Raw genomic sequence first — 56,316 nt, 5'->3', positions numbered from 1 at the left:
CGTCGCGATCGAACGCACCTTCGAGTTCGACAACACCGATCCGCTGCTCAGCCTGGTCACCGCGGGGCTGGGCTTCGCGATCAGCACGCCGCTGTGCATCTGGCAGTCGCGCCATTTCGTGGAGCAGCTGCGGGTGCTGCCGCTGGCGCCCTACCTGGGCCCCGCGCGCGGCGACGGCGGCAACCTGTCGCGCACGCTCTACCTGGCCGCGCGCCAGCAAGAAGTCGGCAAGCTGCCTGCCGAGGCCCGGGACGTGATCCTGATGGCGATGGAACGCCTGATCCAGAAAGACATCGCCCCGGCGCTGGGTCTGCCGCCCGCTACGCTGTGGCGCAGCGCGCGGCGCTGACCCTCTCCGGCGCCTGGGCGTCAAGGCCTCAAGGCAAGGCCGCCGTCAAGGCCGGGACCGCCTCGAACAGATCGCCGACCAGCCCGTAGTCCGCCACGCCGAAGATCGGCGCGTCGGCATCCTTGTTGATGGCTACGATGGTCTTGGAATCCTTCATGCCCGCCAGATGCTGGATAGCTCCCGAAATCCCGACGGCCACGTACAGCTCCGGCGCCACGATCTTGCCGGTCTGGCCCACCTGCCAGTCGTTTGGCGCGTAGCCGGCGTCGACCGCCGCCCGCGACGCGCCCAGGGCCGCGCCCAGCTTTTCCGCCAGCGGATCCAGCAGCTTGAAGTTCTCGGCGCTGCCCAGCCCGCGCCCGCCCGACACCACCGCCCGCGCGCTGCCCAGGTCGGGCCGCTCGGACACGGCGATCTCGCGGCTGACGAAACGCGCCCGGCTGCAGCAAGGCGCGGCTTCGACCGTCTCTATCCCGGCATTGCCGCCTTCGGCCGGCGCAGGATCGAAGGCGGTGGGACGGATCGTCGCCACCACCACCGGATAGCCGCTGCGCACGGTTTCGATCGCGTTGCCAGCGTAGATGGGGCGCTTGAACGTATCGGGGGCCAGCACCTGGATCACATCGGAGACCTGCGCCACGTCCAGCAGCGCAGCAACGCGCGGGGCCACGCTCTTGCCCTGGGCCGTGGCCGCCATGAACAGATGGGAATAGCCGCCAGCCATCGCCACGGCCTGCGCCGCCACGCTTTCCGCCAGGCCATCGGCCAGATGCTCCGCCTGCGCCAGCAGCACCTTGGCCACGCCGCCGGCGCGGGCGGCCGCCTCGGCCGCCAGCCGCGCGTCCGCGCCCGCCACCAGCACGTGCACCGGCATGTCCAGCCGGCCGGCGGCGGCAATCGCGTTGAACGTGGCGCCGTTCAGCGCGCGCCCGTCGTGTTCGGCAATAACGAGTACCGTCATCAGATCACCTTTGCTTCGTTCTTGAGTTTGTCGAGCAGCGCGGCCACGTCGGCCACCTTGACACCTGGCGCGCGCGGCGCCGGCGCCTCGACGCGCAGCGTCTCCAGGCGGGACACGGGGTCCACATCCAGGGTTTCCGGCGTCTCGGTATCCAGCGGCTTCTTCTTGGCCTTCATGATGTTGGGCAGCGTCACGTAGCGCGGCTCGTTCAGGCGCAGGTCGGCCGTGATCACGGCCGGCAGCGTCAGATCCAGCACTTCCAGCCCGCCGTCGACCTCGCGCGTTACGCGGGCCGTGCCGCCTTCGATCCGGATATCGCTCGCGTTCGTGGCCTGGGGCCAGTCCAACAGGGCCGCGAGCATCTGGCCGGTCTGGCAGGCATCGTCGTCGATCGCCTGTTTGCCCAGGATCACCAGGGCCGGCTGTTCCTTGCGCACGACGGCGCACAGCAGCTTGGCCACCGCCAGCGGCCGCAGCGCGGCGTCGGTCTGGACCAGCAGGCCCCGGTCGGCGCCGATCGCCAGCGCCGTGCGCAGCGTTTCCTGCGATTGCGCAGTGCCGCAGGAAACGGCGACGACCTCGCTTGCCGCGCCCTGCTCTTTCAGGCGCACGGCGGCTTCGACTGCGATCTCGTCGAACGGGTTCATCGACATCTTCACGTTGCCGATGTCGACGCCGCTCTGGTCGGCCTTGACGCGCACGTTGACGTTGTGGTCAACCACGCGCTTGACCGCGGCAATTACCTTCATGAAAACCTCCAGGACAAAAGAATCACATGCGCCCGCGGAACCGCCGGACCCGGCACGCGGCGCAAACGGTTTCAGGTACAGGCCTGCGCGGCGATCCGGATATCCAGCGCCACGGCAGCGAGGCCGCCGGCCGGCGGGCCAACCTCGGGGGTGAACGCCGCGCCGGCGTCGCCGTCGGCCTCCACCAAGACAAACTCCCCCGCCGCCAGCGGCGCGTCCACCCCCTCGCCGCGCAGGCGGCCAGGACGCAGCGCCACCACCAGCCGTATCGTCCGCGCCGGGCCGCGCAGCCCGCCCGCCGACAGCGCCGCGGCCATTACTCCGATGGCGTGCACGCGGGCCGACGCCGCGCCACGCAACACGAACAGGTTCAACACGCGCACCGGCTCGCCCAGCAGACGGGACTGGAAGGCTGCCTCGCCCGCGAATCCGGCGGGCACCCCGTGCCGGAGCAGGACCGGCGCGCCCTCGCCGCGCAATTCCACGCCCTGCCCCGACAGCACGACCGATACGCGGTCATAGCCGGGAAAGCGGGAATACGGGCCATCGCGATCGATATCGGCGATGCTGACGCGCCAGCGCTTGGCGCCGTCCGCGGCCAGCGTGCGGGTCGAGCCCGCTCCGTTCTTCCAGGGCTCGGGCGGCAGCGCAACCCAGTTGACGGGCCCGGCGGGCGCGGGATCAGGACACTGCGCCAAGGCCGTACTTCCCGGTAAGCAGCGCGCCGCTCTGGAAACGGCCGATGCCGTACGGCGCGAGCGACACATCGGTAGGCAGGCCCAGCGCTTCCTGCGCCAGCACCCGGCCCACGGTAGGCGACAGCTTGAAGCCATGGCCCGAGAAGCCGAATCCCACGATCAGGCCGGCCACGCCGCCGACGCGGCCCAGCACGGGATTCCAGTCGGGAGTGACGTCGTACACCCCCGTCCAGGAAGAGGCCAGGCCGGCCGTCTCGTACGCGGGGAAGCGCTCGGCCACCTGGGCGCCGACCTCGGCAACGTAGTCCAGCGGAATGTCGCCCTGCTCGGTCTCGCTTTGCTGCAGCTTTTCGCCGACGACGCCCTCGCTCACCAGCATCTGGTTGCCGCCATAGCTGCGGCAGTACAACATTCCCGGCGACGCCAGGTCCTTGTAGACGGGCATGGAATAGGTATAGGGCGCCTGCTCGCACTCCAGCGCCAGCACGGCGTGGCGCTCCGGCACGACGGGCATGGGCACGCCCGTCCAGGCCGCCAGTTCCGACGTCCAGATGTTCTGCGTGCTGATGACGAGCGGGCTGGCGTAGTCGCCTTCCGAGGTGGACACTCCAGCGACCCGGCCGTTCTCGACCAGCAGGCCCCGCACGTCGACGTTCTCGCGGATGGTGACGCCGCGGCGGCGCGCGCCGCGCGCGAAGCTGGTGGCCACGAGATAGGCGTCGGCGAAGCCCGCATCGGGCTCGAAACCGATCAGCGCGGCATCGTCGAACGACGCTATCGGCAGCAGTTCCCGGGCCTGGGCGGGGGTCAGCATTTCCAGCGCGATGCCCTGCCGCACCTGTTGCGCCAGGGCGCTGCGCAGCGGCTCCAGCTTGCCGTCGTTCGCCGCGCTGATGAGATAGCCGCACTTGACCAGGCCGCACGAGGCCTCTTCGTCGCCGACATAGTTGGCGAAATCGTTGAACACGCCCCACGAGCGCTGCGCCAGCTCCACGTTCTCGCGCACCGAGTAATGCGTGCGCAGAATGCCGGAGGACTGCGATGTAGTGCCCGCGCCGATCGTCGCCCGATCAAGCACCAGCACGTTCTTCGCACCGAGCTCCGCAAGGTGGAAGGCCACGGAACTGCCGATCACGCCGGCACCAATCACGATCACGTCATAGCTTTTCAAGACAAGGCTCCAAGGACAAGTGGCGCGAGTGTGAACCCCGCCTTCCGGAGCCGCCGCAATATAAGCCCGGCGAAATCTGACCATCGCTGCTGCTTATATTCACGCCGCCGGCCGATGTACAGGCGAAAGTCACGTCTGCCGCGCCCCAAGAGCGCCGGTGACATGACATCCATCAGTCAATCTACATTCACGTAGGGGAATACTATGAACATGAACCGCCGCGCCATGTTGGCGCGCACCGCGGCACTGGCGGGCGCAAGCGTCCTCGGATTTCCCATGATCGGCCGCGCGGCCACGCCCTCGTATACCTACGGCGGCTCTGCCTGGCTGGGCCACTATTCGGCCTACATCGCCATGAAGACCGGCCTGTTCGCCAAACAGGGGCTGGACATCAAATGGCAGAGCTTCGCGACCTCTTCCGACCGCATGAGCGCGGTGATGGCGGGCAACGTCGATCTGGCCGGCACCGGCGTGGTGTCGTCGCTGGCCCTGATGGCCGCGGGCGCGCGCCAGTTCCAGGTCATCGCCACGCCCAACAACTTCGGCCGCGCCGAAGGGGTGCTGGTGCGCGAGGACGTTACGTCCGTCGCCGGCCTGAAAGGCAAGAAGATCGGCGTCACCTACGCTTCCAGCGCCCACGTGCTGCTGCTGGACGTGCTGCGCCAGGCCGGGCTGGACCCGGACAAGGACGTGTCCATCATCAACCTGCCCGCCACCAACATCCTGTCGGCCTACCAGGGCAAGCAGATCGACGCGGCCGTTGCCTGGACCCCGGCCTTCGACCGCATCAAGGCCGTGCCGGGCACCCATGTGCTGCTGGACGACACTGCCTTCTCGCTCTACAAGCAATATGCGATCACGCCCGGCCCGGATGTCCTGCTCACGCGCGCCAAGCTGGGCAAGGACGATCCCGATGCGGTGCGCAAGTTCCTGCGGGCGGTGTTCGAAGCCAACGCCATGCTGAGCGGACAGCCCGAGGAAGCCGCGGGCGTGCTGCTGGAACTGACGGGCCTGTCCAAGGAAGACCAGTTGGCCGTCATCAAGCAGACGCAGTGGTATTCCGCGGCCGACCAGAAGGCGCTGATGGTGGATCCCGGCAATTTCGTCAGCGGCATGCAGAAGCTCGCGGAGATGCTGGTTTCGCTCAAGCAGATCGACCGCGCGCCCAAGGTCAAGGACTGGGTCCAGGTCTCGTACCTCTAAGCACGGGACCGTCCGCCTATGTCCATACGTTCGTCTTCACGGGAAACGCGGCTGATCTGGGTCAGCGCGCTATCGCTGCTGGGTTTCCTGCTGTGCTGGGAAGCCCTGTGCCGCGCCGGCGCGGTGGATCCGATATTCCTGCCCGCGCCCTCCCAGGTCCTGGCGCGCGCCCTGTCCATGTCGGACCAGGGCACGCTGTTCTACAACGTGCTGGCCTCGACCCGGCGTGTCATGGTGGGTTTCATGGCGGCCGTCGCCGTGGCCATCCCCCTGGGCATCCTGCTCGGCACGTCCAAGGTGGCGCGCGCCGTTTTCGATCCCATCATTTCCTTCCTGCGCCCGCTGCCGTCCATGAGCTGGATCCCGCTGTCGCTGCTGTGGTTCGGCATCACCGAAACGCAGAAGTACAGCATCGTTTTCATGGGCTCCTTCGTGCCCGCCCTGCTCTACGTGATGGAAGCCACCCGCAGCATCGATCCCGTGCTGGTGCGGGCCGCCCGCAACCTGGGCGCCAACCGATGGCAGGTCATGCGCGAAGTGCTGTTCCCGGGCTGTCTGCCGCAGATCCTGTCCGGGATGAAGATCATCCTGGGGCTGTCCTGGACCTGCGTCATCTCGGCCGAGCTGGTGGCGTCCAAGGAAGGCCTGGGCTTCATGATCATGAACGGCAAGGAGTTCTTCCAGACCGACACCGTGGTGCTCGGCATGGTCCTGATCAGCTTCACCGTGCTGGTGACCGATCTGTGTTTGCGTCTACTTGAACGATGGGTGCTGTCATGGCAACGATGAGCGACGATACGATGATCCGCCTTGCCGGCGTTTCCAAGTCCTACGGCGGCATCACCGTGCTCGACAAGGTCGACCTGGAGGTCCGGCGCGGCGAATTCCTCGTGCTGCTGGGCGCGTCCGGCTGCGGCAAGTCCACGCTGCTGAACCTGATGGCCGGCTTCATCGCGCCCGACAGCGGCAGCATCGCCGTCAACGGCAAGCCGGTGACCGACGTGACCGCCGCCTGCGGCATGGTGTTCCAGCAATACGCGCTATTCCCCTGGCGCACCGTCCAGGAGAACGTGGAGTTCGGCCTGAAGATGCGCGGCATGTCCCGCCAGGAACGCGCGCCCATCGCGCGCAAGTACATCGAGATGGTCGGGCTGAAGCAGGCGGCGGACAAGTATCCGCACGCGCTGTCGGGCGGCATGAAGCAGCGCGTGTCGATCGCCCGCGTGCTGGCCAACGATCCTGCCGTGATGCTGTTCGACGAACCCTTCGCCGCGCTGGACGCCATGACCCGGCAGGTGCTGCAGGACCAGCTGCTGTCCATCTATGAACAGAGCGGCAAGACCATCGTCTTCATCACGCATTCGATCGACGAGGCGCTGACCCTGTCCACCCGGATGGCCGTCATGGGCTCCAAGCCCGGACGCATCGTGCAGGACATCCACAACGACCTGCCCCATCCACGCAGCGCCGATGTGCAGCTGTCGCCCCGCTTCGTGGAACTGAAGCGGGCCATCTGGGAGCGCGTGCAAGAGGAAGTCACGCGCAGCATGGAACTGGCCGTGTAGGGCATCTCCCGAATCGAAGAGGCCTTGCGAGGCTCCCGATTCCGCCCCTTGCCGTCCGCCGGCCAGGGGCGGTTTCTTTGCGCCCGTGCCCCGCGCTACGGATTCTGCCATGCGCCGGGGCTGCGCCCTTCCGCGGCCAGGAATTCCACCAGCGCCGGCAGCGAAGCATCCATCGGCCGGTTCGGCTGAATCCTCATCACATACCCCCAGGACCCCGCCATGCGCAGCTGCGGCACCAGAGGCACCAGCCGGCCGCTGGCCAGTTCCTCGTCGATCAGCGGCGCCCGCCCCAGCGCGATGCCCACCCCGGCTGCGGCCGCAGCGGCGATCGTGCTCATGCCGCTCAGCACCATGGGCTCCTGCCAGTCGGATTCGGCCAGCCCCAGCCGCGGGCTCCAGGTGCGCCAGTCGGTCTCGGGGCTGTCGATGTGCTTCTCCTCCAGCCAGCGGTGGCGCGTGAAGATGCGCGGATCGCCGCGGTCGGCCTCCGGAACCAGCGCGGGGCTGCAGACCGGCACGACCGTCTCCGTCATGAGCGGGATGTCTCCAGGCTCGGCGTTGTGCGGACCCATGGCGCGCACGTGCAGGAAGGCCAGGTCGATGTCCTGGCTCTTCCAGGCCGGATCCTGGCTGGCGTGCAGATAGACCTGGATGTCGATGTCGGGGTGCAATTCGATGAACCGGCCGATGCGCGGCGCCAGCCAGAGGGCGGCCAGCGACGGGTTGGCCGACACGTTCAGGGTATACCGCCGCCTGCCGCGGGCCGTCGCCCGGACATTGCGGCAGGCGGTCTCGAGCAGGGTCAAGGCCTGTTGCACCGACGCCAGCAGATCGGCGCCCGCGCCGGTGGTCTCGGCGCGTCGCACCGTGCCGCCCCGGCGCAGCAGCGTGACGCCCAGATCGGCCTCCAGCGCCCGCAGCTGGTGGCTGACGGCGCTCTTGGTCACGTTGAGTTCGGCGGCGGCACGGCTGAGGCTGCCCAGGCGGGCCACGGCTTCGAAGGCGCGCAGCGCGGCCAGCGGCGGCGTGCGGTTGGGCAGATCAGGCATGGGTTGAGTTTATCTCAACCTCTTATTGAAAAACTATCGCTTTCGCCGCCCTGCGGTATGGGGGACCATGCAAGCTCTGGAAGGAGATTGCAATGTATTTCGATTCACGGCTTTGGCGTCTGACCGAGGGGCTGCGCGCCGGCATGGCGGGCGGCATATTCCTGGGCCTGCTGGCCCTGGCCGCGGGCATCGCGCGCTACGTGTTCCTGGGCCAGTTGCTGGCCCGTGTGTTCGAGGGCGCGCCATGGCAGGACTGGATCGCCCCCGCGCTGTACGTGGCCGCGATGGTGCTGCTGCGCGCAGGCTTCGACCACTGGCGCACCGTGCAGGCCAACCGCAGCTCGGCCGAGGTGCAGCAGGCGCTGCGCGGCCGGCTCTACGACCGCATCGTCAGTTTGGGCCCGGCCTGGTTCGCCAACCAGCGCACGGGCGGTGTGATGCTGACGGTGGTCGACGGCGTCGAGCAATTGCAGACCTTCTTCGGCCAGTACCTTCCTCAGGTGGCCATCGCGGCGGCGGCGCCCTTCGCAATCTTCGCCGTGATCGCGTTCTGGGACGTGCCGACCGCCCTGGTCTTCCTGGCGGCCGCGCTGTTCGCGCTGTTCGGCCCCATGGCCGTGCACATGCTGGACCGCCGCGCCAGCCTGGCCCGCACGCGCTCGCTGAACGATTTCGGCGAGGATTTCCTCGACGCGGTGCAGGGGCTGCCCACGCTGAAGTCCTACGGCCAGGGCAAGGCCTGGGGCCAGCGGCTGGCCGCCCGCGCCCGCAGCCTCTCGGACAACACCTTCTGGGTGCTGTCGGTCAGCCTGCTGACGCGCGGCATCAGCGACCTGGGCGTGGCCCTGGGCGCGGCGCTGGCCCTGACGCTGGGCGCCTGGCGCGTGGCCGCCGGCGACATGAGCGTGGAGGCGCTGCTGATCGTGCTGATGGCCGGCACCGAAATCTTCCGCCCGCTGCGCGACCTGCGCTCGGTGCTGCACCGGGGCATGCTGGGCCAATCGGCGGCCGTCAGCATCCATGCCTTGATAGACGCCCAGCCCTTGACGCCCGCGCCCGACGCGCGCGCGGCCGGCGGCGCACCGGCGCGGCTGGCGCCCACCATCGAATTCGACGACGTGGCGTTCTCCTACACGCCCGAACGCCGCGCGCACCAGGGGCTGGCCTTCCGCATTGCGGCGGGCGAACGCGTCGGCGTGGTCGGGCCCAGCGGCGCGGGCAAGTCGACCATCGTGCGCCTGCTGCTGCGCGAATGCGTGCCGCAGTCGGGCACCATCCGGGTCGGCGGCCATGACGTGAACGGGCTCGATACGCAGGCCCTGCTGTCGCACATCGCGCTGGTCAGCCAGGACATCACGCTGTTCCACGGCACCATCGACGACAACCTGCGGCTGGGCCGCCCCGACGCCACGCACGAACAGGTGCGCGCCGCCGCCCGCGCCGCCAATATCGACGACTTCATCATGGCGCTGCCCGACGGCTACGCCACCCGCATCGGCGAACGCGGCCTGCAATTGTCCGGCGGCCAGCGCCAGCGCGTGGCGATCGCCCGCGCCCTGCTGCGCGACGCCCCCATTCTCATCCTGGACGAAGCGCTGTCCTCGGTGGACACGGAGAACGAAGCGCTGATCCAGCAGGCCCTGGACCGGCTGATGGCCGGCCGCACGACGCTGATCCTGGCCCATCGGCTGGCCAGCGTCATCGGCGCCGACCGCTGCCTGGTGCTGGACCAGGGGCGGGTCGTGGAAGCCGGCACGCACGCCGCGCTGATGGAGCAAGGCGGCCTGTACCACAGCCTGATGCGCGAGCAGGCCGAGGCGCACCGGAACCCCGCGGCCGGCAGCCCCGCCGCCGCGAACGCCTCCCCTCCCGCCCCCCGAACCGACACATCCGGGGACGGCCCGGGCACGCAAGGGCCGGCGCTGCGCGCCCTGGACGCGGACGCCGCCCAGGTCGGCTGGCGCGACACGCTGGGCACGCTGCTGTCGGTGGTGCGCCCGTGGCGCGGCACCCTGGCGGCCACCATCCTGCTGGGCGTGGCGCGGGTAGCCGCCTTCATCGGCGTGGGTATCTTCAGCGCGCTGATCGTCGCCGCCATCCGCGACGGGCGCGACGTTTCTTCGCTGGTCGTCGGCCTGCTGATCACCGCGCCCCTGGCCGCGCTGTTCCACTGGCTGGAATCCTGGCTGGCCCACGCCATGGCCTACCAGCTGCTGGCCGACATGCGGGTCAAGCTCTACGACAAGCTGGAGCGGCTGGCGCCCGCCTATCTGCTGCAGCGCCGCTCCGGCGACCTGGTGGCGCTGGCCACGCAAGACGTGGAGATGGTGGAGTACTTCTATGCCCACACCATCGCGCCCGCCATCGTCTCGGTGCTGGTGCCGCTGTCCGTGCTGGGATTCCTGGGCGTCTACAGCTGGCCGGTGGCGCTGGCGCTGCTGCCCTTCCTGGCCTATGCGCTGGTGTCGCCGGTGCGCGGGCGCAGCAAGGTCGATGCGCTGGGCGACAAGGCCCGGCACGCGCTGGGTGAAATGAGCGCGCACGCCACCGACACCATCCAGGGCCTGGCCGACCTCACCGCCTTCCAGGCCACGGGCCGCCGTCGCGATGAGTTCCTGCTGGTGGCCGACCGGTACCGCGTCCGCCGCCTGGACATCCTGCGCGATCTGTCCCGGCAGACCGCCTGGTTCGAGGTGGCGATGGGGCTGGGCGGCCTGGCCGTGGCGGTCGTGGGCGCCCTGCAGGTCGCCGCCGGCGCGTTATCGGCCAGCATGCTGCCGCTGCTGGTGCTGATCGCGCTGGCCACCTTCCTTCCGGTATCGGAAATCTCCCAGGTCAGCCGCCAGCTGGCGGACACCATCGCCGCCACCCGCCGCCTGCACGTGGTGGCCAACGAACCCGAACCGGTCACCGACGGCCCGCTGGCGGCGCCTGCAGCAGCCTACGGCCTGTCGCTGGCGTTCGAGCACGTCAGCTTCGCCTATCCCGGCAAGCGCGAAGACACCTTGCGCGACCTGAGCTTCCAGGTCCCGGCCGGCGCCACGGTCGCCGTGGTCGGCGCATCGGGCGCGGGCAAAAGCACCGTGGCCAGCCTGCTGCTGCGCTTCTGGGACCCGCGCGAAGGCGCGGTGAAGCTGGACGGGATCGACGTGCGGCAACTGCGGCTGGACGGCCTGCGCGAACGCGTGGCGCTCGTCACGCAGGACACCTATCTGTTCAACGACACGCTGGAAGGCAATATCCGCCTGGCCCGGCCCGAGGCCAGCCCCGAGGAACTGGCGCGCGCGCTGGAACAGGCCGCGCTGGCGGACTTCGTGCGCAGCCTGCCCGACGGCATCGCCACTCGGGTGGGAGAGCGCGGCATGCAGCTCTCAGGCGGCCAGCGCCAGCGCATCTCCATCGCCCGCGCCTTCCTGAAGAACGCGCCGGTGCTGATCCTGGACGAAGCCACCTCGCACCTGGACACGCTGTCCGAAATGCAGGTGCGCGGCGCGCTCGACGTGCTGATGCGGCATCGGACCACGCTGGTCATCGCGCACCGTCTCTCGACGATCCGCGACGCCGACCTCATCCTGGTGCTGGAGCGCGGCGCCCTGGCGGAGGCCGGCACGCACGACCAGCTGCTGAAGCGGCAAGGGGTCTATGCGCGCCTGGCCAGCCACCAGGGCGGGTACGCGCTCAGTAGCGCAACGTCTCTACCGACTTAGCGTTGGCCCGCACTTCCGCATCCGTGAACCAGACCCGCTTGCTGCCGAAGCTGGTGTACAGATCGAACTGGTCGCGGGTATGGGGCGAGGCCGTGCCGTCCGGGGCGACGAAGCCGCTCTGCCCCGGCGCCACCACGTCCACCGCGCGCACGCCCCGGGCGTCGAACACCGTCATGTTGTTCTCGGTGCCGCGGTTCTGCGTGGCGGGATGGCTCAGCACCGCCTTGTCGTCCGCCTGCGGCACGCCCAGGAAGTTCTTGGGCGCGAACACCATGGGCGGCGCCGGGACGCGCCAGCCGGCGGGGTCATCGCCATAGGCCTTGCGCAAGGCGGCAAGCGCATCGTCCAGCGCGGCGAGCGTCATGGCTTGCGCGGGTTGCCCGTTGAAGAAGTCGTACTGCTGCGGCACGCCGGCATCACGCCCGGCCAGCGCGTTGTACAGCACCTTCGTGCCCACCGTCAGGTTGACGGACCCCGTAGCGGGAGCCGCGGGCGTGGGGTAGCCCGTGGCGCTGTACCACTTGAAGAAGTCGGCCGGCATCTCGTCGGCCAGCGTGCGCTTGAGCATGGCGCGCAGCCACGCGTCCATCACTGCCGGCCCTGCGTTGTCGTAGTAGCCGGCCTGCTTTTCGCTCGTTCCCATGCCGTCCCAGGACGCCAGCCCCGCGACCAGCCGGGCGCGCGCGTCGTCGGCCGGCAGGCCTTGCACCGCCTGTTGCAGGAAGGGCAGGAAGTGCCGGCGGTTGACGTCGGCGTAGCTGGTGGTACGGATCAGGTCCCACATCTGCTGCGCGCTGACCCTGCCGCCATCGGCGGTCATGGCTTTCAGGCGGGTCTCGATCTCGGCGTAGCGGTCGGCCTGCCCCCACACGATGGCGAAAAGATCGGTGGAGGGATAACCGCGCATGGGCTGGTTGTTCCAATTGGCGATGAAGCCCTGGCGCGGGTTGTAGACCTGAGGATTCGTCGCGAACGGCAGCATGCCGTCCCAGTCCATCTCGCCGGTGCCGGGAACCGGCAGGCGCGGGTCGTGGCCCGGACGGCGCTTGGGATAGAAGCCCGTGTGCGCGTAGCCGATGTTGCCGCGGTCGTCCGCGTAATACCAGTTGATGGTCAGGGCGTGGCGCGCGGCCTGCTGCCTCCATTGATCCCAGTTGCGCGACTGCGCCTTGTGCGTCCAGGCCATCAGGGACTGCAGCTCGTAGCCCTCCCAGGCGCGCGCCTTGGCGTAGGCGACGTTCTGCTTTTCGTCGAACTTGGTGACGATGCCGTGCACCGTGCGGTACACGTCCATCATCACGGGCTCCCCATCCTTGACCAGGATGAGTTCCGTGCGCTTGTCCATCGTCTTCCACTCGCCGTCGTGGAAGTAGCGCGTGCGGTCGGCAGGGTCCAGCTTTTCGGCGTAGATGTCCACGTCGTCGCCGAAGCCCGCGGTGGAGCCCCAGGTCACGTGGGCGTTGTGGCCGAACAGGATGCTGGGATAGGCGAAGGGGGTGTTGCCCACCACGTCGAACCCCGCGCCGTGCAGGCCGATGCCATAGGTATAGGCCGGATTCCACCAGCCGAACTGAGGGCCGTTCAACAGGATGGAACGCGCGTCCTTGGCATGGTCTCGCCCCACGATCCACATATTGCTGGTGGTGGGGAAGCCAGCGATGCCCGGCTGGCCGGATTCGGCGAATTGCGCCAGCAGCACTTCCCGCGCGCCAGCCGGGGATTCATCCAGCACGCCGCGGGTCTGCGCATCGCGCGCCACGCGCTCCAGCATGGGCGGCGTGCCGTCGTAGCGCGGCAAGGCGTAGGACAGCCTGGGCGGCGGCTTGCCGCCCTCGGGGCGATAGACGCCCTCTTCCTCCGGCACCGTGATGGGCGCGCGGCTGTCGGTCATCCAGCGCAGCTGATTGAAGATCTGCATGGCGCGCTCGCCGCCATGCCGGTCCTTCAGCGCGGTCAGCAGCGCCAGGTTGTCGATCTCGCTGTTGGCGTCGGAAAAGCGGTTGGCCATGGTGCCCACGAACACCATCGCCACGTCATAGGCCGTCCAGTCGGCCGGCTTGAACCCCAGGTCGTTGAATTCCTTGGGCATCAGGCTGCCGGGTTCGGCCCGCACGCGCGCGATCCAGGCGTTCATGCCGGCCGCGTAGCCGTCCAGTATCTGGCGTTCCGAGGCGGGCAGCGCGGCCAATTGGCGCTGGATGCGCTCCGGCGAAAAATTGCCGCGGATGGACTTGTCGAAGCCCACCATGGACTGGCCCAGCACCTCCGCCACGCGGCCCTGGGTACTGCGCCGCGCCATCTCCATCTGGAACAGGCGGTCCTGCGCGACGGCGTAGCCATAGCCGTAGAAGATGCCATAGACGGTATTGGCGTAGACATGCGGCATGCCATAGCCGTCGCGCCGGATCGTGACCTGCCCGCTTGCGGCGCCAGCGGGGCGAACCGCGGTTTCTGCATGCTTCCGGGGGATGTGCTGGGCTTCCTGGGCCTGGGCGCCCATGGCCGCGCAGGCCGCCAGGATAGCGGCCGACAACAAGTGCTGCTTCATTCGAATCTGTCTCCGTGTTTGACGAGCCGCGCCACGGTGCGAGTCCCGGGCGCGGGTTGCGGCGCCTCTTGCGGGCGCCGTCTGCGGATCATCATACGAACAGCCCATCTATAATTCCAATGCATTTATTTCATAGTATTCATGCATTGGAAACATGGACTTCCAGAAACTCAAGCATCTGCTCGCCGTGGTGGAGCACGGCACCTATTCGCGCGCGGCGGACGCGGTCAACTTGTCGCAGCCGGCGCTCAGCCGCAGCATCCAGGCGCTGGAAGCCGAATTGGGCCTGCCCCTGCTGGACCGCGGCACGCGCCGCGTGCGCCTGACGCCCTACGGCGCCTGCGTGGCCGAACGCGCGCGCCGCATGCGCTTCGAGGAAGCGGAGCTGCAACGCGAACTCAAGACCCTGCATAGCGGCGAGTCGGGCACGCTGGCTATCGGGTTGAGCCCCACGCCCGCGTCGCTGCTGTTGTCGCCCTTCCTTATCCACATGGCCGAGCGCCACCCGCAGGTGCGCGTCGGCGTCGAGCTGGGCGCCACCGCGGCCCTGCTGGAGATGCTGCGCGCCGAGCGCATCGACGCCATGGTGTGCGACGCCCGCATGCTTTATGAGGCGGCCGATCTGGAGACCCGCCCCCTGCCCCCGCTGCGGGCCGGCCTGGTCTGCCGCAAGAGCCATCCCATCCTGGCCCACAGGCGCTCCGGCATCGAACAGATCCGCCAGTACCCCGTGGCCTCCAGCACGCTCAGCCCCGAAGTATCGCTGCGGCTGGCGGAAACCTTGGGGCCCGGCGGGGCGCCCGAGCAGATGATCACCCACCGCTGCGAAAACCTGGAGGCGCTGGTCGAGCTGGCGCTGTGCTCGGACACCCTGCTGCTGGGCGTGATCTGCGTCACCCGCCGGCACCAGGACGCCGGGCAGCTGGCTGAAGTGCCCATCCCGCCCGATCCGCAGCGCCAGGGCCACTATGCGCTGGCCCGGCTGGCGGGCCGCACGCCCTTGACGGCGCAGGACGCCCTGTACGATTTCACGCGGGCGTGCTGGGATGGCTTCGCGTCGTTCAGGGCGAAGCCTTAGATGGGCGGTTGCGGGATTTGGCCTGGCCAGATGCGCTGTCCGCCGGACTGCGGACGAGGATGGGCGGCGATCAATTGCTGTTGATCCAGTCCTGCGTATCCTGGATGAACCACGGAAGATTCAACCGCTCTCCCTCGCCGGACTGTATGGTCAGGCGTTGGCCCGAGGAACCCGGGGCCGGCGTCTTGGGAGACGGCCGGCTCCGGTAGTCCAGATCGGTTTGCTGGGGCGGACTGCCCGCGCATGCGGCGATCGACGCGCACGCGATTGCGAGAAGGATGGGCCGCAGGGCTGGGCGAAACGGTTTCATGATGCTCTGGTTCCTGCTGGCGGCACAGGCCGAGGGTGCCGGATAATCGAGGCCTTCATTTCACACCTTACTCGCAATACGAGGCGTTCCCAAATAGTGTCAGACTACAACTTTGACGTTGGAAATGGGGCTGTAAAGTCAGAAGACTCCCCGCACCGTCAGGGTCGCATTGCGCGGGTCGCCATAGAAGCTGCCCCAGCCCGGCGCGCCGATGGTCTGGTAGTACGTCTTGTCGAACAGGTTGTTCACGTTCAAGGCCGCTGACCAGTTCTTGTTGATCTGGTAGCCGACCCGCGCATTCCATACGGCGTACGACGCTTGCGACACCCGCACTGAACGCGTTTCGGTATAGCTGCCGCTCTGGTAGTTCACGCCTCCGCCCAGCGTCCAGGCGGACCACTCGCCCGGCAGGCGGTATTCCGACCAGAGGCGCAGAATATGCTTGGGCGTAACCGTGCGGCCGAAGTTGGTGGTCGAGACATCCGTGTCGTCCAGGAACTTCAGCGTGTTGAAGGTATAGCCCGCGAACAGTTGCCAGCCGCGCGCCACCTCGCCGCTGATCTCGGCGTCGATCCCCTGGCTGCGCACCTTGCCGCTGGAAAAATAGCAGATGTCGCCCACCGAGCATGTGCCGGTCAGGTCCTGCTGCGCCCGATTCTTCTGGTCGATGCGGAAGAAGGCCAGGGACGTGTTCACCCGGCCGTCGAGCAGTTCGCCCTTGATGCCCGCTTCATAGTTCGTGCCCAGGATGGGATCCAGCACCTTGCCGGACGCGTCCAGCGAGTTCTGCGGCTCGAAAATCTGCGCGAAGCTGACGTAGCCGGACCACTGGGGATTGAACGCGTAGATCAGGCCGCCATAGGGCGTGACGACGCCATTCTCTTTGTAGGGGTCCGTGTATTTGCCGCCGCCGTCGCGGTAGCTGCCGGTATTTTCGTACCAGCTGACTCGCGCGCCCGCCACCAGCGTCAGCGGGTCCGCCAGGCTGAAGCGGCCGACGCCGTAGACGCCGGTCTGCTTCATCTTGATGATGGTCGCCGTGCCCCGGTAGGCATTCTCGCGCAACCAGTCGTCGGACGGCTCCGGCGTGTGATGGTCCGGATTCCAGACGTTCACCGCCCGGTTCAGGCGCGCCGTCGCAAAATCGTTCTTGCTGGTCAGGTCGTTGAAGCTCGCGCCCACGCTGAGCGTGTGCTTGCGGCCCAGCGCCTGGAACGCGCCGTCCACGTCCAGATTGAGCGCCTTGTTGTGCGTCGAGAAATCAAAGATGCCGGCGTACATGGTCGGCCCGAGACCGGTTGCCGGATCGACCGCGCCTTCGGTGAAAGCGTACTTCGAATCGTTCGATTCCTGGGTGGAGGTGGCGGTGAGGCGCAGCGACCAATCCTGGTCGAAGCGATGCGCCAGCTCGGCGAACGCGGATGTCTGCTTGCCGTTCCAGCGGTTCCAGTCCTGGGCCAGCGAGGTCGACCGCTTCAGTCCGATGTCGTCGCCGTTGGCGTAATGAGGCAGGCCGTGGAAGAACGGCGTCGACCGCAGCTCCTCGTAGCTGATGCCGCCCGTCAAGGTCGTGGCGGGCCCCAGATCGTAGCTCAGGACGCCGTACAACACGCCATTGCGGCTGCTAGCCACGTCGTAGAAATCGTTGCTGTCGTTGTAGCTGACCACCGCCCGGCCGCGCAGCGAGCCCGATCCATTCAAGGGGCCGGTGGAGTCGATGTCCGCCCGGTAGTTGTCCCATGAGCCGCCGCTGGCCATGACTTGAAGCTGGTTTTCGGCCAGCGGCCGCTTGCGCACCAGGTTGACCGCCGCGCTGGGCGAGCCGGCCCCTTGCAGCAGGCCGGTGGCGCCGCGGATGATTTCCACGCGGTCCAGGATCACGGTGGTGCTGGTGAAACTATTCGCCTGGGGGTAGTAGAACTCGCGGTTCACTCCGTCGAACTGGTAGCTGTCGACCCGGAAGCCCCTCGAAAACACGTAGTTGCCGCCCATGGGGCTCTTGTAGAGCGTCATGCCGGTGCTATTGGCCAGCACGTCGTCCAGCGTATTCGCGTTCTGGTCGTCCATGCGCTGGCGAGTCACGACCGTGACGGACTGCGGGATCTCCTTCAAGGTCTGCACGCCCTTGCCGATGGTCACGACCCCGCTGGTATAGCTGCCGGAGCCCTCCGTGACGGCGTCGTCGAAGGCGCCCGTGACCGTTACCGGCGCCAGCGTCGACACGCCCGGCGTGGCTTGCGGAAGCGGACGCAAGTGGTAACCCTCGCCATTGGCGTTGGCCACGGCCTGCAGCCCCGTGCCGTCCAGCAGCCGCGCAAGCCCCCGTTCAACCGTGTAGCGGCCCGACAGGCCCTGCGTCTGCACTCCGCGCGTCAACGCCGGCGAAGCCGCCACTGTGACTTGGGCGGCGACGCCGAATTGGCCAAGCGCCACATCCAGCGGCGCGGGCGCAATGGCGAAAACCACGCTTTCCGTGGTGGCGGACTGCGCCCATGCAACGGCGGGCGTGGCGAGAGGAACTGCCGCCAGCGCAAGATGGGCGGCGAGGCGCAAGCGCGCCGGGCGTCCCCGCGAGGGCGAAGGCTCGGCAGCATGGAAAAAGGGATGACGTGGTGCCATGACTGGATTTCCTGGTTCGTCGAATGAAATGACCGGACCTCGGGCGCCTCGAGGCCTGTCTCTGTGTCTAACGAACCAGATCCGATAATCTTCGATGCCGTTACAAATATTCCGCGCGGCCGCCGGACAATGCATCCGACCAGGCCTGTTCAGGCACGGCCGACGCTGACCCAGTAGCGCGTGCGATACCTCAGCGTCAGCCCCAGCGCGCTGGCCAGCACCTCGAGCGCCTTGCCGGTGTCGTCGATGCGAAACGCGCCGGTGACTTCGCGGTCCGCCACGTCGGCGTCGCACCGCAGGATCCCGGCGCGGTAGCGTCCCAGTTCGGCCAGGAATCGATCCAGCCGCATGCGGTTCGCCACCAGCATGCCGGCGCTCCAGGCGGGCCCGGCGCCCTCTGCCGGCGTGGCGGGCGACAACGCGAGACGATCGAATTCCGCCTGCTCGCCCGCATGGACGACCCATGCCGACTGCGCCCGCGCGGCGGGCTCCACCCTCACGGCCCCTTCATATACGGAGATCCGCGTAGCGCCGCCGCTGTCGTCCATCTGCCGCACGGCAAAGCGGGTGCCCAACGGCGTCAGAAGGCCGTTCGGCGTCTTCACGCTAAAGGGGCGTCCGGCGGCATCGGCCGCCGTGGCGACCAGGATCTCGCCGCTGCGCAGGTCGATGCGGCGCATCAGTGAGTCGTAGCGCAGCGCCACGGCCGAATCCGTGTTCATGGTCAGGACCGTGCCGTCCGGCAGCGTCATGACTTGCTGCTCGCCGATTGCGGTGCGATAGACACCGGGCCCGTCCCATAGGCCCTGCCGCCAACCCGCCCATCCCAGCGTGCCCAGGCCGATGCCGCCCACCACCCATTTCAGCGCGCTGCGACGCGAACGCTGGTCGCAATAGCGCAGGATGGTTTCCCCTGCCGCCGTCCTGGAAGCCTTGGCGCCCGTGGCGGCGTCCAGGTCCCGGCTGATGCCTTGCAGGCGTTGCCACGCGAGTTCATGGCGGGTATCGGCCTGCCTCCATTGGACACAGGCGGCCTCGGTGGCCGCGTCGGGCGCGTCGGCGGTGCGCATCATCCACTGCGCCGCCTGCTCGATGATGTCGGGATGCAGCCGTTCGGCCTGCGCGGCGCTCATGCGTACAGCACCGCGTAGCAATGCTGCCAGGCCTTCACCATGTCGCGCTGCACGGCCTGCACCGAGATGCCGAGCGCCTGCCCGATCTCCAGGTAGGGCAGCCCCTCGACCTGCGCCAGCACGAAGACCCGCCGCACCCGCGGCGGCAGTTGTTCCATCATGCGGCACACGGCATCCAGGGCTTCCACCACCAGCACGTGCGTCTCGGGGCTAGATTCGACGTCTTCGCCACGCGCGGCCAGCGTTTCCAGATAGGCCTGTTCGATGGCGCGGCGGCGCGACTGATCGATCAACAGGCGCTTGGCGACGGTGGTAAGGAAGCCTCGCGGCTCGGCGAAGGCCACGCGCGACTCGCTGCGCATGACGCGCTCGAAGGTGTCGTGCGCCAAATCGGCGGCGTTCTCGGCGTTGCCGTTGAGCCGGCGGCGCAGCATCTGCACGAGCCAGCGGTGATGCTCGCGGTACAGGCTGACAAATTCGTCCGAGGACGCATAGTCGACAGGGTGCACGTGGGCCTTTTATTTAAACGCTAATGGGAATGATTTCCAATTGTAGATGATCATTGCCCCGGTTGCGCAAAGTCGGGCGGGAACCACGCTCGCCGCGAGTCACTCGCCCGGCCAGGCCAGCATCGCGGCGTCGATGACCATATTGAGCTTCTCAGCGGAAGCGCCGTCACGCGCCTGGACGGAAAGCCCTTCGAGAACGGTGGTGTAAAAGGCGGCAAGCTGATCGACGTCCGCGGAAGACGGAAGGTCTCCCTCCGCGACGCCTTGCGCAAGGCGGTCCCTCAGCATCGTTTCCCCGTCCAGCCGATTGGCCGCAAGAAATGCGCGCACCCGCTCGTTTTCGGGAGCGCCAAGCAGCGATGACAGCACGATCATGCAGCCGCGCGGCCCCTCGTCGACGGTATAGGCCCGCGCGTTCGACCGCAGCATGGTTTCGACGGCCTCGCGCGAGGTACTGGCTTGGCTGAGGCTCAGTGACGTGGCTCGCCCCTCGACCCGGTCGTAGAGGGCGACGGCCTCACGGAAAATCTCTTCCTTGCAGCCGAAGGTCGAATAAAGGCTGGGCTTGTTGACGCCCGTGGCCTCGACCAGATCCTGGACCGACGTGCCTTCGTAGCCTTGCGCCCAGAAGGTTCGCATGGCCGCAAGCAACGCCATGTCCCTGTCGAATTCCTTCGGCCGCCCGATTTTCGGGGCGCGAGCCGATTTGGTTTTACCGCCAGCACTCACGATTCAATCATCCGCAGACCCGCCACGCCAACCCCGATCAGCCCCAGGAACAGCAGCTTGGCCGATGACATGTGCTCGCCGAGCAGCAATGTTCCGAAAACCGCCACGCCAAAGGCTCCGATACCCACCCAAATGGCATAGGCCGTGCCCACCGGGAGGTGCTTGAGGGCCAGGCCGAGCAGCACGAGGCTCAGCATGGCCACGCTTACACCGACCAGGCTCGGCCAGAACCTCGTCAATCCATCTGCCTGCTTGAGCGCCAATGCCCAGACGATTTCAAGCAGGCCTGCCAGAACCAATAATACCCAAGCCATCCGAATCCCCGTTCAATCCCGATTGCGGCCGCATTCCTTCCGACCTGCGCGCGCTACGCCGTGAAGCCTCCATCGATCGCGAGCGATGCGCCGGTGATGAATCGGCTTTCGGCCCCAGCGAGATACCCGACGGCGGCCGCGATCTCCTCCGGCTCGGCATAGCGCTTGACCGCCATGAGCTCCAGTTCGGCCGAGACCGTGGGGCCGTCGGCAGGATTCATATCGGTGTCGGTCGACCCCGGGTCGACGATATTGACCGTAATGCCCCGCGCGCCAACCTCGCGGGCCAGGCCCTTGGTGAAACCGATCAGGGCGGATTTGCTCATCGCGTAGAGGGTCACCCCGCCATAAGGCACCCGCTGAGCGAAGCAGGAGCCGATGGAAATGATGCGCCCGCCGGCCCCCATATGGGCAAGCGCGGCCTGGGAGGCCACGAAGACCGCCCTCGCGTGGATCGCCAAGGTGTCGTTGATCTCTTCGAGCGTGGCTTCCTCAATCGGCCCGGAGGGAAACACGCCGGCGCTGTTGACGAGTATGTCCAGTCCGCCGAGCTCGCTGGCGGTCCGCTGCACCGCCGCCCGGACGGCAAGCGGGTCGCGGCTGTCCGCCTTGATGGCCAGAGCCTTGATCCCACTTGCACCCAGTTCTCGGGCAAGCTCTTTTGCCGCCTGCTCCGACTTGGCGTAGGTGTAGGCAACGTCGGCCCCCTTTTGTGCGAGCCTTCGAACGATGGCGGCGCCGATGCCGCGCGTACCCCCCGTGACGAGGGCGACCTTGCCTTTGAATTCCATACCGACGACTACTTTTATACCGATCGTTTCAAAAAGAGTATGCGAACTGGAATTCCCCGTCAAGAACCGTTGAATCGTGCGCCGCCCCGCCCGCCTATTCCTTTGCTGAAGACGGCCTCCCTCCCTACCAAGCCGCCGTATAAATTGCCAGCGCGTCGGCTTCGGTAACTTCCCTGGGATTGTTGACGAGCAGGCGCGTCTGCCGCATGGCTTCATTTGCCAAGACAGGCAGGTCGGCCTCGCCGACTCCTACTTCGCGCAGCGTGCGTGGAATGCGCGTAGCCGCGATGAGATCCTCGAGGTACGAAATCAGCGCATCGGACCTTGACGAGGCACTGCCCGTAACGCCAGGCAGGACGGCCTGGGCCAGTTCGGCATAGCGCGCATATGCAACGGGCGCGTTGAACTTCAATACCTGTGGCAACACCAGCGAGTTCGAAAGGCCATGCGCCACATGGAAGATGCCGCCGATCGGATAGGCCAGCGCATGCACGGCCGCCACCGGCGCATTGGCAAACGATTGGCCCGCCAACATCGCTCCAAGCAGCATGCCCTCCCGCGCTTCGCGGTTCGCGCCGTCTTCGCAGGCAGGCAATAGATGACGCGACAACAACTCCAGGGCGCGGATGGCCAGCATGTCGGACAGCGGATTCTTCAGGTGCGCCGAGGTATACGCCTCAATGGCGTGCACCATGGCGTCGATACCCGTCGCCGCAGTGGCCGCTCGTGGCAAGCCCAGGGTAAGCTCGGCGTCCAGAATGGCAAGGTCGGCCAGCAGAAACGGCGACACGACGCCCATCTTGGTGGTCGCGCCTGTGGTGACGATCGACACCGCCGTCACTTCCGACCCCGTGCCGGCCGTGGTGGGCATCTGTACCAAGGGCAGGCGCGGGCCGGTCACCTTCCCGACGCCGTACATGCTCTTGATATCCTGCCCTCCAGCCAGCAGGACGGCCAACAGCTTTGCCACATCCATCGACGAACCGCCGCCCAGGCCCAGGACAAGCTCGGCGCAAGCCGAGCGTGCGCGGCCTGCTGCCTCGAGCACGATGGACTCCGGCGGATCGGCGATCACGTCGTCGATGACGGTGGCCTCCCAACCGCACCTTGCCAGGTCAGCCAGCGCCGGTTCGAGCAGCCCGCTCTTGTACAGGAAGGCATCGGTCACGACGCACACCCGCGTCAGGCCAGGATACTGCGCGCGCAGCAGCCCTCCCAGGCGGCGAGCCGCAGCGAATTCGGAGATGACGGTAGGGACAGTCTGAAATTGAAACGAGGTCATGTCGTGTTATGTAGTGAAAGAAAGGCGCGCCGCGCGTCATTCGCCCGTGCCTTGATGTAGCGTGTCTCGCAGGAACCGCGCGGCACGAAGCGCCATCGCCCGTCCGGTTTCGATGCGGCCCGCAGACGTGAGGATCCCGTGCGCATGGGCCGGAAGATGATGATGTTCGACACGGCCGCCGCCCTCGATTGCCCGGGCGGCATAGGCCACGCCTTCGTCCGCCAACGGATCAAGACCGCAGCTAAGCAGGAACAACGGGGCGCGCGACAGCCTCGGCGCCAGCAAGGGAGACAAGCGCGGGTCGTCGAACGTACCTTCAGAACCGACATAGTGGCCCCGGAACCAACGCATCGACCCCGCGGTAAGCGGGAAACCGGAGACGATGCGGCGATACGACGAAGTCCTGCAGCGTAGATCCGTCACCGGATAGAACAATGCCTGCGCCCGCGGCGAGCAGCCCTCGGGCCTGAGCCTGTCCTCATTCGCCAAGACGGCAGCCAGGTTGCCACCGGCGCTGTCGCCGGCCAGCCCCAGGCGTGCCAGGTCGACATCAAGCGCATCGGCATTGGAGGACAGCCACTGCAGCGCTGCGATGCAATCATCCAACGGCCCCGGAAACGGATGTTCGGGCGCAAGGCGATAATCCACGGAGAATACCGTCGCCTGGCTTTCCTTGGCGAGTAATCTGCACAGCCCGTCATGCGTCTCCAGGTTGCCGATGACCCAGCCTCCGCCATGCAAGAACAAGATGGCCGGCGCCTTACCCTGCGCGCCGCTGCGGTATTCCCGAACGCGCAACGTTCCATCCCGGGACGGCACGGAATGGTCTCGCACCAACGGCAAATCAAGTCCTGGCAAACCATTGGCCGCACAAGCACGAAGGTAATTCTCGCGCGCCAGTTCCAGAGGCACGTCCTGAAAGGAAATCTCGCCGTTGTCGCGAAACATCTGTATCGATCCTCGGGCATCCGGCGCGACCGAGGACAAAGGAATACGCTGTGGATCGTCCATGGAAAGCCCGCCTAGATCCAGAGATAATCGGCCGCATCCCATTGCGCGGCGACGCGATACTGATCCACCGTGCCGGACCAATTGTTGATGACCTTCCCGGCCCTGTTCTTGTACCAGCTGGAGCACCCCGACGAAAACGCCGAAGTGCCCATGTCAGCCTGCACCTTGTCATTGAACGCGCGAAATACTCCCGCTTTCACAACCACTGCGGCATGGTCCCGGCTCGCTGCCTTGATGGCGTCGATGATGTAAGCCTGTTGTATTTCAAGCATCGTAATGATCGAGTTGTGATTCAAGTTGGTGTTGGGACCATAGACCACAAACATATTCGGGAAATCGGGGACCGTCATGCCGAGATACGCCTCGGCGCCCTCTTCCCAGGCAGACGCAAGCGCCGCTCCCTCCAGGCCATACACGGCAAGGTCGCCCTGGAACGCCTGGCTGGCGAAGCCGGTACCGAAAATCACCACGTCAAAGGCAAGCGTCTCGCCATCGGCCGTCACGATGCCATTTTCATCAAAACGCGCGATTGGACGCACCTCCAGCGTCACGTTGGGACGGCACAGCGCGGGATAGAAATCGTCCGAGCGAAGAATGCGTTTGCAACCAAACTCATAGTCCGGAGTCAACCTCGCGCGCAACGCCGGATCGCTTACCTGCCTGGCCAGGTGCTCTATGGCAATTCGCTTGCCCTCCGCCTGATCGCTGCTCCCCGTCTGCGTGCGGCGAAAACCGGCTTCGCGGAATTCGTGCAGATGTCTGCGTGACGCCTCGAAGGTAGCCGGCTGCGCTTCGAATTCATCCAGTTGCGCCAGCGTAAACACCTGCTGATTGCGCGGCATGATCCAATTCGCAGAGCGCTGGAAGACGGTCAGATGGGAAACGCTGGGCGCGATCTCGGGCACGTACTGGACAGCGGAAGCGGCGTTGCCGACGGATGCGACGCTCTTGCCTGCCAGATCGACGGATCCGTCCCAACGGGCCGAGTGAAAGAACTCTCCCCGATAAGCATCCAGTCCCTCGAAGCTCGGAATGGAAGGTTTGTTCAGCTGTCCCCAGGCAGGCACGAAGAACTTCGAGGTGTAGCGTTCCTCGCCATTCACCTTGAACCGCCAAAGCCCCGCTGTGTCGTCCCATCTTGCCTCGCCTATCTCCTGGTTCAAGTGCAGATGGGCGCGCAATCCATAAGCGTCGGCCAGCCGGTGCATATAGCCCAACAACTCTTCACGTCCGGCGTACATGCGGCTGACCCGCAAATGCGGATAGAAGGAATAGCAATACAGATGCGCCTCCGTGTCGCAGGCGGCGCCGGGATAGGCGTTATCGAGCCATACGCCGCCGATCTCGCCCGACCTTTCGACGATGATGAAGTCCTCGTCGTCATTGCGCACCAGTTGGGCGCCCATTCCCAGGCCGCCAAAGCCGGCGCCGAGTATCAAGGTCTTGAAATGCTGGATTTTTTCAATCATAGAGTTCTGCTGATGGTTTCCAGGATCGAACGTTCTAGCGTTCGGCGTGCGCACGGTCTACGTCATGCAGGGAGATATTCTTCGTCTCCGACAACATGGCGAGCGCCAGCAAGGAAAGCACAACGGTGCCGGCGAGGTAGACCACAATGGGGGTGGTGCTGTCGTAATCGCGCAGCAGAATCGTGGCTGTCAGCGGCGCGATGGAGCCCGCCACCACCGTCGCGATCTGATAGCAGAACGATGCTCCCGAATAACGCATTGCCGTCGGGAAGATCTCGGCGAAATATGCGGCTTGGGGCCCATAGCACAGCGCCTGGAAAAACAGGCCCAGGCAGATCACGCCCAGGATTTGCGCATTCGATCCCGAATCCAGTCCCGGAAAGTACAGGAAAGCCCAAACCAGCAGCCCGGCGTACCCGAGCCCGATACACGCCTTGCGTCCGATTTGATCGGACAGATAGCCGCCGAACAACATGGAGAAGAACTGGAAGATGTTCGCAACGAACATGACGAACATTACGGTCTGCGAAGGCAGCTTGGCATGCACCGTAAGATAGGTAATCGAAAACACGACGATGATGTAATACACCGTGTTCTCGCCCACTCTCAGCAGGATGCTGAAGAACGACTTGCGCGGATAGGCGACCAATGCATCCTTGAGCGAAGCGGATTTCTTGCGGGATTCCTTCTGCCGCCGATACGTTTCCAGGAAAATCGGCGCATCCTCCACGGATCGGCGTATGTAGTAGCCGACGAAGACGATCCCGGCCGACAACCAGAACGCCACTCGCCAGCCCCAATCGAGAAAGGCTTCCTTGGATAGCAGACTGGACAGGCCGAACAATACGATGGAGGCCAGCACGTTGCCGATGCAGGCAGCCGATTGTGGGTAGCTGGCCCAATAGCCCCGCTGATGGGCGGGCGAATGTTCGGATATCAGCAAAACCGCGCCGCCCCACTCGCCGCCGACGGCAAACCCTTGTATGAAGCGCAACAGCACGAGCAGCGCCGGCGCCGCGAACCCAATAGTGGCGAAGCCTGGCAGGCAGCCCATCAAGAAAGTGGACGATCCCACCAATAGCAGGCTGAACTGCAACAGCTTCTTACGGCCCAACCGATCGCCAAAATGGCCAAAGACGATGCCTCCCAGCGGCCTGGCCACAAAGCCAACGGCGTAAGTCGCAAATGCAGCGATGATGGAAGTAAGCGGGCTGTCGACCTTCGGGAAGAACAGCGGCCCGAATACAAGCGTGCTGGCGACGCCGTAAATGAAGAATTCATACCATTCCGCGACCGTTCCGGCCATGGATGCGGCAACAACCCGCTTGACCTCTTTGGGCGTAGTCTCTTTAACTTCGGGAACAACAATTGCCGGCGCGGCAATTTCGCTGTTGGTGGCCATGCCATCCTCCTCCTGGTACCAGTCTGTAGTTCGTCTTGTCTATTTTTCGTTCGGACGTCTTGAGCAAGGTCAAGATTTCGAACAAAATGCGAAGCACAGCCAGAGACTATCGCCCTCGAAAGCACCATGTCTTGCGCCGAAGCGCAACCGACTTGCTCAGGACTGCAAGAGGAGAAAAAGGAGAGACGGATGCAGCTGATTTTCGATGCCCAACAGCACGCACTGCCACTCCGCCGGGATATGTGGCAGGACGCTCTATGCAGCGCCTATATCGCGCTGGATGCGGAGATGCCCAACGCCAATGACTACCGCGGCGTCTTGCGCAAGGGGAACTTCGGCCCGGTTTCGATCACGGATATTTCCTTGTCAGGCCATGTGATCCGGCGGCGCAAGCAACACCTGGCCCGGCTGGACAAAGATTGCTTCTACCTGCAGATACTCCAGCGGGGGCACGCGCGGCTGAACCAGGATCGTCGCGAAGTGCCATCCAATCAGGCGGTTGCCGCGTTGTTCTACTCAGGCGAACCCTACGACCTGGAGTGCCTGAACGATATCCACGCGCTCTACCTGGAAATTCCTCGCACCCACCTGAAAGGCAAGCTGTCCGGGCAAGGCACGCCCATCGCGGGCAATGTCGATATCGGCAGCGGCATCGGAAAACTTGCCGCGCAACTCTGCGCCAGCCTGGCCGCGGAAAGCGGCGTCATCGATGCCCCCGACAAGGCGCGCCTGGGCGAAGACCTGCTGAATATCGTCGCGCTTGCGGTGGATCGCGCCGTCAACCAAAGTCCGGATCCCGACACGCATCAACTGGCCCGGTTGCGGCTTATCCAGGCATGGATCGAAATGCACCTGTCCGCGACCGGCCTGTCGCTGGAAACCATTGCCAAACAGCATGGAATCTCGGTCCGCCTGTTGCACTACCTATTCCGCCAGGAAGGAACCTCTCCCGCGGACTGGATGTGGGACCGGCGGTTGCAGAGATGCCATGACGAAATCACGGCGAAACAGGGTGCGCAGCGCACCATCACGGAAATTGCGTACTCGAATGGCTTCAGCAGCTCTTCGCACTTCAGCAATGCGTTCAAGGCGAAGTTCGGGATGAGTCCCAGTGCGGCCCGGCGGACGTAGCATCGGCCTGACCGCGCCCGCCATGAGCAAGACGGCAATGCCGCCCTGCCCGCCTATTCCTTCACCGCCACCGTGTAGTTCAGCGCCAGCCTGCCGCCGTCCGCATACACCGTCTGGCCGGTGACATAGCTGGAATCGTCGCTGGCCAGGAACACGGCCACCTTGGCGACTTCGTCGGTCGATCCCAGCCGCTGCATGGGAATGCGCGACAGCACCGTTCTGCGCGCCTCGGGATTGGCGGTGATGGTGGCCAGGATTTCGGTGTCGATGCTGCCCGGACCGATAGCGTTGACCCGGATGCCGTGCGGCGCCAGGGACAGCGCCATGGACTTCGTCATCTGGCGCACCGCGCCCTTGCTGGCGCCGTAGGCCAGTTGGTCGGGCATGGCCAGTTCCGCCGTCATGGACGACAGGGTGACGATGGCGCCGTTACCGCGCCCGCCCGCCACCATGGCGCGCGCCGCGGCCTGGGCCACCAGGAAGGTGCCGCGCACGTTCACGTTCATGACCGCGTCCAGGTCTTCCAGCGTCAGTTCCAGGAAATCCGCCGCGCGGATCACGCCCGCGTTGCAGACGCAGACGTCCAGGCCGCCCCAGCGCCGCACGCACTCGTCCGCCAGCGCCTGCGCGTCGGCGGGATCGGCCACGTCGGCCACCGCGGCGGCCGCCCGCTCGCCCAGCGCGCGCGCCGCAGCCTCCAGCTCGGCGGCCTTGCGGTCCGCCATCAGCACATAGGCCCCTTCGGCCACGAAGCGCCGTGCAATCGCCAGCCCGATGCCGCCAGCGGCGCCGGTGACCAGCGCCACCCTATCCTGCAATCTCATCTCAGACTCCTACGTAGGCGGCCACCAGTTCGGGCCGCGCGGACAATTCCGCCGAGCTTCCCCGCCACACCGTCACCCCCTTGTCCAGGATGAAGTTGCGGTCGGACAGGCGCAGCAAGGCCGTGGTGTTCTTGTCCACCACGATCATCGACAAGCCTTCGGCCTTGAGCTGGGCGAGCACGCGCCAGATCTCGGCCCGCACCACGGGCGCCAGCCCTTCCGTCGCCTCGTCCAGCACCAGCAGGCTTGGGTTGGTCATCAGGGCGCGGCCCAGCGCGAGCATCTGCTGCTCGCCGCCGGAGAGCTGCGTGCCCAGGTTGGCCCGCCGTTCGCGCAGGCGGGGAAACAGGCCATACACGCGCTCCAGCGTCCAGCCGCCCCCGGCCTTGGGCGCGCACGCCGTGGCCACCAGGTTTTCCTCCACGGTCAGCGTCGGGAATATCTGGCGGCCTTCGGGCACCAGCGACAGGCCCAGCCGCCCGATCCGGTACGGCGCCAGGCCGCGCAGCGAGCGGCCGCCATACTCGATGCTGCCCTGGCTGGCGGGAAGCAGGCCGAACAGGCATTTGATGACGGTGCTGCGGCCCATGCCGTTGCGGCCGATGAGGCCCACGACCTCGCCCTGCCCCACGTCCAGGTCGACGCCGAACAGCGCCTGGCAATGGCCATAGGCCGCCGTCAATCCGCGTACGTTCAACATGGCGGGCTCCTATGCGTCGGCGTCGTCGCCCAGGTAGGCGCGGCGCACGTCGGGATGGTTGCGGATTTCGTCCGCGCTGCCGGTGGCGATGACCTTGCCATAGACCAGCACGCTGATGCGGTCGGCCAGCGCGAAGACCGCGTTCATGTCGTGTTCGACCAGCACGATGGTGTAGCGGCCCTTCAGGCTTTGCAGCAATGCGATCACCCCCGCGCTTTCGGCGGCGCTCATGCCGGCCATGGGCTCGTCCAGCAGCAGCACGGAGGGCTCGCCGGCCAGCGCCATCGCGATCTCCAGCTGGCGGCGCTGGCCGTAGGCCAGGCTTTCCACCGGCGCTTCGGCCACGTCGTCCAGCCGGCAGGCCCGCAGCGCCTGCCTCGCCGCGTCCACCACGTCCGCGCAATCGCGCAGGGCCGTCCATGGCGACAGGCGCCGACGGCGCTTGCGCAGGGCCGCAAGGCAGGCGTTGTCCAGCACGGTATAGCTGTCGAACACCGAGGTCACCTGGTAGGAACGCAGCATGCCTTGCGCCACGCGCTCTTGCACCGAGGCGCGGGATACGTCGGCGCCTCCCAGGCGCACGGAACCGCCGTCGGGCCGCAACTCGCCCGAGAGCAGATTGATCAAGGTGGTCTTGCCGGCGCCGTTGGGGCCGATCAGGGCATGCAGCTCGCCGGGGGCCACGGCCAGCGACACGCCGTCGGTCGCCTTCAGGCCGCCGAAGCGGCGCACCAGGTCCTGCGTGGCCAGGCCGGCGGGCGCGGCGGAACGGGCGGAGTGCGCACTCATGCGGATGCCTCCTTGGCCAACGCGTCCGGCGGACGGCGGTCGGTGTCGGTCTCTACCCCCGGCGCGGCGGCCTCCGCGGCGCCCGGCGGCGGGCGCCGCAGCCGGGCCAGGGAATTGCCGTAGCCGCCTTTGGCCACCATGGCGATGGCGACCACCGCCGGCCCCATCAGCAGCATCCAGTGCTGCGTCAGGCTCTTGAACCCCTCTTCCATCAGCAGATACGCGATGGCGCCCACGATCGGGCCCAGCACGCTGCCCAGGCCGCCGATCACCACCATGACGATAAGCTCGCCCGACACCGGCCAGGACATGTAGCTGGGCGAAGCGAAGGCCGTCAGGTTGGCTAGCAGCAACCCCGCCATGCCGGTCAGCACGCCGGACGCCACATAGGCCGTCAGGCGCACGCCGAACACGGAATAGCCCAGGGCGTCCACTCGGCGGGGGTTGGCGTGCGTGGCGCGCAGAATCATGCCGAAGGGCGAACGGCGCAGGCGCAGCATCGCGATGCTGGAGACCAGCAGCAGGCCCCAGGCCGCCCAGTACACCGGCTGGCTGCCGTCCAGGTCGAACAGGCCGAAGGAGCTGGGCTCGTAGATGTTAAGGCCGTCGTCGCCGCCGTACTCGCGCAGGCTCACGGCCAGAAAATAGAACATCTGTGCGAATGCCAGCGTGATCATGATGAAACCGATGCCCGAGGTGCGCAGGCAGACCGTGCCCACCGCCAGCGCCACCAACGCGCACACCGCGATGCACACGGCCAGCTGCAGCCAGCCGTTGCCGAAGCCGTAGTAGCTCAGGATGCCCGCCGCGTAGCAGCCCAGGCCCAGGAACATGGCATGGCCGAAGCTCACCAGCCCGGCGAAGCCCAGCACCAGGTTCAGCGCCAGCGCGGCCAGCGCGTAGATCAGGATGCGCGCGCCCAGCGTCACGTAGAACGGTTCGCCCAGCCACTGCGCGGCGAACGGCACGCTGGCCAGGACCAGGAACAGCAGGGGCAGCGCCCAGCGCCGCTTGTTGTGTTCTTGCATGATGAATAGACCTTTGGGCGGATGCAGATCAACGCCGCGCCGAGAAAACCAGGCCTTGCGGCCGGAACGCCAGTACCACGGCCATCAGCACGTAGATCAGCATGGAGGCGAGCGCGGGCCCGACCGCGTTGGCGACCGAGGCGTCGAAGACGGCGCGCAGCATGTCGGGCAGGAAGGCGCGGCCCAGGGTGTCGATCATGGCGATCAGCAACGCGGCCACCAGGGTGCCGCGCACCGATCCGATGCCGCCCACCACGATCACCACCAGCGCCAGGATCAGCACGGGCTCGCCCATGCCGGACTGCACCGACAGGATCGGCCCCGCCAAGGCGCCCGCCACGCCGGCCAGCACCGCCCCCAGCAGGAACAGCAGCGTCTTCTGCAGATCCACGTTGGCCCCGAGCACGCTGGCCATGGGGGCATTGCTGGCGCCCGCGCGGATCAGCATGCCGAAGCGCGTGCGCTGGATCAGGAACCAGGCGCCCAGCGCCACCAGCGCCCCGACCCCGATGATCATCAGCCGGTACACCGGATAGTCGCTGCCGAACAGGCTGACCGCCCCGTCCAGCCCCTGGGGCACGGCCGCGAAGTACGGCCGGCTGCCCCAGATGACCGAGGCCAGTTCGTTGAAGAACATCATCAGGCCGAAGGTGGCCAGCACCTGGTAGAGATGGTCATGCCGGTACAGCGGACGGGCGATCAGCCGTTCGAGCACCACGCCGACGAAGCCGCTGCCCGCCACCGCCGCCAGGATGGCGAAGGCGAACGAGCCGCTGGCGTTGTAGGCCGTGGCGCCCAGGAAGGCGCCGATCATGTAGAGAGACCCGTGCGCGAGGTTGATGAAGTTCATGATGCCGAAGATCAGGGTCAGCCCCGAAGACAGCAGGAACAGCAAGGCGCCCAGCTGCAGGCCATTGAGCAGCTGCGACAAGAGCAACGATCCGTTCATGGGGCATCTCCCTTGCGCCGCGCGCGCGTCACTTCAGCGGGCAGTCCGCCACGTAGGCGTCCTGGTGGTCGGTGAACACCGTGGCCAGCTGCTTCACGTTCACGCCGTCGCCTTCCTTCACGACCTGGTAGGCGTACAGGTTCTGCACCGGCATGTTGTTGGTGTTGAAGCGGAACGCGCCGCGGACCGAGGGAAACTTGGCGCCGGCGGCCTTCACCGCCGCGGCCAGCGCCTTGCTGTCGCCCAGCTTGCCGCCCAATTGCCTGACCGCCGCGTCCAGCAGATGCGCCGCGTCATAGCCGCCCACCGCGTACTCGGACGGCAGCCGCCCGTACTTGGCCTTGAAGGCGTCGACGAACTTGCGGTTCTGCGGGTTGTCCAGGGTGGTTGCCCAGGGCGTGCCGTAGATCGCGCCCACGGCCTGGTCCTTCAGCGCCGTCAAGGTGTTGGAGTCGATCAGGCTTTCGGAGAAGAACGGCAGCTTTTCCATCAGGCCGGCCTGGCGCAGCTGGCGCACGAAGTTCACGCCCACCCCGCCGGTATAGAACACGAACAGCGCATCGGGCCCGGCCGACTGCATGCGCGAGATCTCGGCGGAATAGTCGAGCTGGCCCAGCTGGGTATAGATCTCGTCCGACGGGGCCGCGCCGTAGAAGCGCTTGAAGCCCGCCAGCTTATCCTTGCCGGCCTGGTAGTTGGACGACATGAGGTAGGCCCGCTTGTAGCCTTGGTCCTTGACGTACTTGCCCATGGCCTCCGACATGCTGTCGTTCTGCCAGCCCAGCACGAACAGATTGGGCAGGCACATGCGGCCTGCGATCGGCGCGGGGCCCGCATTGGTGGACAGGGCCACCACGCCCGACTCCTTGATGCGCCGCAGTTCGGCCATCAGCACATTGGAGAAGCCCAGCCCGACGATCACGTCCACCTTGTCCTTCTCGATGAACTTCTGCACGATCTGCGCGCCCACGTCGGGCTTGAGCTGGTCGTCGTCGCGGATCACCACGGCCTTCTGGCCGCCCAGGCTGCCGCCCAGTTGCTCGATGCCCAGCATCAGGCCGTCGTACTGGTCCTGCCCGAGCGCCGCCTGGGGGCCGGACAGCACGCCGGTAAAGCCGATGCGGATGTCCGCCATTGCAGGGCCTGCCGCCGTCAGGGCCGCCGCGGCGGCAAGCGCGGACAGCCCGCGTGCGTATGCTTGCATGCTATGTCTCCTTGGGGGATGGGCGGCGGCGCCGTTCTGCGCGGCGCCTGCCGTATCGGGGCCTGTCGTCAGGCCCTGGTTCAGAGCTTCACGCAGACATTGCGCAGCTCGGTATAGAACTCCAGCGAATGCACGCCGCCTTCGCGGCCGATGCCGGACTGCTTGGCGCCGCCGAATGCCGTGCGCAGGTCGCGCAGAAACCAGGAATTGATCCAGCAGATGCCCACTTCCAGCGCCTGTCCCATCCGGTGCGCCGTGCCCACGTTGCCGGTCCAGACGCTGGCGGCCAGTCCGTAGCGCGTGGCGTTCGCCAGCGCGACGGCTTCCTCCTCGGTATCGAAGGGAGCGATATGGCAGCACGGCCCGAAGATTTCCTGCTGGATGACGGCCGAGGTTTCGGGCAGGCCGGTCCAGACCGTGGGCTGCACCCACGCGCCGGCGGCCAGCTCGTCCGGCATGTCGGGCACGCCTCCGCCGGCCACCACCGTGGCGCCCTCTTCGCGGGCTCGGGAGTAATAGCTCAGCACCTTGTCCCGGTGGCGCTGCGAAATCAGCGGCCCCAGGTTCACGCCGGGATCCTTGGGGCGGCCCAGCTTGAAACCCTTCGCCCGCTCGCCCAGCGCCGCCACGAAGCGCTCGAAGATCGGCCGCTGCACGTAGACGCGCTCGGTGCCCAGGCAGACCTGTCCGGTGTTGTCGAACGCGGCGCGCGCGATGCCCGCCACCGCCTTGTCGAAATCCGCGTCGGCGAACACGATGCCCGCGTTCTTGCCGCCCAACTCGAACGACACGGGCCGCACGCCCACCGCGGCGGCCTGCATGATGGCCTCGCCCGTGCGGGTTTCGCCGGTGAAGGTGATGCCGTCGACCAGCGGATGGCGGGTGAGCTTCTCACCCGCGGAACCCGGGCCCCGGCCATGCACCACGTTGTAGACGCCGGGCGGCACGCCGACCTCGTTCATCACCTCGCCCAGCAGCGTGGCCGTGCCCGGCGTGTCCTCGGATGGCTTGACCACCACGGTGTTGCCGCAGGCCAGCGCAGGCCCCACCTTCCAGGTCATCAGCAAGAGCGGCAGGTTCCAGGGGCAGATCACCCCGATCACGCCGCGCGGCACGCGCACGCCATAGTTCAGGGCATGGCCGTTGTCCGGCGTCTCCAGGTCGAAGCTCTCGTTCGGGACATTCCGGATCAGATCCGCGAATATCTTGAAATTCGCCGCGCCGCGTGGAATGTCCAGGTGGCTGGCCAGATCGTAGGGCTTGCCGGTGTCGGCGATCTCGGCGTCGACGAAATCGTCGAAACGGCGCGTGATGCCGTCGGCCACCGCGTGCAACAGCTCTACGCGCTGCTGCGTCTTCAGCTTGGCCCAGGGGCCCCGCAGCGCCGCCTTGGCGGCCTGGACGGCGGCGTCGACCTCGGCGTCGCCCGCTTCGTGCACGCGGCCGATCAGGCGGTTGTCGACCGGATCCCGGTTGTCGAACGTATTGCCGGTGGCGACCCACTGGCCGTTGATGAAATTGCGGAAATCGCTCATTGCGTCCTCGGTTAAGACAGGTCGGCCAGCGCCGCTTCAGGGTCGCCGGCGGTCAGGTATTCCCACATGCGCTCGTAGATGCGGCCCGTGCCCACGGCGCGCGCGGCCGCCTCTTCGGGCGCCAGCGTCGGCGCGCCGTCGGCCAGCCCGGCCGACCGCAATTGCAATTCGATGCGGGCGGCGTCTTCGAGATACCAGGTCAGCACCACGGCATGCATGAGCGACTCGGCCGCCACCACCGCGCCGTTGCCCCGCATGGCCACCGCCCGCGCCGCGCCCAGCGCCTCGGCCACGCCGCGCGCCTGCGCGTCGCTGCGCACCAGCTGGGGATCGTCCCAGAGCGGAACGGCCGGCGAGAAGTACGAACCCATCCCGTGCCGCGGCCTGGGCGTCACGCGCGCCGAGGACAGGGTCATGACGGTGGGCGGCATCGACCGCACCACGCCCCGTACTTCGGGCCGCGTCCGGTAGATGTGCTGGTGGATGCGGACCTCTCCCAGCACGCCTTCGGGCAACTCGCCATGCACCGGCACCACCGCGCCGGCCTCGCCCGGTTCGATCAGGCCCATGGGACGGGCCGCGCATACCAGGAAATGATCGCCGTCGATCCGGCTGCTGCAATGGCCGTAGGCGTGGACCAGATTGGCGCGGGCCAGGGCGCGCGCCGCCACGCGGACCAGCGCCTCTTGCCCGGCGGCAGGCCTTGGCGCGGCGCTCACGACTTGAACTCCGGGATATCGGGCTTGGCGCCCCACATGCAGAATGACGACGGCACGGCCGGGAAGCTGCGGGGCCGGTAGGTCTTTTCCTCTTCGGCGCTGATCAGCCGCACGCCGGTGGAGTATTCGTAGATCATGCCGTCCGGCCCGTCGAAATACAGGAACATCGCGCCGGAGGTCGGATGCCGCCCCGGGCCGAACCGGATCGGCACGTTCCATTCGCGCAGCTGATACCAGGCGCGCATGATGTCGTCGATGCTTTCCACCTGGTGGTTGATGTGCTGCACGCCCGGATAGGCGGACGGGAACAGCGCGATCTTGTGGTGCACTTCGTCGATGCGCAGCAGAGGGGCCTCGCCGATGCGGTCGCTGACGCGCGCCGACAGCAGGCCGGTCCAGAAAGCTTCGTCGCGCCGCGCATCCAGCGTGCGCAGGCCGATATGCGAAAACCCCGTGACGCCTGCGTCGCGGGCCGGGAAATAGCGGCGGCCGCTGTGCTGCGGGGCATGCACGAGCTCGATGCGGTTGCCGGACGGGTCGGTGAAACCGAGAAAGTCGCGCACGTAGCGCTGTTCGGCCTCTTCCCTCTTGCCCGCCACGACCGCATAGCCGCTGCGCTCCAGCACCGCGCCGGCGCGTTCCAGCTCTTCGGGGGAGTCCACCTCGAACGCGGCGGTATGGTCCCGGGGGTCGCCTTCGAAATAGCAAAGGGTATGGTCGCGCGAATCGGACTTGAAATAGGCCGCGCCGTGTTCCCTGCGAGCCAGTTCAAGCCCCAGCACGGTGGTCGCGTAGCGGATCGCGCCCTCCAGGTCGCGGGTGCCCAGCCGGACGTACCGGATGTCGTGTAGCCGTATCACTGCTTGTCTCCTGATGCGCCGCCGCCGGCTTCATGCCGGTCATCCGAGCGCCTTTTTTTCTACGATAAGCAGCAAAAATCTCGGCGTCAATAATTTTTATCGAGATTTTTGAATTCAGGAGCAAGAGACGCGCGCGAACCGCGGCCACGAGGACCGGCCGGGGCGGTGCAGCGCCCCGGCCGGCGGATCAATCGCCGGCGGCGGGCAGCCACTCCTCCAGCGTGACCTCGAACGTCATGCAGATCGGATTGGCGCCGGGCACGAAGGGGCCGCCATGTATCCGGCCCTGCGGGTCGGCGACCACGCCTGACAGCGACGCGACGAGCGAGCCGTCCGGCTGCGCCCTGACCTCGCCCGCCAGGCTTACGATTTCCACGGCGGGCCCATTGAGATGGCGATAGCCCCCGTCGCGCGCGTACAGGCAGGCGTCGACGAGACTGCCCAGCGCCCCCCGGACGAAGGCGTTGCGGAACCCCTCGGCAAGGCAGAGTTTTTCGACGCCTTGCACCAGGTCCTCGTTGGGACCGATCCGCGCGTAGGCCACCCGGCCCATGGTTCCGGTTTCGATTTCAGGCGGCATCATGGTCTTGGGCTCCATGAGGTTGCAGCAGCCGCAGATTGGTTTCTGCGTCGTAGGTGGCTCGCAGTTCGATCCCGTCCAGCGCCGTCACCAGCACGGGGACGGGCAAGGGGCCGAGAATCGAGGTTTGCGCAATGATGTGGCCGCCCAGCGGTTCTCCCTGCTCATTGCAGAACGCGGCATGGCAATGCACCAGCGCCCCCCCGCCATCGCCCTTGCCCAGCGTGGCGTTGCCAAAGATCAGATAAGCGGGCCCCGCCGAGATCGGCTCGGTGTAGGCCACGACCCGGCGATGCTCGGGATCGGGCGGAGCGGTGCAATAGTCGAGATGGCTGAACACGCCGCCCAGCAGGGTCATCGAGGCGTTGGCGACGCCGGCGCCGGCCAATGCCCCGACCAGGGCGTCATGCAGGCTCGCGCCCGGCCGCAAGCACAGGCGGAAGTGGCGTCCCTGCCGCGCGCTGCGGCTATGGATGCGCACCGGGTTGAAGGCTCCCGGATGTATCAATGTTCTAGGGCGGGGCAATGCCTGTGATCCCCGCGACGTACGATCCACGGTGATGGTTCGCATGGTCTGGACTCCGTGCGCTTGTGGCGCGATGGGTGGAATCGGAAAATCCGGGCCTGTCGGCGCGACAGGCCCGGGTCAATGCACGGCGGGCAGCATGCCGGCGGCGGTGAACCCGCCGTCCACGCATATGACCTGGCCCGTCACGTAGCTGGATTGAGCTTCGTCCAGCAGCCAGCCTATGGTTCCGTTCAGCTCTTCGGGCGTGGCATAACGGTGCTGCGGCACGACCTGGCGCCAGGCGGCGCGGGCCGCCTCCGTATGCATCTGCCCCACCAGCGGCGTCTCGATCGGCCCCGGGGCGACGGCGTTCACCCTGATGCCGTAAGCCGCCAGCTCCACGGCCATCACGCGCGTCAGAGTCACCACGCCCCCCTTGGACGCGCCGTAGGCCGCGCGGCCGGCGTTGCCCCGTATGCCGGACACGGAGGCGATATTGACGATGGACCCGCGCCGCCGCTCGCGCATGCGCCGCGCCGCTTCGCGCGCCACCACGAAAGACCCCACGAGATTGACTTCCAGGATGCGCCGCAGCATGGCCGCATCGGTATCCAGAAAGGGCACGTCGCGGCCGATTCCGGCCGAGTTCACCAGGCCGGATATCGGCCCGAAATCCTGCTCCAGCCGGGCCATCGCGTCCACCACCTGCGCCTCGTCGGACACGTCCAGACGCACGCAGCCCAGGCGGCCGGCCGGAGCCATTTCCCGGATTTCGTCCAGTTTCTCCTGCGAAACATCGGCCACCAGCACCTTGCGTCCCGCGTCCAGCAGACCGCGCGCCACGGCCAGGCCGATGCCCGACGCCCCGCCCGTGACCAGAATTGCCTCTTGCGCCATATTCATGATCCTGCCTCCTCGTTGTTGTGGATACTGCCGTTCAGCGGCCAGCCAGCGCCGCCTGCGCAAGGCAGCCGCGCTCGTGCAAGGCGTCGCGCACCAGCTTCTTGGTGATCTTGCCGTAGCCGGACCGGGGCAGCGCCTCCCAGAAAAACACGTGGCGCGGCAGCTTGTAGCGCGCAATGCGCGGCGCCAGCCAATCCAGCAGCGCCTCCGCCTCCAGCGCATGGCCGGGACGCAGCACGCAGACCATCACGCCCACCTCCCCCCAGGTCGGGTCGGGCACGCCCAGCACCGCGGCTTCCGCCACGGCGGGATGGGCCAGCACTTTTTCCTCCACCTCGCGCGGGTAGATATTCGATCCGCCCGAGATGTACATGTCGGACTGCCGGCCAGTGATGTAGAGATAGCCCTCTTCGTCCTGGTAGCCCAGGTCGCCGGTGCGGAACCAGCCGTCCCGAAAGGCCTTGGCATTGGCTTGCGGATTGGCGTAGTAGCCCGCGAACACCGCGGGGCCGCAAACGCAGATCTCGCCCGTCTGCCCCGCGGGCAGCGGCAGCCCCGCCTCGTCCTGGATGCTGACCTGCATGCCGGTGCGCTCGTATCCGCAAGTGCCGGCGCGCGCGCCCGGCGCATCGCCGGCGCGATGCTGCGAGGGCGGCAGCACGGTGATATTGCCAGTGACTTCGCCCAGCCCGAAGTACTGCACCAGCACGCTGCCGAGCTTTTCCAGAGCGCGCTTCTGGTCTTCGCGATACATCGGCGCGCCGGCGTAGATCACATACCGCAGGCTGCCATGGTCGCACTCGTCCACGGCGGGATGCTCCACCAGCATCTTCACGATGGTGGGCACGGTGAACATGTTGGTCACGCCGTGGCGCTCCACCAGCCGCCACAGCTCGCCGGCGTCGAAGCGCGATCCTTCCGGCAGCACCGAGCACGCGGCGCGCGCCACCTGGGTCAGGAAATGGATGCCCGCGCCGTGGGACAGCGGCGCGACGACGAGGCTGACGTCTTCTTCCGTGGTGCCCGGCATCAGGTCGCACAAGTGATTCGTAACCACGAAGGCCATCTGCCCATGGGTCAGCACGGCGGCCTTCGGATGCCCCGTGGTGCCTGAGGTGAAAAAGAACCAGCACGGATCGTCGTAGTCGACGTCGACGCACGCCCGCGGCGCACCGCCCAGGCGCGCCTCGATGAGCGAAGCGGTGTCGGCCTCGCCGAAGTTGCCAGGCCCCAGCCGCGCCAGCAGCGCCAGCCCGGGCATGGCGCTGGCCACCGCCGCGGCGTGCTCGGGGGACTGCCCTTCGCAGAGAAAGGCCTTGGCGCCCGCCGCCTGGGCCAGATAGACGGCCTCGTCCGGCGAAATGCGGAAATTGGTCGGCACCCAGACCGCACCCAGGCGCAGCACGGCGAACAGGGTTTCGACAAATTCGAAACTATTGCGGGAATGCACCAATACCCGGTCGCCCTTGCCCACGCCGCGCTCGGCCAGCGCCTGCGCCAAGGCGGCGGTGCGCGCGTCCAGCTCGCTCCAGCTGCGGCGCATGCCGCCGCACAGCAGCGCCGCGCGGGCGGGATGGCGGCGCGCCGCCTGGACCAGGAAATGCGCCAGGTTCATCGCCCGGCGCGATACGGGCGCCACGCCGCCAGCAGGCGCCGCGCAGGCGGCGTCCGGAACAAAATCCGGGCGGCCGCTCATTTGGCGCGCTCCAGGATGCTGACGTAGTTGGCTACCGCCGCGCCGCCCATGTTGAACACGCCCGCCAGCGTGGCGCCAGGCACCTGCATGCCCTGCGCCTCCCCCATCAGCTGCAGGCACGCCATGACGTGCATGGACACGCCCGTCGCGCCCACGGGATGCCCCTTCGCCTTCAGGCCGCCCGACGGATTGACCGGCAGGCGGCCGCCCTTCTGGACCCACCCTTCCCGCAATGCCCGCGCCCCCTGCCCGCGTGGCGTCAGCCCCATGGCTTCGTACTCGATCAGCTCTGCGATGGTGAAGCAATCGTGCGTTTCCACGAAGCTCAAGTCGTCCAGCGTCGCGCCCGCGTCCGCCAATGCTTCGCGCCACGCGCGCGCCGCGCCCTCGAAAGCGATCGGGTCGCGCCTGCTGAGCGGCAGGATGTCGTTGGCCTGGCGCCGCGCCCGGAAGGCGATGGCGCGGCTCAGGCCGGCCGCCGTTTCCTCGTCCGCCAGCACCAGCGCCGCCGCGCCGTCCGAGATCAGCGAGCAGTCGGTGCGGCGCAACGGCGCAGCCACGTACGGGTTCTTTTCCGAAACGGTGTTGCAGAACTCGAATCCGAGGTCCTTGCGGATCTGCGCGTAGGGATTGTCCACGCCGTTCTTGTGATTCTTTGCGGCGATGTGCGCCAGCGCCTCGCCCTGGTCGCCGTGGCGCTCGAAATAGGCGGCGGCGATACGGCCGAAGACGCCGGCGAATCCGCCGGCGATGTCAGCCTCTTCCTTGCGATAACTGGCGTTCAGCAGGATGTCGCCGATTTCAGCCGTCGGGCGCGAGGTCATTTTCTCGGCGCCGACGACCAGCGCCACGCGCCCCCTGCCCGCCTCGATGAAATCCATCGCCGCGTACAGCGCCGCCGAGCCCGTCGCGCATGCGTTTTCCAGCCGCGCCGCCGGCACCTGCGCCAGGGCCGGATGCGCCAGCGCCACCAGCGCGCCCTGGAAATCCTGCTTCTGGAAGCCGCTGTTCATGACGCCGGCATAAATGCCGTCCACCGCCTCCGGGGCGATGCCCGCGTGGTCCAGGGCCGCGCCGGACACGCGGGCCATGAGGCTCTCGGTGTCGGGGTCCTCGAGTTTGCCGAATGGAATGTGCGACCATCCCACGATGACGGCACGCTTGCTCATCACTGTCTCCTCAAGTGGCGCCCGGCCCCGCCGCGCGGCGGATCAGGGCTTGGGGGCCGGCGGACGCGTCCGCGCCTCGCGGCTCCCGGGATTGGCCTGCGCTAGCAGGCGTTTGGCCTCGCGGGACAACAGCTTGGCCAGTTGAAACTGCCTTTCCTCGTCCATGCGCGACTCGACCGCGGCGATGCTCAGCGCGCCAAGCACGTGCCCCTGCTCATCGCGCAGCGGCATGCCAATGCCCCAAGAGCCCGGAACCACCAGGCCGCGGTTCACGGCATAGCCCTGTTCGCGGACTTCATCCACCAGCGTACGGATAAGAGGCACCGAATAGTGCGGGTAGCGCCGCGCGATCAAGGCCGCGTTCGCCTGCAGGCACGCCTCGACGTCGTCATCGGGCAAGGCCGCCAGGATGGCCAGGCTGCCTGCGCCGATGCCCAGCGGATGGCGGTCTCCCGGCAGCAGCACATGCGTCTTCAGCGGGTAGTCCCCGTCTTCGCGCAGCACGCAGACCGCGAACACATCGCGCCGAAGGGAAAAGAAGGCGGAATCCCCGCATTCATGCGCCAGCCGCGCCACCACGGGCGCGGCCAGCCGATTGATGCCGAAGCGTTCGCTGGCGATATTGCCCAGCACGTGGCATTCGGGCCCGAGGAAGTAGCGGCGGCTGGCCGGGTCCTGCTCGACCATGCCCTCGGCGCTGAGCGCCGCGAGTATGCGATGGACGGTCGGCTTGCTCATGCCCGTGTCCCGGGTCAGCGCCAACAGGCCGGCGCCCTCGCCGCGCATGCGCGACACGCCGCGCAGCACGAGCATGGCTCGCGAAATCGCCTGGGCGCCGCCGACCTGGGATGAGGTTTCCGCCACATCGTCTCCGTCTGATTTTTCAGATGGTCCATTTTGTGGACCTCTGTATTTATCCTGTTTTTTCATTCTGCACCAGTTTTAGTGATTTACGCTAGATAATCGGTGTGATTTAATGAATTTAAGGGTAGAACATAGGTCCATATAATGGACCGCATGCAAAGATAAAGCAAGAAGCCTGGAAAGGCGCTTTATCCGGCCGCCCTCGCAGCGGGCCGGATCTCATAACCAAGGAGACAGCATGAACACGACTCGACGCAAACTCATGAGCGCCGCGGGAGGCGGCGCGCTTCTGGCCCTGGCGCCGTTCCAGCGCACGCTGGCCGCGCCGCAGTACCGGTACAAATACGCCAACAACCTGCCACCCGCGCACCCCATGAACGTGCGCGCGAACGAGGCCGCGCAGAATATCCTGCGCGATACCGGGGGCCGCTTCGAGCTGGCCATATTTCCCAGCAGCCAGCTGGGTTCCGACACCGACACGCTCAGCCAATTGCGCGCGGGCGCCGTCGAGTTCTTCACCCTCTCGGGCCTGATCCTGTCCACGCTGGTCCCCGCAGCATCCATCAGCGGCATCGGTTTCGCGTTCCCCGACTATGACGCGGTGTGGAAGGCCATGGACGGCGAGCTCGGCGCGCACATCCGCCGCGAAATCAACGGCAAGGGCCTGATCGTCATGGATCGCATCTGGGACAACGGGTTCCGCCAGGTCACCACCAGCTCGCGCGCCATCGCAAGCCCGGACGACTTCCGCGACCTGAAGATCCGCGTGCCCGTGAGTCCTCTGTGGACGTCCATGTTCAAGGCGCTGGGCTCTTCGCCCGCCAGCATCAATTTCAACGAAACCTATTCCTCGCTGCAGACCCGCGTGGTCGACGCCCAGGAGAACCCTCTGGCGATCATCCAGACCGCCAAGTTCTACGAGGTGCAGAAGTACTGCTCCATGACCAACCACATGTGGGACGGCTTCTGGTTCCTGGGCAACCGTCGCGCCTGGGAAAAGCTGCCGGCCGACATCCGCGAGATCGTCGCCAAGCACATCAACGGCGCCGGCATGGCCGAACGCGCAGACGTGCTGGCCCTGAACAACCAGTTGCAGGCCAAGCTGGCGGAAGAAGGACTGGCCTTCAACACTCCCGACCCGGCCCCCATCCGCGACGCTCTGCGCAAGGCCGGCTTCTATGCGGGCTGGAAGGAGAAGTACGGCGAGAAGGCATGGGGCCTGCTCGAGCAATCCGTGGGGAGCCTGTCATGAGGGCGGCGATGACGCACCCGGCGGACATGCTGGCGGGCGCGGAGGCGCCGCCGGGCGCCAGGCGCGCCTGGGCAGTCGCGGCCGACAGGGCGCTGGGGCACCTGGTGGAGATCCCCGCGGCCATCCTGGTGGTCGCGGAGATCGTCATCCTGTTCTCGGGCATCGTGGCGCGCTACGCGCTGCACGAGCCCCTGGTATGGTCGGACGAGCTGGCCTCCATCCTGTTCCTCTGGCTGGCGATGCTGGGCGCCGTCGTCGCCTTCCGCCGCGGCGAGCACATGCGCATGGGCGCCCTCGTCAACCGCGCCTCGCCCGCAACCCGCGCGGTGCTGGACATGGTGGCGGTGGCGGCCGCGCTGGCCTTCCTGCTCATGCTGCAGGCGCCGGGATTCGAATACGCCTCGGAAGAGCGCTATGTCACGACCGCCGCGCTGGAGATCCCCAACGTCTGGCGTGCCGCCGCCCTGCCCGTGGGCACGGCCCTGATGGCGCTGATCGCCCTGCTGCGGCTGGTCGAATGCGCGCAATGGCGCACCACGGGGCTCGCGCTGCTGCTGGTCGGCGGCGTGGTGGCCGCCATGGCGGCGCTGCAGCCGGTGTTCGCCGGCCTGGGCAATCTGAACCTGCTGATCTTCTTCGTCGGAATCGTGGCGGCGACGGTGTTCGCGGGCGTGCCTATCGCCTTCTCGTTCGGCCTGGCCACGTTCGGCTACCTGTCGCTGACCACCGACGTGCCGATGATGGTGGTGGTCGGACGCATGGACGAGGGCATGTCCCACCTGATCCTGCTCGCGGTGCCCCTGTTCGTGTTCCTGGGCGTGCTTATCGAAATGACCGGCATGGCCAAGCGCATGGTGGCCTTCCTGGCCAGCCTGCTCGGGCACGTGCGCGGCGGGCTGTCCTACGTGCTGATCGGCGCCATGTACGTGGTATCGGGCATCTCCGGCGCCAAGGCGGCGGACATGGCGGCCGTGGCGCCGGTGCTGTTTCCCGAAATGCGCGAGCGGGGCGCAGACGAGGGCGATCTGGTCGCGCTGCTGTCCGCCACGGGCGCGCAGACCGAAACCGTGCCGCCCAGCCTCGTGCTCATCACCATTGGCTCGGTCACGGGCGTATCCATCACGGCGTTGTTCATCGGCGGCCTGCTGCCGGGGCTGGTGCTGGGCGTGATGCTGTGCCTGGTCGTCTGGTGGCGCAACCGCCGCGAAGACCTGAGCGCGGTGCGCAAGGCCAGCGGCCGCCAGATCGGCCGCGCGCTGGTGGTGGCGCTGCCGGCGCTGGCGCTGCCCTTCGTCATCCGCGCAGCCGTGGTGGAAGGCGTAGCCACGGCGACTGAGGTTTCCACCATCGGCATCGTCTACGCCACGCTCGTCGGGCTGCTGGTCTACCGCTGTTTCGACGTCAAGCGGCTCAAGCCCATGCTGGTGGATACGGCTTGCCTGTCCGGCGCCATCCTGCTCATCATCGGCACCGCGACCGGCATGGCCTGGGCGCTGACGCAATCGGGATTCTCCACGCAGCTCGCCGCCACCATGGCAGGCCTGCCCGGCGGCGCGGCGACCTTCATGGCCGTTTCCATCGTCGCGTTCGTCATCCTGGGCAGCGTGCTGGAGGGCATTCCCGCCATCGTGCTGTTCGGCCCGCTGCTGTTTCCCATCGCGCACCAGATGGGCATCCATGAAGTCCATTACGCCATGGTCGTCATCCTGTCCATGGGCCTGGGCCTGTTCGCGCCGCCCTTCGGCGTGGGCTACTACGCCGCCTGCGCCATCGGTCGGGTCGCCCCGGAAGCCGGCATCCGGCCCATCATGGGGTACCTGAGCTCGCTTGCGATCGGCATCGTCGTCATCGCCGCGATTCCCTGGATCTCCACGGGCTTTCTCAAATAGCCCGAGCGGGGCGCGCCCTCTCGGCGCGTCTCGCCCCTCTCTCCTTCCTGCCGCACGCCGCATCGGCCCGGGCCGCAAGTTGAAAAAAACCCACACCGCGCGCGCGCCCGTTGATCCGGCTACACCATTTCTATAGAATCTTCAATTCGGGCCTTTGCCCATTCCTTTTCTCCATTCAATACACCACTGGGAGGCGAACGATGATGTACCCGCAAACCGCCGTCCCGCGCGTGTCCCCGCGACGCCATTAAGTCGTCGCCCGCGCGGACCCATCGCTGGATGCCTATCTAGCGACTGGTCCTCCGTGCCCGCCCCAAACCCGTAAACGCAATGCCTGCGCCTCTCGCGCGGGCCGTTCCTTCCTCTTTCCACACAAGGACTCCCGGCGTCCTGGTGCCGCCGGGCCATTGCAATGGCTAGAAAAACAATCGATCTTCGAGGACAGGCCTTCAAGGATGTCCTGGGCTTTACCTTCCGCTACTGGCGCGCGCAACCCTGGCGCACGGCGCTGATCGTCGCGCTCGCGCTGCTGTCGGCGCTGGCCGATGTGCTGACCCCGCTATATGCCGGCCGGCTGGTCGACGCCGTGGCTTCCGGCGCCGCGGGCGACGAGCTGGTCTGGAGCGCCGCCCTCACCTCGTTCTGGCTGCTGATCGCGCTGGGCATCGGCAGCGCCCTGCTGCGCCAGGCCGTGTTCCAGAACATCATCGTCTTCACGCTGAAGATGATGAATGAGATGGTGTCCAACGCCTTCCACCGTGTGCAGCGCTTTTCCACCGACTGGCATGCCAACAGCTTCGCCGGCTCGACGGTGCGCAAGATCACCCGCGGCATGTGGGCCGTGGACCTCCTGAACGACACGCTGCTCGTCGCGCTGCTGCCCTCGGTCGTCATGCTGGTCGGCGCCACCGCCCTGCTGGGCGCGCACTGGCCCGTGATGGGCCTGGTGGTCGGCGCGGGTTCGGTGCTGTACATCGCCGTCACCACCACGCTGTCTCTGCGCTACGTGGCGCCGGCGGCGCGCCTGGGCAACGCCTGGGACACCCGCATGGGCGGCGCCCTGGCCGACGCCGTGAGCTGCAACGCCGTGGTCAAGGCCTTCGGCGCCGAAGAGCGCGAAGAAACCCGGCTGGGCCGCGTCGTCGACAAATGGCGCCGTCGCACGCGCCGCACCTGGATCCGCGGCACGCTGAACGGCGGCATCCAGGCCGCGATGCTGGTGGCGATGCAGGCCGGCATCCTGGGCGTGTCGCTGCTGCTGTGGTCGCGCAACCAGGCCAGCGTGGGCGACATCACTTTCGCCCTGACGATGTTCTTCATGCTGCAGGGCCACCTGCGCGACGTGGGCATGCACATCCGCAACCTGCAGCGCTCGGTCAACGACATGGAAGAACTGGTCGCCCTGGAAAAGCAGCCTCTGGGCGTGGAGGACCGGCGCGGCGCGGGCGAGATCCGCGTCACCGCCGGCGAGATCCGGTTCGAAGACGTGACCTTCCGCTACGGCGCGCACGGCACGGCGCTGTACGACAGGTTCTCGGTGCGCATCGCGCCGGGCGAGCGGATCGGGCTGGTGGGGCATTCCGGATCGGGCAAGACCACGTTCATCAAGCTGATCCAGCGCCTTTATGACGTGAACGGCGGCCGCATCACCATCGACGGGCAGGACATCGCTCAGGCGAAGCAGGCTTCCCTGCGCAGCCAGATCGCCATCGTGCAGCAGGAGCCGGTGCTGTTCCACCGCACCCTGGCGGAGAACATCGCCTATGCGCGGCCCGGCGCCACGCAGGCCGAAATCGAGCAGGCCGCGCGGCTGGCCAGCGCCCATGATTTCATCATGGCGCTGCCCAAGGGCTACGACACGCTGGTGGGCGAGCGCGGCGTGAAGCTGTCCGGCGGCGAACGCCAGCGCGTGGCCATCGCGCGCGCGTTCCTTGCGGATGCGCCCATCCTCATCCTGGACGAAGCCACGTCCAGCCTGGACAGCGAGAGCGAGGTGCTGATCCAGCGGGCGATGGACCGCCTGATGGAGGGCCGCACGACGCTGGTGGTGGCGCACCGCCTGTCCACCGTGCGCGCGCTGGACCGCCTGCTGGTCATGGACCATGGCCGCGTCATCGAGGAAGGCAGCCACGAGGCGCTGATCCGCTTGAAGAACGGCCTGTACCGGCGCCTGTTCGAACGCCAGGCCCTGGAACTGACGAAGGGCCTGCGGCCGGACGAGCTGCTGGGGGACGGCGCGGTTCCGCCTCCGGCGCGGGACGAAGAAGAGGACGAATCCTCGTACGCCTTCGCCAAATAGGCCTCTTGCGGCGCTTGCGGGTGCTCGCCCCGCAAGCGCCGCATTTCATGCGGGACGCTGCGCGATCGTCAGGCGCAGGCCGAAGGCGATCAGGGCCACGCCGAACACCCGGCTCTGGATCTTCTGCGCGCGCGGGCTGGCCGACATCCAGCGTCCCACCGCCCCACCCGCCAGCGCGCACATCACGTCCAGCGCCAGGCCCAGGCCGACCAGCACCACCCCCAGCACCGCGAACTGCCGGCCGATGGGCCCATGCGCCGGCGACACGAACTGCGGCAGCAGCACCGAGCAGAACAACAGGGCCTTGGGATTGAGCACATTGGTCAGCACGCCGCTCAGGAGCGCCGGCCCCCAACCGGCCCTGCTCGGCGCGGCCTGGCCGACGGCGTCGTACGACACCGGCCCCGCGCGCAGCAGGCGCACGCCCAGCCAGACCAGATAGCACCCGCCCACCGTGCGCGCGGCGTCGAAGGCCCAGGGATGGGTCTTGAACAAGGCCGCCAGACCCAGCGCGGCCAGCGTTACGTGCGCGGCCCGGGCGATAGCCAGCCCCGCAGCCACCGCCAGCGCCTGTCCGCGCCCGCGCAGCAGGCCGGTTTCCAGCAGCAGGATCATGTCGGGCCCCGGCACCACATAGACGATCAGCAGCGCCCCCAGAAACATCGCCATATCCGCCATCGCCCGCTCCCGCCAGTCTCATGAAAGGAGCTCATTCTAGAAAAATCGGGCTGGCATGTGCTTGCTATTCCTGCCATCCGAACTATTATTATTGGCATATTTCACCAATATCTATTATCAAATCCGGATTTCATGCCCAAGCGCGAATTGGACGGCTACGACCGCCGCATCCTCGAGGCCCTGCAGCAGAACGGCCGCCTGACCAATGTCGAACTGGCCGAACAGATCGGGCTGTCGCCGTCCCCCTGCCTGCGCCGCGTGCGCCTGCTGGAAGAGGCAGGCGTCATCCAGGGATACGAGGCCCGGCTGGCGCCCGACGAAGTCGGCCTGGGCCTGACCGTCTTCGTGGGCATCAAGGTTGAACGGCACCACGAACGGGACGCCGCCGAATTCCGTAAGGAAGTCAGCGCGCTGCCGGAGGTCATCTCCGCGCATCTGGTTTCCGGCGAATCCGACTTCCTGCTGCAGGTGGTGGTGCCGGACTTGCGCGCCTACGAGCGCTTCCTGCTCCATACCCTGCTAAAGCTGCCCGGCGTGAAGGACATCCGCAGCAACTTCGCCATCCAGACCGTCAAACCGCAAAGTCCGCTGCCGTTGGAACACCTGGCCAGGTAGGCCTCTTCAGGACGCCATCGCCGCCGCGGCGCGGTCCACCGCCTGGGAGCGGCGCTCGAAGCGGGCCTGCGACATCGCCAGATAGCGTTCCACGACGGCCGGCTCCGAGGTCTTCGGCGTGCCGCCGGGAAACGGCGGCTTGGGGTCGTATTCGATCTGCAGCTGGATCAGCTTGGCCACGTCCTCCCCGCACAGTTCCGCCACGACCTTCAGCCCCATATCGATGCCCGAGGTCACCCCGCCCGCCGTGAATATCCTGCCGTCCACGCACATGCGCTCGTCGCTGGGAATGGCGCCGAAGCGCGACAGCAATTCGCGTGCGCGCCAGTGGCTGGAAGCCCGTTTGCCGCGCAGCAGCCCCGCCGCGCCCAGCAGCAACGAACCCGTGCAGATGCCGAACACGTACCGCGCTTCCAGCCCCTGCTTGCGCGTGAACGCCACCCAATCGGGATCGACGATGGCATCATCCGTGCCCGGTCCGCCCGGCACCACCAGCAGGTCGCAGGGCGGCGCGGACGCGATGGTTTGTGTGGGCACGAAGCACAAGCCGCGATCGGACCGTACCGGATCCCGCGTTTTTGCGACAAAATCCACGGTGAAGCCCGGCGCGCCAGACAGCACCTCGTACGGCCCGGTCATATCCAGCTGGGTCAGGCCCTCGAACAAGAGAAAATTCACATGCATGACGATGCTCCTTTGGAAACGCCAGCCCCCAGGATAGGCGGACGCGCCCGGCCGGTCGCGCCAATTGCGGCCCCGAATGCGCCATTACGCATCCTGTTCGTGCTGTACGACGGTTTCCAGCCCCTGGACCTGGCCGGGCCATGGCAGGCGTTCAGCTCAGCGAACGAAGAGGCCGGGCGCAAGCTATACCAATTGCACACCATCGCCGCCACGCCCGTGGTCGCCACCTGGGAGCAGGGCCTGCGCATGCAGATGGACGGCACCTTCGCGGACGACGCCGACGCGCCGGTCGATACCATCCTCGTGCCCGGCGGCCCCGGCGCGGACCTCGCCAGCGCCCATCGCGAAACGCAAGCCTGGCTGCGCCGCCGCGACCCGGACACCCGGCGCACCTGCAGCGTATGCACCGGCGCCTTCGTCCTGGCCGCCACCGGGCTGCTCGACGGACTGGCAGTCACCACGCACTGGCGCTCGGCCACGCGCCTGCAATCGCACTATCCCGCCCTGCGCGTGCAGGACGACCGCATCTTCATCGAAAGCGGCAAATACTGGACCTCGGCCGGCGTCACCGCCGGCATCGACCTGGCGCTGGCGTTGATCGAACGCGATTTCGGGCCGGACCTGTCGCAGCAGGTGGCGCGCAGGCTGGTTGTCTTCATGCGGCGCAACGGCGACCAGCGCCAGTACAGCCAGACGCTGCGCCTGCAGGACCGGGTGGCAGCGCCCTTCCGCGACCTGGTCGAGAAAATGGAAGCGCAGTTGTCGGCCCGCTGGTCGGTGGACGACATGGCCGACGCCTGCCACATGTCGCGCCGGACCTTCCAGCGCAAGTTCGCCGCGCATTTCGGCGTCGCCCCGACCGAAGTGCTGAGGCGGCTGCGCGAAGAGCGCGCGGCGGCGCTTGCCGCGAGCGGCAAGGTGTCCAGAAAGGAAATGGCGCGCCAGTTCGCGCTGGGGCCGGCGCCGGGACGGACGGCGCCGGAATGACGCGCTAACCCGCCAGGCCCACCGAGACGCCGCCGCATACGTACAGCAGCTGCCCGGTGGTGAAGCCCGCCCGCGGATCCAGGAACATGGCGACCGCATGGGCCACCTCTTCCGGCAGACCCACCCGGCCCACCGGGATCGAGGCTTCCAGCGCCAGGGTCTTGGGTGCGCCGGGCGGATTCGACTGCTTGAACAGCTCGGTGGCCACCGGCCCCGGCGCCACGGTGTTCACCGTGATCCCGTCGGCCGCCAGTTCCAGCGCCCAGGTCCGTGTCATGCCCGCCAGCCCCGCCTTGGAGGCGCCATAGACCGTGCGCCCGCCCTTGCCCAGGCCCGCGCGGCTGCCGATGTTCACCACCCGTCCGTAGCGCGCCGCCCGCATGCCGGGCAGCAGCGCCTGCATGAGCAGCAGCGGCGCCGTGACGTTCAGCGCCATCGTCCGGGCCATCTGCTCCTGCGTCACGTCCTCCAGGTTGGCGACCTGGATCATGCCCGCATTGTTGACCAAATGCAGCACGGAGCGCTCGGCCGCCAGTTCCCGCGCGGCGGCGATGGTCGCCGCCGCGTCGCCCAGGTCCACCGAGCGGAACGTTTCGCCGGGCAGCAGCGCCTCGGGCGCCCCGCGGCTGAAGTTGACGACCTGGTAGCCGTCCTCGATCAGGCGCGCGACGATGGCGCGGCCGATGCCCCGGCTGCCGCCGGTGACCAGTGCGATGGGATTGTTCATTGCGCGGTGATCCCCTTGTCCTTGATGAGTCCGCCCCACTTCTTGCGTTCCTGGCTTTCGAAGGCGGCCAGGTCCGCGCCAAACAGCGTGCCGGGCTTGGCTCCCATGCCGGCGAAGTTCTTCGCGATGGCCTGGCTTTGCAGGCCGCTGCGCGCCGCCTCGATCAGTTGCTTGACCACAGGTTCCGGCGTATCGCGCGGGGCGTACAGCGCGAACCAGGCCGTGACGTCGAAGCCGGGCAGGCCCGATTCCGCGACGGTCGGGAGGTCGGGCACCGACGGGTCGCGGGTGGATGAGGTCACGGCTACGCCGCGCACCAGGTTCCCGTCCTTGATCTGCGCCAGCGACCCGGGCAGGTTGTCGAACAGCAGGTCGACCTGCCCGCCGGCCACGGCCGGCAGCGACGCGGACGTGCCCTTGAACGGCACGTGCAGCATCGTCACGCCGGCCATGGCCTCGAAATACGCGCCGGTCAGGTGCACCGACGAGCCGACGCCGGGCGAGGCATAGGTCAGCTTCTTGTCCTTGGATTGCTTGGCCGCCTTGATCACGTCGGCCACCGTCTTATAGGGCGACTTGGCGCTGACGGCGATCACGTTCGGCGTCGTCGACACCAGCGCGATGGGCACCAGGTCGCGCTCGGGATCGAACGCCATGTTCTTGTAAAGGAACTGGTTGATGGTCTGGGTGCCGATGGTGCCCAGGCCCAGCGTATAGCCGTCCGCCTTGGCGCGGGCCACATAGGCCATGCCGATGTTGCCGCCCGCGCCCGGCTTATTCTCGACCAGCACGGTCTGCTTCAGGCCCGGCTCCAGCGCGTGGGCGATGGCGCGGCCGAAGATGTCCGCCCCGCCTCCGGGCGGATACGGCACGACGACGGTGACGGGATGGTCGGGGTAGCCAGCGGCGTGGGCCGCAGGCAGCGCCAGCACGGCCAGCGCCGCGACTGCGAGGCCGCGGCGCCATGCGGCGCGCGGATGCAGGGATTGCGTCATGGTTTTGTCTCCTACCGAATCCGCTGCTTGCGGATTTCTTTTGGGTTTCTTTTGGGTTTCTTTTGGGTTTCTTTTTAAAGTACGTAAATACGTACTATATTAATAAGAACATAGAAAACCGACAGGAGACAAGCAGATGAAACGCTGGACCCAACGCCCGGAAGGATCGACCTGGGGCGACTTCGGCGCGGACGACGAGATCGGCCGCCTGAACCTGCTGACCGAGGAAAAAGTGCTGCAGGCGGTGCGCGAGGTTCAGGCGGGCAAGGTGTTCTGCCTGTCGCTGCCGCTGAACCTGCCCGGCGGCAACGTGCTGAATCCGCGCCGGCACGCGCCCACGCTCAAGCCCACGTTTCGCGAAGGCACGCCCTACCTGAACTTCCAGATGTCCCAGGTGCAGCCCGATGCGGTAGACGTGCTGTCCGACGACCAGGTCACCCTGTCCATGCAGTACTCGACGCAATGGGACGGCCTGTGCCACGTGGGCGCGATGTTCGACATCCAGGGCGACGGCGAGGCCCGCCGCGTCTACTACAACGGCTACGCGGCCGGCGTGGACGTATTCGGCGGAGCCGACCCCGATACCTCTGCCGACGCCTGCTGCCCGCCGGGCGGCTCGTACGCGCGCAAGCTCAGCGTCAGTCGCTATGCGGAGAAAGGCATGCAGGGCCGGGGCGTCCTGGTGGACCTGGAACGCGCGTTCGGCCCCGGCCGCACGGTCGTGGACCATGCCGCATTGCAGTCGGCCATGCAGGCGCAGAACGTGTCTGTCGAGACCGGCGACATGCTGGTGCTGCGCACCGGCTTCGCCGAAGCCGTCGTGGCCATGAACGGCCAGCCCGATCCGCACAAGCTGGAGCAGACCGGCGCCGTGCTGGACGGGTCCGACCCGGCGCTGCTGGACTGGATCACGCGCTCCGGCATCGCCGCCATCTGCGCCGACAACTATGCGGTCGAGGCGTATCCGGCGCGCGCCTCGGGGCCCGGCCATTCCATCCTGCCGCTTCATCACCATTGCCTGTTCAAGCTGGGCGTGCCGCTGGCCGAGCTCTGGTACCTGAAAGACCTGGCCGAGTGGCTACACGCGCAGGGCCGCAACCGCTTCCTGCTGACCGCGCCGCCTCTGCGGATGCCCGGCGCGGTGGGCTCCCCCGTGACGCCGATCGCCACGGTGTAAGCCATGCAGCTCCCGTATTCGACCTTCTCCGAACACCTCGACGCACTCGCGGCGCGCCAGCCGGACGCTCCCCTGCTGATCGACCAGGACCGCCCGATCGGCGCATCGGCGCTGCGAGCGCAAAGCCGCGCGCTGGCCGCCGGGCTCGCGCATATCGGCGTGCGGCCGGGGCAGCGCGTGGCGGTCTGGCTGCCCAATTGCGCGGCCTGGGTGGAATCTTTCCTAGCCTGCGCGCACCTGGGCGCGCTGGTGCTGGCGGTCAACACGCGCTTTCGCGCGCTGGAAGTGGCCGATATCCTGGGCCGCGGCCAGGCCGACTGGCTGGTGTTCTGGCCTGGATTCAAGGGCATCGACTTCCAGGGCATCCTGGACGGCGTCGCGCCCGAACACCTGGCCCGGCTGCAGGGCGTGATCGCGCTGGCCGAGGCGGACGAATCCCCGGAAGTCCACGGCAAGCCGGTGCACCGCTATGCGGACCTGCTGGCCTGCCCCGATCCCACGCCTGCCGCCCAGGACAACGCCGGCGTGCTGTGCTTTACCACCTCCGGAACCACCTCCAAGCCCAAGTTCGTGCTGCACGACCAGCGCACGCTGCTGCGCCACGGCGCGGCGGTGGCGGGCGCCTATGGCTACGACGCCCACAGCTGCGTGCTGGCCAGCGCGCCGTTCTGCGGCGCCTTCGGCTTCGCCACGCTGGTGGGCGGCCTGGCGCAGGGCGCGCCCGTGGTCTGCGCGCCCGTCTTCAATGCGGCGCAGTCCGCTGCCGCAGTGCGCCGCTACGCGGTCACGCATACCTACGCCAACAATGAAGCGCTGGTCGGAATGATGCAGGCCGCCGCGCCGGGCGATTTCGCTTCCGTCCGGCTGTTCGGCTTCGCCAGCTTCACGCCCGCGCTGGACCACATGCTCGACCTCGCCCGGGAGGCCGGCGTGCCGCTTACCGGCCTGTACGGGTCCAGCGAGCTGGTGGCGCTGGTTGCCGGCCAGCCCCGCGACCCGGCCGAAGGCGACGTGTCGGCCCGCCACCTGCCCGGCGGCACCCTGATCTACCCCGACGCCCGCGTGCGGGCGCGCGACCCGGCCACCGGCCAGGTCCTGCCCCACGGCCAGTCCGGCGAAATCGAAATCCTGTCCCCCAGCCTGATGCAGGGCTACCTGGACAACCCGGAAGCCACCCGCGGCGCCATTACCGCCGACGGCTATTTCAAGACGGGCGACCTCGGCTATACGCTGACCCCGCGCCAGTTCGTGTTCCAGACGCGCATCGGCGATTCGCTGCGCCTGTCCGGCTTTCTCGTCAATCCCGTGGAAATCGAGCAGGTGGTCGAAACCCTGCCCGGCGTGCGCGCCTGCCAGGTCGTGGGCGCCACCCGCGCCGGCAAGGTCGTGCCCTACGCCTTCGTGCTGCTGCACGAAGACGCCCAGGCCGATCCCACGGGCTGGACCGCGGCCTGCAAGGCCGCGATGGCCGGCTTCAAGGTGCCCGCGGGCTTCAGCGTGCTGGACGCCTTTCCCTCGGTGGAAAGCGCCAACTCGGTCAAGATCCAGAAACACCGGCTGCGCGAGATGGCGGACGCCGCCCTCGCCCAGGCCGCCACACCGTCCTCGCCCTGACCATGTCCGCCCGCAAGCTTTTCTCGCACAGCCCACAGCCGCTCTACCTGCAGGCGGCGGCGCTGTTCCGCAGCCATATCCAGAACCGTACCTGGCGGCCCGGCCAGCAGATCCCGCCGCTGGAATCCCTGATGGAAACCTACGGCATCTCACGAGCCACTATCCGCCAGGCGTTCGGCCTGCTCGAAGAGGACGGCCTGATCCGGCGCTCGCGCGGCTCGGGCACCTTCGTCAACGCCGAACTGCCGGAAACCCCCACCCTGCTGATCCCCAAGACCTGGGCGGAAACCGTCGAACTGAGCAACCAGCTGGGCACGGTTTCGCTGGTGGAGTCCAGCGCCGATTCGCCGCTGCCCGACACGCTGGGCATGCCTTGCGCCGCCGACCGCAGCGGCAGCTTCCAATACCTGCGCCGCGTGCACACCACGGACGCCGGCCCGTTCTGCTATAGCGAGGTCTTCCTCGACAGCGGGCTGTTCCGCAAGCACCGGGCGCGCATCCAGAAAAGCACCGTGGCGCCGGTCCTGGACCAGTTCTACGGCGCGCGCATCAGCGAAGCCCGCCAGGTACTCAATGTGATCGAGGCGGGGCAGGAGTCCGCCGAGTCCCTGCAGATTCCCGTGTCGTCGCCGGTTGCCGAATTGCGCCGCTATGCCTGCATCGACGGCCGCGTGGTGTATTTCGCGCGGCTGGAATTTCCCTTCCGCAAGGTGCGGATGGAGTTCGACCTGCTGACCGAGCGCTGAAGCGCGCTACGCCCCGCCCGTTTTCCCCGATAACAGAGCGCCGCAGCAAGCCCCGAGGCGCCTCCCGCAGTATCCGAAAAGATCCGGCAAAAAAGGAGACCCGCCATGAAATGCCCCGGAACACCCCGGATGTCCCTGCAGTTGCGCAGCACGCTTGCCCTCTTGTCCGCCGCCACCCTCGCCGCCGCAGCCAACGCAGCGCCGGCGCAGCCCGCGGCGATCTCCGACGACGTGGTCCGCCTGGGCCTGATCCTGGACATGAGCGGCATCTATGCCGACGTGACCGGCAAAGGCAGCGCCACCGCCGCCGAAATGGCCATCGCCGATTTCGGCGGCAAGGTGCTGGGCAAGAAGATAGACCTGATGGTGGTGGACCACCAGAACAAGGCCGACATCGCCGCCGCCAAGGCGCGCGAGTGGTACGACACCCGGCAGGTCGACGCCATCATGGACGTGGCGGGGTCCGCTCCCGCCCTCGCCGTGCTGGAGGTTGCCCGGGAAAAGAAGAAGATCGTGGTCTTCAGCGGCCCCGGCACCGAACGCATCA

General features: G+C 67.3%; 52 protein-coding genes (2 of these 52 cut by a window edge). 16 read left to right on the top strand and 36 right to left on the bottom strand.

Features of this window, described 5'->3' with window-relative positions; all coding sequences use genetic code 11:
* Positions 1-349, top strand: partial view of a LysR family transcriptional regulator gene (locus tag JL37_RS16920; RefSeq protein WP_043545515.1) — the 3' end only. 665 nt of this gene lie to the left of the window's left edge; only the last 349 of its 1,014 coding nucleotides appear in the window; the start codon falls outside the window, past its left edge; the stop codon is at positions 347-349.
* Between the two features lie 28 nt (positions 350-377).
* On the opposite strand, the gene JL37_RS16915 is transcribed toward JL37_RS16920, so the two are convergent.
* The 4 genes from JL37_RS16915 to JL37_RS16900 all read right to left on the bottom strand — a co-directional run bounded on the left by JL37_RS16915 (position 378) and on the right by JL37_RS16900 (position 3,928).
* Complete coding sequence (locus tag JL37_RS16915; protein ID WP_043545512.1) at positions 378-1,310, bottom strand: electron transfer flavoprotein subunit alpha/FixB family protein; 933 nt, start codon at positions 1,308-1,310, stop codon at positions 378-380.
* Entirely contained in the window at positions 1,310-2,059 is a 750-nt protein-coding gene (locus tag JL37_RS16910) for an electron transfer flavoprotein subunit beta/FixA family protein (RefSeq protein ID WP_043545510.1), read from the bottom strand. Before JL37_RS16910 ends, JL37_RS16915 begins: the two co-directional genes overlap by 1 nt.
* Positions 2,060-2,130: 71 nt before the next feature.
* On the bottom strand, positions 2,131-2,757 hold the full coding sequence (locus JL37_RS29755; protein ID WP_052097294.1) for a HutD family protein: 627 nt from the start codon (positions 2,755-2,757) through the stop codon (positions 2,131-2,133).
* A complete protein-coding gene (locus JL37_RS16900; protein WP_043545508.1) occupies positions 2,741-3,928 on the bottom strand; it encodes an FAD-binding oxidoreductase in 1,188 nt (395 codons plus the stop codon). The genes JL37_RS29755 and JL37_RS16900 overlap by 17 nt, the downstream gene beginning before the upstream one ends.
* A 204-nt stretch (positions 3,929-4,132) precedes the next feature.
* Between JL37_RS16900 and JL37_RS16895 the strand changes: the two genes are divergently transcribed.
* Genes JL37_RS16895 through JL37_RS16885 form a run of 3 tightly spaced genes read left to right on the top strand, consistent with a single transcriptional unit; the run spans position 4,133 to position 6,696 of the window.
* Entirely contained in the window at positions 4,133-5,131 is a 999-nt protein-coding gene (locus JL37_RS16895) for an aliphatic sulfonate ABC transporter substrate-binding protein (protein ID WP_043545506.1), read from the top strand.
* Between the two features lie 18 nt (positions 5,132-5,149).
* Positions 5,150-5,920: an ABC transporter permease gene (locus JL37_RS16890; RefSeq protein WP_043545505.1), complete on the top strand. Its 771-nt coding sequence runs from the start codon at positions 5,150-5,152 to the stop codon at positions 5,918-5,920.
* A complete protein-coding gene (locus JL37_RS16885) occupies positions 5,908-6,696 on the top strand; it encodes an ABC transporter ATP-binding protein (RefSeq protein WP_081955097.1) in 789 nt (262 codons plus the stop codon). Before JL37_RS16890 ends, JL37_RS16885 begins: the two co-directional genes overlap by 13 nt.
* A gap of 95 nt (positions 6,697-6,791) precedes the next feature.
* Here the strand turns inward: JL37_RS16885 and JL37_RS16880 are convergent, their stop codons facing one another.
* The gene (locus JL37_RS16880) at positions 6,792-7,745 is read right to left on the bottom strand and encodes a LysR substrate-binding domain-containing protein (protein ID WP_043545504.1); all 954 of its coding nucleotides are present in this window, start codon (positions 7,743-7,745) and stop codon (positions 6,792-6,794) included.
* 92 nt (positions 7,746-7,837) lie between these two features.
* Between JL37_RS16880 and JL37_RS16875 the strand changes: the two genes are divergently transcribed.
* On the top strand, positions 7,838-11,452 hold the full coding sequence (locus JL37_RS16875; RefSeq protein WP_043545502.1) for an ABC transporter ATP-binding protein: 3,615 nt from the start codon (positions 7,838-7,840) through the stop codon (positions 11,450-11,452).
* On the opposite strand, the gene JL37_RS16870 is transcribed toward JL37_RS16875, so the two are convergent.
* Positions 11,424-14,000: a penicillin G acylase gene (locus tag JL37_RS16870; protein WP_043545500.1), complete on the bottom strand. Its 2,577-nt coding sequence runs from the start codon at positions 13,998-14,000 to the stop codon at positions 11,424-11,426. The genes JL37_RS16875 and JL37_RS16870 overlap by 29 nt on opposite strands.
* Before the next feature lie 154 nt (positions 14,001-14,154).
* Here JL37_RS16870 and JL37_RS16865 point away from each other — a divergent pair, with 154 nt between their 5' ends.
* On the top strand, positions 14,155-15,078 hold the full coding sequence (locus JL37_RS16865; RefSeq protein WP_043545498.1) for a LysR family transcriptional regulator: 924 nt from the start codon (positions 14,155-14,157) through the stop codon (positions 15,076-15,078).
* A 70-nt stretch (positions 15,079-15,148) separates the two neighbouring features.
* On the opposite strand, the gene JL37_RS16860 is transcribed toward JL37_RS16865, so the two are convergent.
* The 11 genes from JL37_RS16860 to JL37_RS16810 all read right to left on the bottom strand — a co-directional run bounded on the left by JL37_RS16860 (position 15,149) and on the right by JL37_RS16810 (position 26,647).
* Complete coding sequence (locus tag JL37_RS16860) at positions 15,149-15,388, bottom strand: hypothetical protein (RefSeq protein WP_043545495.1); 240 nt, start codon at positions 15,386-15,388, stop codon at positions 15,149-15,151.
* A 138-nt stretch (positions 15,389-15,526) separates the two neighbouring features.
* Positions 15,527-18,007 (bottom strand): TonB-dependent receptor, encoded by a 2,481-nt coding sequence (locus JL37_RS16855; RefSeq protein WP_043545493.1) that lies wholly within the window; start codon positions 18,005-18,007, stop codon positions 15,527-15,529.
* 149 nt (positions 18,008-18,156) lie between these two features.
* Positions 18,157-19,140 (bottom strand): FecR domain-containing protein, encoded by a 984-nt coding sequence (locus JL37_RS16850; protein WP_043545492.1) that lies wholly within the window; start codon positions 19,138-19,140, stop codon positions 18,157-18,159.
* Positions 19,137-19,649, bottom strand: coding sequence for a sigma-70 family RNA polymerase sigma factor (locus JL37_RS16845; protein ID WP_043545490.1), 513 nt, complete (start codon positions 19,647-19,649; stop codon positions 19,137-19,139). The genes JL37_RS16850 and JL37_RS16845 overlap by 4 nt, the downstream gene beginning before the upstream one ends.
* A 99-nt stretch (positions 19,650-19,748) precedes the next feature.
* Complete coding sequence (locus tag JL37_RS16840) at positions 19,749-20,306, bottom strand: TetR/AcrR family transcriptional regulator (RefSeq protein ID WP_081955096.1); 558 nt, start codon at positions 20,304-20,306, stop codon at positions 19,749-19,751.
* 68 nt (positions 20,307-20,374) lie between these two features.
* The gene (locus JL37_RS16835; RefSeq protein ID WP_043545486.1) at positions 20,375-20,692 is read right to left on the bottom strand and encodes a multidrug efflux SMR transporter; all 318 of its coding nucleotides are present in this window, start codon (positions 20,690-20,692) and stop codon (positions 20,375-20,377) included.
* A gap of 53 nt (positions 20,693-20,745) precedes the next feature.
* Positions 20,746-21,483 (bottom strand): 3-oxoacyl-ACP reductase family protein, encoded by a 738-nt coding sequence (locus JL37_RS16830; protein ID WP_043545484.1) that lies wholly within the window; start codon positions 21,481-21,483, stop codon positions 20,746-20,748.
* A 124-nt stretch (positions 21,484-21,607) separates the two neighbouring features.
* The gene (locus tag JL37_RS16825; protein WP_043545482.1) at positions 21,608-22,765 is read right to left on the bottom strand and encodes an iron-containing alcohol dehydrogenase; all 1,158 of its coding nucleotides are present in this window, start codon (positions 22,763-22,765) and stop codon (positions 21,608-21,610) included.
* Between the two features lie 36 nt (positions 22,766-22,801).
* Positions 22,802-23,776: an alpha/beta hydrolase gene (locus tag JL37_RS16820; RefSeq protein ID WP_043545480.1), complete on the bottom strand. Its 975-nt coding sequence runs from the start codon at positions 23,774-23,776 to the stop codon at positions 22,802-22,804.
* A gap of 11 nt (positions 23,777-23,787) precedes the next feature.
* Positions 23,788-25,245 carry an NAD(P)/FAD-dependent oxidoreductase gene (locus JL37_RS16815; RefSeq protein ID WP_081955095.1) on the bottom strand — a complete coding sequence of 486 codons (1,458 nt, stop codon included), beginning with the start codon at positions 25,243-25,245 and terminating at the stop codon, positions 23,788-23,790.
* A gap of 34 nt (positions 25,246-25,279) precedes the next feature.
* The gene (locus tag JL37_RS16810) at positions 25,280-26,647 is read right to left on the bottom strand and encodes an MFS transporter (protein ID WP_052097292.1); all 1,368 of its coding nucleotides are present in this window, start codon (positions 26,645-26,647) and stop codon (positions 25,280-25,282) included.
* A gap of 189 nt (positions 26,648-26,836) precedes the next feature.
* Here JL37_RS16810 and JL37_RS16805 point away from each other — a divergent pair, with 189 nt between their 5' ends.
* Entirely contained in the window at positions 26,837-27,778 is a 942-nt protein-coding gene (locus tag JL37_RS16805; RefSeq protein WP_043545478.1) for a helix-turn-helix domain-containing protein, read from the top strand.
* Positions 27,779-27,831: 53 nt separating this feature from the next.
* On the opposite strand, the gene JL37_RS16800 is transcribed toward JL37_RS16805, so the two are convergent.
* The 15 genes from JL37_RS16800 to JL37_RS16730 all read right to left on the bottom strand — a co-directional run bounded on the left by JL37_RS16800 (position 27,832) and on the right by JL37_RS16730 (position 42,106).
* Entirely contained in the window at positions 27,832-28,602 is a 771-nt protein-coding gene (locus JL37_RS16800; protein WP_043545477.1) for an SDR family NAD(P)-dependent oxidoreductase, read from the bottom strand.
* Between the two features lies 1 nt (position 28,603).
* Positions 28,604-29,302 (bottom strand): ABC transporter ATP-binding protein, encoded by a 699-nt coding sequence (locus JL37_RS16795; RefSeq protein ID WP_043545475.1) that lies wholly within the window; start codon positions 29,300-29,302, stop codon positions 28,604-28,606.
* A gap of 9 nt (positions 29,303-29,311) precedes the next feature.
* Positions 29,312-30,091 (bottom strand): ABC transporter ATP-binding protein, encoded by a 780-nt coding sequence (locus tag JL37_RS16790; RefSeq protein ID WP_043545473.1) that lies wholly within the window; start codon positions 30,089-30,091, stop codon positions 29,312-29,314.
* Positions 30,088-31,119, bottom strand: coding sequence for a branched-chain amino acid ABC transporter permease (locus tag JL37_RS16785; protein WP_043545472.1), 1,032 nt, complete (start codon positions 31,117-31,119; stop codon positions 30,088-30,090). Before JL37_RS16785 ends, JL37_RS16790 begins: the two co-directional genes overlap by 4 nt.
* A 28-nt stretch (positions 31,120-31,147) precedes the next feature.
* Positions 31,148-32,068 carry a branched-chain amino acid ABC transporter permease gene (locus tag JL37_RS16780; protein ID WP_043545471.1) on the bottom strand — a complete coding sequence of 307 codons (921 nt, stop codon included), beginning with the start codon at positions 32,066-32,068 and terminating at the stop codon, positions 31,148-31,150.
* Positions 32,069-32,096: 28 nt separating this feature from the next.
* The gene (locus tag JL37_RS16775) at positions 32,097-33,272 is read right to left on the bottom strand and encodes an ABC transporter substrate-binding protein (protein ID WP_043545470.1); all 1,176 of its coding nucleotides are present in this window, start codon (positions 33,270-33,272) and stop codon (positions 32,097-32,099) included.
* Positions 33,273-33,352: 80 nt separating this feature from the next.
* Entirely contained in the window at positions 33,353-34,807 is a 1,455-nt protein-coding gene (locus JL37_RS16770; RefSeq protein WP_043545469.1) for a 2-hydroxymuconic semialdehyde dehydrogenase, read from the bottom strand.
* An 11-nt stretch (positions 34,808-34,818) separates the two neighbouring features.
* Complete coding sequence (locus JL37_RS16765) at positions 34,819-35,526, bottom strand: class II aldolase/adducin family protein (protein ID WP_043545468.1); 708 nt, start codon at positions 35,524-35,526, stop codon at positions 34,819-34,821.
* Entirely contained in the window at positions 35,523-36,386 is an 864-nt protein-coding gene (locus JL37_RS16760; protein WP_043545467.1) for a VOC family protein, read from the bottom strand. Before JL37_RS16760 ends, JL37_RS16765 begins: the two co-directional genes overlap by 4 nt.
* A gap of 187 nt (positions 36,387-36,573) precedes the next feature.
* Positions 36,574-36,969, bottom strand: coding sequence for a PPC domain-containing DNA-binding protein (locus JL37_RS16755; RefSeq protein WP_197064620.1), 396 nt, complete (start codon positions 36,967-36,969; stop codon positions 36,574-36,576).
* On the bottom strand, positions 36,956-37,537 hold the full coding sequence (locus JL37_RS16750) for a PCC domain-containing protein (protein ID WP_052097290.1): 582 nt from the start codon (positions 37,535-37,537) through the stop codon (positions 36,956-36,958). Before JL37_RS16750 ends, JL37_RS16755 begins: the two co-directional genes overlap by 14 nt.
* A gap of 75 nt (positions 37,538-37,612) precedes the next feature.
* Positions 37,613-38,377, bottom strand: a complete 765-nt coding sequence (locus JL37_RS16745; protein ID WP_043545464.1) for an SDR family NAD(P)-dependent oxidoreductase — start codon at positions 38,375-38,377, stop codon at positions 37,613-37,615.
* A gap of 34 nt (positions 38,378-38,411) precedes the next feature.
* A complete protein-coding gene (locus JL37_RS16740; RefSeq protein WP_043545463.1) occupies positions 38,412-40,073 on the bottom strand; it encodes an acyl-CoA synthetase in 1,662 nt (553 codons plus the stop codon).
* The gene (locus JL37_RS16735) at positions 40,070-41,242 is read right to left on the bottom strand and encodes an acetyl-CoA acetyltransferase (protein WP_043545462.1); all 1,173 of its coding nucleotides are present in this window, start codon (positions 41,240-41,242) and stop codon (positions 40,070-40,072) included. The genes JL37_RS16740 and JL37_RS16735 overlap by 4 nt, the downstream gene beginning before the upstream one ends.
* A 42-nt stretch (positions 41,243-41,284) precedes the next feature.
* Positions 41,285-42,106: an IclR family transcriptional regulator gene (locus tag JL37_RS16730; protein ID WP_043545461.1), complete on the bottom strand. Its 822-nt coding sequence runs from the start codon at positions 42,104-42,106 to the stop codon at positions 41,285-41,287.
* 238 nt (positions 42,107-42,344) lie between these two features.
* Between JL37_RS16730 and JL37_RS16725 the strand changes: the two genes are divergently transcribed.
* From JL37_RS16725 to JL37_RS16715, 3 genes are all read left to right on the top strand, one after another.
* On the top strand, positions 42,345-43,358 hold the full coding sequence (locus tag JL37_RS16725; protein WP_043545460.1) for a TRAP transporter substrate-binding protein: 1,014 nt from the start codon (positions 42,345-42,347) through the stop codon (positions 43,356-43,358).
* An 8-nt stretch (positions 43,359-43,366) separates the two neighbouring features.
* Positions 43,367-45,247: a TRAP transporter large permease subunit gene (locus JL37_RS16720; RefSeq protein WP_369798562.1), complete on the top strand. Its 1,881-nt coding sequence runs from the start codon at positions 43,367-43,369 to the stop codon at positions 45,245-45,247.
* Positions 45,248-45,659: 412 nt separating this feature from the next.
* The gene (locus tag JL37_RS16715; RefSeq protein WP_043545458.1) at positions 45,660-47,546 is read left to right on the top strand and encodes an ABC transporter ATP-binding protein; all 1,887 of its coding nucleotides are present in this window, start codon (positions 45,660-45,662) and stop codon (positions 47,544-47,546) included.
* 45 nt (positions 47,547-47,591) lie between these two features.
* On the opposite strand, the gene JL37_RS16710 is transcribed toward JL37_RS16715, so the two are convergent.
* Positions 47,592-48,215 (bottom strand): LysE family translocator, encoded by a 624-nt coding sequence (locus JL37_RS16710; RefSeq protein ID WP_231570365.1) that lies wholly within the window; start codon positions 48,213-48,215, stop codon positions 47,592-47,594.
* A gap of 141 nt (positions 48,216-48,356) precedes the next feature.
* Here JL37_RS16710 and JL37_RS16705 point away from each other — a divergent pair, with 141 nt between their 5' ends.
* A complete protein-coding gene (locus JL37_RS16705) occupies positions 48,357-48,839 on the top strand; it encodes an Lrp/AsnC family transcriptional regulator (protein WP_043545456.1) in 483 nt (160 codons plus the stop codon).
* A 6-nt stretch (positions 48,840-48,845) separates the two neighbouring features.
* On the opposite strand, the gene JL37_RS16700 is transcribed toward JL37_RS16705, so the two are convergent.
* Positions 48,846-49,523, bottom strand: a complete 678-nt coding sequence (locus JL37_RS16700; protein WP_043545455.1) for a DJ-1/PfpI family protein — start codon at positions 49,521-49,523, stop codon at positions 48,846-48,848.
* A gap of 90 nt (positions 49,524-49,613) precedes the next feature.
* Between JL37_RS16700 and JL37_RS16695 the strand changes: the two genes are divergently transcribed.
* Positions 49,614-50,510 (top strand): GlxA family transcriptional regulator, encoded by an 897-nt coding sequence (locus JL37_RS16695; RefSeq protein WP_043545822.1) that lies wholly within the window; start codon positions 49,614-49,616, stop codon positions 50,508-50,510.
* Positions 50,511-50,514: 4 nt separating this feature from the next.
* Here JL37_RS16695 and JL37_RS16690 read toward each other — a convergent pair whose 3' ends face one another.
* Together JL37_RS16690 and JL37_RS16685 are read right to left on the bottom strand one after the other, a co-directional pair.
* Positions 50,515-51,237 carry an SDR family NAD(P)-dependent oxidoreductase gene (locus tag JL37_RS16690; protein WP_043545453.1) on the bottom strand — a complete coding sequence of 241 codons (723 nt, stop codon included), beginning with the start codon at positions 51,235-51,237 and terminating at the stop codon, positions 50,515-50,517.
* Positions 51,234-52,232, bottom strand: a complete 999-nt coding sequence (locus JL37_RS16685; RefSeq protein ID WP_043545451.1) for a tripartite tricarboxylate transporter substrate binding protein — start codon at positions 52,230-52,232, stop codon at positions 51,234-51,236. The genes JL37_RS16690 and JL37_RS16685 overlap by 4 nt, the downstream gene beginning before the upstream one ends.
* A gap of 136 nt (positions 52,233-52,368) precedes the next feature.
* On the opposite strand from JL37_RS16685, the gene JL37_RS16680 reads away from it, so the two are divergent.
* The 4 genes from JL37_RS16680 to JL37_RS16665 form a co-directional block, all read left to right on the top strand.
* Positions 52,369-53,409: a cyclase family protein gene (locus JL37_RS16680; RefSeq protein ID WP_043545450.1), complete on the top strand. Its 1,041-nt coding sequence runs from the start codon at positions 52,369-52,371 to the stop codon at positions 53,407-53,409.
* A gap of 3 nt (positions 53,410-53,412) precedes the next feature.
* Positions 53,413-55,023, top strand: coding sequence for an AMP-binding protein (locus JL37_RS16675; RefSeq protein WP_043545449.1), 1,611 nt, complete (start codon positions 53,413-53,415; stop codon positions 55,021-55,023).
* A 2-nt stretch (positions 55,024-55,025) separates the two neighbouring features.
* Positions 55,026-55,769, top strand: coding sequence for a GntR family transcriptional regulator (locus JL37_RS16670; protein WP_043545447.1), 744 nt, complete (start codon positions 55,026-55,028; stop codon positions 55,767-55,769).
* Between the two features lie 129 nt (positions 55,770-55,898).
* Positions 55,899-56,316 carry the 5' end (the start) of an ABC transporter substrate-binding protein gene (locus JL37_RS16665; protein WP_231570364.1) on the top strand. Its footprint extends 812 nt past the window's final position, so the window shows 418 of its 1,230 coding nt (coding positions 1-418); it begins with the start codon at positions 55,899-55,901; its stop codon lies off the right edge, out of view.

Source organism: Achromobacter sp. RTa (genome assembly GCF_000757485.1).
In the GTDB taxonomy this organism is placed as follows: domain Bacteria; phylum Pseudomonadota; class Gammaproteobacteria; order Burkholderiales; family Burkholderiaceae_B; genus Achromobacter.
The sequence above is the reverse complement of the archived record's forward strand: the minus strand, read 5'-3'. Positions and strand labels throughout refer to the sequence as shown.

What these genes read in the sequence shown, in the direction of transcription:
- JL37_RS16860 (WP_043545495.1), bottom strand. Translation starts at nt 15,388, where the DNA reads ATGAAACCGTTTCGCCCAGCCCTGCGGCCCATCCTTCTCGCAATCGCG.
- JL37_RS16855 (WP_043545493.1), bottom strand. Translation starts at nt 18,007, where the DNA reads ATGGCACCACGTCATCCCTTTTTCCATGCTGCCGAGCCTTCGCCCTCG.
- JL37_RS16790 (WP_043545473.1), bottom strand. Translation starts at nt 30,091, where the DNA reads ATGAGTGCGCACTCCGCCCGTTCCGCCGCGCCCGCCGGCCTGGCCACG.
- JL37_RS16830 (WP_043545484.1), bottom strand. Translation starts at nt 21,483, where the DNA reads ATGGAATTCAAAGGCAAGGTCGCCCTCGTCACGGGGGGTACGCGCGGC.
- JL37_RS16875 (WP_043545502.1), top strand. Translation starts at nt 7,838, where the DNA reads ATGTATTTCGATTCACGGCTTTGGCGTCTGACCGAGGGGCTGCGCGCC.
- JL37_RS16675 (WP_043545449.1), top strand. Translation starts at nt 53,413, where the DNA reads ATGCAGCTCCCGTATTCGACCTTCTCCGAACACCTCGACGCACTCGCG.
- JL37_RS16800 (WP_043545477.1), bottom strand. Translation starts at nt 28,602, where the DNA reads ATGAGATTGCAGGATAGGGTGGCGCTGGTCACCGGCGCCGCTGGCGGC.
- JL37_RS16735 (WP_043545462.1), bottom strand. Translation starts at nt 41,242, where the DNA reads ATGAGCAAGCGTGCCGTCATCGTGGGATGGTCGCACATTCCATTCGGC.
- JL37_RS16915 (WP_043545512.1), bottom strand. Translation starts at nt 1,310, where the DNA reads ATGACGGTACTCGTTATTGCCGAACACGACGGGCGCGCGCTGAACGGC.
- JL37_RS16715 (WP_043545458.1), top strand. Translation starts at nt 45,660, where the DNA reads ATGGCTAGAAAAACAATCGATCTTCGAGGACAGGCCTTCAAGGATGTC.
- JL37_RS16750 (WP_052097290.1), bottom strand. Translation starts at nt 37,537, where the DNA reads ATGCGAACCATCACCGTGGATCGTACGTCGCGGGGATCACAGGCATTG.
- JL37_RS16720 (WP_369798562.1), top strand. Translation starts at nt 43,367, where the DNA reads ATGACGCACCCGGCGGACATGCTGGCGGGCGCGGAGGCGCCGCCGGGC.
- JL37_RS16670 (WP_043545447.1), top strand. Translation starts at nt 55,026, where the DNA reads ATGTCCGCCCGCAAGCTTTTCTCGCACAGCCCACAGCCGCTCTACCTG.
- JL37_RS16745 (WP_043545464.1), bottom strand. Translation starts at nt 38,377, where the DNA reads ATGAATATGGCGCAAGAGGCAATTCTGGTCACGGGCGGGGCGTCGGGC.
- JL37_RS16785 (WP_043545472.1), bottom strand. Translation starts at nt 31,119, where the DNA reads ATGCAAGAACACAACAAGCGGCGCTGGGCGCTGCCCCTGCTGTTCCTG.
- JL37_RS16810 (WP_052097292.1), bottom strand. Translation starts at nt 26,647, where the DNA reads ATGGCCACCAACAGCGAAATTGCCGCGCCGGCAATTGTTGTTCCCGAA.
- JL37_RS16910 (WP_043545510.1), bottom strand. Translation starts at nt 2,059, where the DNA reads ATGAAGGTAATTGCCGCGGTCAAGCGCGTGGTTGACCACAACGTCAAC.
- JL37_RS16885 (WP_081955097.1), top strand. Translation starts at nt 5,908, where the DNA reads ATGGCAACGATGAGCGACGATACGATGATCCGCCTTGCCGGCGTTTCC.
- JL37_RS16795 (WP_043545475.1), bottom strand. Translation starts at nt 29,302, where the DNA reads ATGTTGAACGTACGCGGATTGACGGCGGCCTATGGCCATTGCCAGGCG.
- JL37_RS16780 (WP_043545471.1), bottom strand. Translation starts at nt 32,068, where the DNA reads ATGAACGGATCGTTGCTCTTGTCGCAGCTGCTCAATGGCCTGCAGCTG.
- JL37_RS16895 (WP_043545506.1), top strand. Translation starts at nt 4,133, where the DNA reads ATGAACATGAACCGCCGCGCCATGTTGGCGCGCACCGCGGCACTGGCG.
- JL37_RS16890 (WP_043545505.1), top strand. Translation starts at nt 5,150, where the DNA reads ATGTCCATACGTTCGTCTTCACGGGAAACGCGGCTGATCTGGGTCAGC.
- JL37_RS16755 (WP_197064620.1), bottom strand. Translation starts at nt 36,969, where the DNA reads ATGATGCCGCCTGAAATCGAAACCGGAACCATGGGCCGGGTGGCCTAC.
- JL37_RS16710 (WP_231570365.1), bottom strand. Translation starts at nt 48,215, where the DNA reads ATGGCGATGTTTCTGGGGGCGCTGCTGATCGTCTATGTGGTGCCGGGG.
- JL37_RS16705 (WP_043545456.1), top strand. Translation starts at nt 48,357, where the DNA reads ATGCCCAAGCGCGAATTGGACGGCTACGACCGCCGCATCCTCGAGGCC.
- JL37_RS16740 (WP_043545463.1), bottom strand. Translation starts at nt 40,073, where the DNA reads ATGAGCGGCCGCCCGGATTTTGTTCCGGACGCCGCCTGCGCGGCGCCT.
- JL37_RS16805 (WP_043545478.1), top strand. Translation starts at nt 26,837, where the DNA reads ATGCAGCTGATTTTCGATGCCCAACAGCACGCACTGCCACTCCGCCGG.
- JL37_RS16770 (WP_043545469.1), bottom strand. Translation starts at nt 34,807, where the DNA reads ATGAGCGATTTCCGCAATTTCATCAACGGCCAGTGGGTCGCCACCGGC.
- JL37_RS16825 (WP_043545482.1), bottom strand. Translation starts at nt 22,765, where the DNA reads ATGACCTCGTTTCAATTTCAGACTGTCCCTACCGTCATCTCCGAATTC.
- JL37_RS16725 (WP_043545460.1), top strand. Translation starts at nt 42,345, where the DNA reads ATGAACACGACTCGACGCAAACTCATGAGCGCCGCGGGAGGCGGCGCG.
- JL37_RS16680 (WP_043545450.1), top strand. Translation starts at nt 52,369, where the DNA reads ATGAAACGCTGGACCCAACGCCCGGAAGGATCGACCTGGGGCGACTTC.
- JL37_RS16870 (WP_043545500.1), bottom strand. Translation starts at nt 14,000, where the DNA reads ATGAAGCAGCACTTGTTGTCGGCCGCTATCCTGGCGGCCTGCGCGGCC.
- JL37_RS16815 (WP_081955095.1), bottom strand. Translation starts at nt 25,245, where the DNA reads ATGATTGAAAAAATCCAGCATTTCAAGACCTTGATACTCGGCGCCGGC.
- JL37_RS16685 (WP_043545451.1), bottom strand. Translation starts at nt 52,232, where the DNA reads ATGACGCAATCCCTGCATCCGCGCGCCGCATGGCGCCGCGGCCTCGCA.
- JL37_RS16690 (WP_043545453.1), bottom strand. Translation starts at nt 51,237, where the DNA reads ATGAACAATCCCATCGCACTGGTCACCGGCGGCAGCCGGGGCATCGGC.
- JL37_RS16850 (WP_043545492.1), bottom strand. Translation starts at nt 19,140, where the DNA reads ATGAGCGCCGCGCAGGCCGAACGGCTGCATCCCGACATCATCGAGCAG.
- JL37_RS16820 (WP_043545480.1), bottom strand. Translation starts at nt 23,776, where the DNA reads ATGGACGATCCACAGCGTATTCCTTTGTCCTCGGTCGCGCCGGATGCC.
- JL37_RS16700 (WP_043545455.1), bottom strand. Translation starts at nt 49,523, where the DNA reads ATGCATGTGAATTTTCTCTTGTTCGAGGGCCTGACCCAGCTGGATATG.
- JL37_RS16775 (WP_043545470.1), bottom strand. Translation starts at nt 33,272, where the DNA reads ATGCAAGCATACGCACGCGGGCTGTCCGCGCTTGCCGCCGCGGCGGCC.
- JL37_RS16865 (WP_043545498.1), top strand. Translation starts at nt 14,155, where the DNA reads ATGGACTTCCAGAAACTCAAGCATCTGCTCGCCGTGGTGGAGCACGGC.
- JL37_RS16840 (WP_081955096.1), bottom strand. Translation starts at nt 20,306, where the DNA reads ATGGCGTTGCTTGCGGCCATGCGAACCTTCTGGGCGCAAGGCTACGAA.
- JL37_RS16880 (WP_043545504.1), bottom strand. Translation starts at nt 7,745, where the DNA reads ATGCCTGATCTGCCCAACCGCACGCCGCCGCTGGCCGCGCTGCGCGCC.
- JL37_RS16835 (WP_043545486.1), bottom strand. Translation starts at nt 20,692, where the DNA reads ATGGCTTGGGTATTATTGGTTCTGGCAGGCCTGCTTGAAATCGTCTGG.